We start from the raw sequence: 57,671 nt of genomic DNA, 5'->3' as shown, positions 1-57,671 counted from the left end.
AAGCCCCTTCAATTTTTTCAAAAGGATGCGAGAACATTGCTGATCCGGTGGAGCGTCAAAAGGATTGCCTTCTTGTTGAAAAGCAAAAAGAAGCGGAAGAGGCTTATAGAAATTTTCAAGAAAATACTCATAATGAGAAGGCCTTATAATGAGAGTCGGGATTTGAATTCCCATAAAAGAAGCAACAGAACAGCATGCGTAGTTTGAAGGTGGGCTACGCTAAACCCTTCGCTATAGTAAATAATTCAACAATTTTGTGATCAGCACATCATCTTGAGCGCAATGAAGTATACTTAAGATACAATCATGTCGCAGGATGTGTTCATGAAAAAAACAATGATGTTTCTATTAATAGGGATATCCCCACTGTTTCTCACCGGGTGTATTACTGGTACCGGTTATTCTTCTAATAATAATTATATCCATAACCGATATCGTGACATACATGCAGATGGTCTGAGTGATGCAAGTTATAACCTTGGCTATGGACGACTTGGTTACGTAATGAATGATTATGGATTTGGCGGTTATGATGGAGGCTATTATAGCCGCGATTGGATCACACGCTGATGGTACGATGGTGTAATAAAATAGGGTATCAAAATAACGAAATTGGCTTGTTTTCGTATCCAATATTCTATTACTTCTAATCATGAGAAAAGCTCTTTTTTTGAATGTGTTGGTGATATCATTGGCCACCTAAATTCTTTAGAGAACAAAATGCCTTTATTAAAGGATGTTATTGCTCAGTTTAAGAGTAGTTTTCAATACCTTGATGCAGAAAATCGCCGCAAAACTTTTTGGTATGAGTTTTGGCTTAATGACTTTACAAAAGAACTACTTACCAATACCAAGCTGACTACCGAGCTGGAACAGGCAGCAAAAAAATGCGTTGAACAATTAGATGAACTTTCCGGACAACATATTGAAGAGCCTTTTGCGTCACATCAAGATGCTTTTTTTAAGATTATTGTTGCCACATTACGCACAGTACAGCTCCAACGTTTTAAAAGTGGAACAGAAAAAACTGAAAATTACCAAAAAGATCAACACTATGTTATGGAACGTATTTTGTATCCTAAAAAAGAGGGGCTTTTTGAAGAACAGCTTATTAATGGTCTAAATTCAGTTAAAGAAACATTTCCTGAATTATCTTCTATTATGGAGCAGAAGATTCTACATATTGTAGAGGCCAAGCCGAAACCTTTTGTTCTTTTCCATGAGAATATGAAGTTTGGAGACAATGGAAATAAATTTTTCACAACAGATGGTAGGACAAGAACAATAGAGGACGTAACAGACGCTGTTGATGAACAATTGAAACATGTTTGAAGAAGCATAGGCCAGCCAGTAAAGTTTGAGGTATCGTCAGTTTTTTCATTATTTTTTGACTCAAAAAGTCAACGTCCCGCGACTTGTCCGCGGGATCCAGGCCTGGCACAGAGTGAGATCCCTAGAACCTGTGGACAAGCCGTGGGACTTAGGAGGGGAAACAAACTTGATTGATGCAATAAATCTGGCTGCCGAGACATCGACACTTTCAATCAATGAAGTTAACATACACTGTGAACACGTCAAGGACGTCAACGCTTACGAGTGTGTTTTAGCAATTTGATTGCTAATAAAGAATTGGTTTAAAAATAAGTAAAAAATAATGCAAGTCAAGACTGTTTTTTTATTATTTTTTTGTTAAGATAGCGCTTCTGATATCCATTTTTTCAAACCCTTCCTTGTGGATATCTTTTTGAACTATACCTCATTCATTCTTAAATATTTTTGCAATTTTCATAAAAACCCTTGTCTTGTCAGGCCTAAAGCGCTTCTTTATTTTTCATTGCTCTATTTAGTTATCCACATTTTCTGTGGATATGTCTGTGCATACTCTGTCAAAGTTCATGTATAGAACGGTGATTTTATCAATGCTTATGACTTTTACACCGTGTTAACAATAAGTGGATTGCTTTCAGTATAGTTCGAGGAACCATAAGGACCAATGTTCTTTCCTGTCCATTGATGCATGACATAATCAAATAGATGTAAAATTAAGTTGATGGGGGTGTTGGTATTGTGCTTTTCAAATTGTACCCATGTTGTGTTAGTTCCTGTTTTATTTTCAGAAACTCCAAACAATATTTCTTTAACAACCGGCCCAGAAAAAGAATATTGCTGAACACATGAAGCATGAGATGAGGATCGTTTTCGTAGATTTAAGTGAAAGATTGCAATCAGCTCATTGTAGAGTGAACCATTATCTTCAAACTTAAGATACGCACCCTGGAGCATTTCCTCTAATATTTCCGCCGTAACAATACTGTTTTTTCCAAAACCGAGTTGTAATTTGGCAATGAGTTTTAATACAAAATTGACTTCTAAATAAGAAGTTTGAGTAAGTTCCCCTTGTTCTATTAATTGCTTAACGGAAAACACTGCATTCTTATAAGTATGTTCCATTTTTTCGAAAAAAAGAGTACTGCTTTTAGTAATAGACATAAAATGTTATATCCAAATTAAATATTTGCCTCACTTCCATTCTATACAGATGAGTAATTATTAATAAACTATTAAAGGGTAAAGAATAATAAAAGAGGAAGGGCCTGCGAGATTAGGGTACTATGTTTGAGAGATATTTGAGAGTAAGGGGTTCCATTTTATGTCCATTCTTAAAAAATTTAAAAAGTTTTACAAAGCTTCTGCTGAAAATAGAATTCAGATCCATCTTTTCTTGGGATTTGTCATTATTCCAGTATTGGGAATGTCTCTTTTGTACGTATTGGTACGGATATTTTGGATGTGAGCGGTAATGAATTCAGAACCCGTTATATCCATAGCAAAATCGCATCATTAAAAAAATTAAAGATCAACAGCTCTTATTGGAAAGTGCAACAAAAATAGCACTCTGCAGAATAAGGGCCCTTGTAAATGTTTATTTATTCGTAATTAATCTGTGTAAAAAATGAAATAAAACAGGGAATTAGAATGGATTTGTTTTTCTAATTCGTTTTTTTGTTTTAACATTGATTACTCTGTTGTACTATGGAGCTTCATGGGCTAAAAATGGCCCATTTTTCATATTAACCAGAGAGATTAAAAATGAGAAAATCCTTACAAATTTATCTTAAACAAATATTTGTTGATACTGAATGGGAAGAGCGAGACGCTAGTAATATGGATGATGTTAAAGCACAATTTGTAACATCGTCATTATTAGACGAAAAGCAAGTTAACAATGCAATGGCTAGAATTGCGGCCAAAAAGGAAACGATAGGACTTAATCTTGATTTTAATGTATTTCCCTCCAGACTAAATCCAGGCAAATACCGCGTAGTATGCAATTTAAAAAAAGAATTAAACAAGCACAATTTGGAAGAAATCACTGAGTTTCTAAATACGGTATACGGTGACTCGGATAATGAATGTCCCGAAAACCCTATGCGCTGGGGCGTTGAAAAGAGTAGCGAAGGGTACTCCATAACCATGCATGGACCATCATGCTATATAATACCGGCAATATTTCAGAAGAAGAACTTGGGCCCTTCGACGCAAGAATTTATCTTTGGAACTTCTTCAATAACGACAGACACGGATCACCCTTGTAAGCAAAGAGTGATAGAGCTGGCTAAAGCTGGTGTGAAGGACGAAGTCCATAAATATCACACGATCTATTATTGGAGTAAAGAAAGTATTAATGAATTATATGCCCTGATGCTGAATCACAAAAAAACCGTCACTTATACTGGTCGTAATATCTCCAGTGAAGTTGCGGTAGCAGCCTTGAGTGATATAGATATACTGCCATCAGAGATGCGATATCAGGTAGGGTTCTTTTTAAACCTGGCTGACGCTGGTGTATTAGCGCAAGTTAAAAATGATTCTCAAAATGCGCTTAGAGAAGCAAAGGTTTACTGTGAAAAAGAAGAGCAGCAATCTGCATTAAGTATGTAAGAAAGAAGAGTTCTCGCGGTGGATTGATGAACCCAATCCGCTCGCGAGATTGTTAAGTAACTCTTCCTGTACCTCATCGGATAATTTATTCCCACTCGTTTGCATTTACGAATGAACTGGCTGAAAATTTAGTCTTAATCTATTATTATTCATTTAATTAAATGACAAGGGAATAGTACATTGAAAGCCACTAAACGGATTTGGTATCAAAGTTTCGTGGATCCAGCGGAACAAATAAATTACATAAAGCATTTGCAAAATTGTTTGGATCATTATGCGAATCCAGGGTTTCAATTTGAAGTACATGGTTTAACCCCTCCTGATAAAAATCTGCATCCTCTCACCGAGTTTCGTTGTGCAACACAAACTATCCGTAATGCAATTCAAGCCGAAAAACAGGGATATGATGCTTTTGTTGTTGGCCATTTCCAAGAACCGGGAATTAATGAAATAAAAGCAATTTTAGATATTCCAGTAATTGGTTTAGGTGAATCCAATATGCTTCACGCCTGCAATCTCGGTTATAAAATTGGTCTTGTAACCATTAATCCTTTGTTTATTCCCTGGCATGAAAATCAGATTCGTCATTATGGTCTGCAACAAAGAATTATTGCCGTACGTGCGGTGACTGCACAAGTTAAAGACTTTGAACTTGCTTTTTCTGATGCTTCGGTCTATCAAAAAATGCTTGACGATTTTACTCAACAAATAAAACCCATGATTGCGCAAGGTGTTGAAGTAGTCGTTTTAGCGGGCGGGCTTCCAATGCTCTTATTTGCTCGCCAAAAAAACTTTCTAATTGATGACGCAATCGTCGTTAACGGTATAGCCGTCTGCGTAAAAGCCACTGAGATGGCACGAAATCTCCAAGAGCTCACGGGCGATTTTATTAGTCGTCGAGGGATTTATAAAAAAGCCTCTCAGGAAATAATTAATGAATTTCTTCATTTACTAAAGGATGGGGGTTAACAAAAGAACTCATGATTCATGATAACCCATCAATACTAAAATACAGGGACCACCGGCAATGATATTAAGGCCATGGTTTTTGCCATTTTGAATTGCTGCATCGCTTTCTGCTCCTGGTTGCATCCAAATGTTTTTGATCCCTTTTTTAATTGCCTCAGTTACAATTTTTTCCGTGACTGAAGGTGGGGTAATAATGGAAATACTGGCTACATTATTTGGTAAATCACTTATGGAGTGTAGAACTGGCAATCCTTCAATGAGTTCTTCTTGAGGATTGATTGGATAAACGGTTTTACCGTGTTGGAGATAACAGCGTAACACTTTATTGCCGTATTTAGCTCTGTTAGAGGACGCCCCCACAACAGCAAAAGCTGAGGATTGCAGAAACAGCTCGATTTGATTATTGGCCATGATTTTTTCATCCTGAATGAGTAGAGTTCCTTTAAGTCGTAGCAAGAAAAATGTTACATCATGTTTCATTTTATAAATAATAAGCTATCATCGCCATTGTTTTTTATATGCTAAATAATAATACAGCTCTAAATATGAATACTAAGGAATTATAATGAGTCAAATGAATACATTTTGTTGGGTAGATATTCCTGTTATCGAACTGGATAGGGCAATTCAATTTTATACAATGGTTTTAGATGCTCCAGTACAAAAAATATCCGAACATGGCTTTGAATTTGGTCTCTTGCCTCATACCCAAGATAACGTTTCAGGTTGTCTTAGTGTCATGGAGAATAGAAAACCATCTCAAGACGGCTCTTTGGTGTATTTGAATGTGGAAGGACGATTGGACCAAGCTATTGAAGGCGCAAAGAAGCAAGGAAGTAAAATATTAAGTGCTAAAGAGCAAATGGGACCTTATGGACATAGAGCTATTATTCTTGATTCAGAAGGTAATGCTATTGCTTTATATTCAAAAGAGGCTTAAAGGGAACGTCATCCTGAACGCAGTGAAGGATCTTCTGATGTTGGTACGGTGCCAGTTCGAGGAGATCTCTCGCTACCGCTCGAGATGACGTGGTAGGTTTGAGATGACGTGGTAGGCTCGAGATGACGTGGTAGGCTCGAGATGACGTGGTAGGCTCGAGATGACGTGGTAGGCTCGAGATGACGTGGTAGGTTTGAGATGACGTGGTGGGCTCGAGATGACGTGGTGGGCTCGAGATGACGTGGTAGGCTTGAGACGGCGGGTGGCTCGAGATTAACATAGTAACACCGGGGAACGTCATCCTGAACGCAGTGAAGGATCTTCTGATGTTGGTACGGGCCAGTTCGAGGAGATCTCTCGCTACCGCTCGAGATGACGTGGTAGGCTCGAGATGACGTGGTAGGCTTGAGACGGCGGGTGGCTCGAGATTAACATAGTAACACCGGGGAACGTCATCCTGAACGCAGTGAAGGATCTTCTGATGTTGGTACGGTGCCAGTTCGAGGAGATCTCTCGCTACCGCTCGAGATGACGTGGTAGGTTTGAGATGACGTGGTGGGCTTGAGACGGCGGGTGGCTCGAGATGACGTGGTAGGCTCGAGATGACGTGGTAGGCACGAGATAACGGAATAGTGCTTGAAATCACGACTAAATGTGACTATTGGAGTTAACAAACAAATGGAAAAAATGCCTGTATTAAAATGCGGTGATACAGTTGAAATTATTGCCCCAGCTTCACGTTGTTCCGATCAACAGCTCAGTGAAATGAAGGAATTACTCGAATCATGGCAATTAAACTGTATCGTCAAACAGGATATTTTTGGTTCGGACTTATTATGTGCTAATACCGATGAGGCACGTTTTAAGCATTTGGCGCATGCATTACAAAACGCAGAATCAAAAGCAATTTTTTGTGCAAGGGGCGGCTATGGTTCCATGCGTTTGATTCCAAAATTAACGCAGATTGATAAGCCGGTTTCACCAAAAATATTGGTAGGCATGAGTGACATTACCGCCTTGCAACTTTATTTGCAGCAACAATGGGGATGGCCAATAATCCATGGGGCTGCTGCACCCGATCGATTTTCTCCAGAATCCATCGCTTCTTTAAAATCGCTCGTGTTTGGAGCGGTAAAACACATTGAATTTCCTGGATTAATGCCCCTTAACCAATATGCGCAAACAAACCGAATTATTAATTCCACTCTGACAGGAGGGAATTTATCAATAATTCAAGCAGGAATAGGTACACGCTGGTCTATTGATGCACGCGATAAAATTATTTTATTAGAAGACATAGGAGAACGGGGCTATCGTGTTGATCGCCTGTTGGAGCATTTATTTCAGGCCAATATTTTGCAACATGCTGCTGCAATTTTATTAGGAGATTTTCTTGAAGGTAAGGAACCAGACAATTCTTCATTGATTCATCCGGTGTTAAGTCGTTTTGCCGAACGCTGTACTGTTCCTGTGGTGCAAATAAAGGGAATAGGCCATGGACGTAATAATATGCCAATACCTTTTGGAACTTCTACTAAATTACAACTAGGTAATGAAATTAAATTAACCTGTTTCATTTAATAATCGGGCAAATCAATTTTAATTTTTGTTCCCCAGGCCAATCTCAACGCATTAGCAATAGCAAGAATATCAATGAATTCTTGAAGTATTGCACCTGCCACCGGGTTTATTAGCCCGACTGCGGCAAATCCCATACCGATAATACTGAGCACCATTCCTCCAATAGCACTCTGTAATGCAATCTTTCGCGTATTTAAACTCAAATGAATTAATTCATCGACTTTGTTCAAGGTGTTTTCCATGATGACTGCCCCTGCTGCCTCAGCCGTTACGGTACTGTATTGTCCAAAAGCAATGCCCACTGTTGCTGCAGTCAATGCAGGGGCATCATTGATCCCATCGCCCATGAAGACGGTTGGTGCTTTTAATCGCTCCTGACGAACAATAGCCAGTTTTTGTTCCGGACTTTGAGAAGCATGAATTTCTGTTAAATTTAATAAACTTCCCAAATAGTTAACCTCTGATTCGCGATCACCTGAGACGAGCATAATTTTTTTAAATTGATGAGATGGCCTTAAATGGCTGATAAACGATTTACTTTCTGCACGTGGTGCATCATGAAAGTGTAAGGAGGCCGCATATTCGTTATCCAATAAGACAATACATTCAAGTCCAGGGGATACGGGGGGGAGTAAACTGGCATATTGAGGGCTGGTTTCTAATAATTTTTTTCGACTGGTAATGTAAATGGAATGTTTGTTGATGATGCCATGTAATCCTTGCCCTGGTTTTTCAGATACATTGGATGATTCGAGCAAGATGATATTTTGTTTTTTTGCGGCATTTAAAACAGCACTTGAAAGGGGATGCTTTGAATATCGCTCCAGGCTGGCCACATATTGTAATATACTTTCTGTCTGATAATTTGGAGCAGTTATAATTTCTGTCAGGGCAGGTTTACCATAAGTAAGCGTACCGGTTTTATCAAAAATGGCTGTTTCACAGGTGGGTAATCGTTCAAGAACAGTTGGATCTTTGATAATAATCGCCTGCTTTGCTGCTCTTGAAATGGCACTGATTAAAGTAATCGGAATAGCTATTAATAGTGGGCAGGGCGTTGCAATAACCAGCACAGAAAGAAAGCGCAGGGCATCCCCAGTAAAATACCAGGCGGCACACGCAAAGATGAGGGCAATGGGCGCAAAAATTGCTCCAACCTGATCTCCTAAACGTCTTATTGAAGGTCGTTTTTGTTCTGCTTCTTCCAATACTTTGACAATAGCTGCATAACGCGAATCAGAGGGAAGCCTGGTTGTTTTTATAACTAATAAAGATTCTCCATTAATCGCTCCAGACAAGACGGCCGCACCCGGGGCCTTAGATATTTGATACGGTTCACCAGTCAAATAGGATTCATCCATGGAGCCGTGCCCTTCAAAAACAATGCCATCGACGGGACAGGTCTCATGAGGGTAAATGACCAGCTCATCCTCCAGATGAATGTTTTCTAGCGGGATATCTTCGATATGCGTCTCTACTTTTCGATGAACAATGGAAGGCATTCGTGCTGCCAAGGCGAGTAAAACAGACGATGCTTTACGTCGGGCGTAGTATTCTAATGTTTGGCCACTAGCTAGCATCAGGACGATTAATGTAACTGCCAGATATTGATGCAAAATAACACCGGTTAGCAATGAAAGGGCTGCTAATGTATCTGCCCCTAAATTGCCTTTAAATAATTTAAATAAAATCTGTAAGAATAACGGTATCCCACCGATGACTATGGGAATCATTAAGGGAATATCGGCTAATGGAATATTTAATAGACGCATAAAAAGATGAATGGCGATGGCAAGCAATGCCAAAAATGCCATACAGGACAGCCACTTGGAGTTAGAAGTAATAGAAGTTAAAGTCATCATATTTCATTCCGTTGACCCTCGTCTCAACATTTCTATAGTTTACACAACTACCAGCCTCCACCGCCACCACCTCCTCCGCCACCTCCGGAACCACCCCCACTGCCAAATCCAGAGCTGCTACCAGGAGCTGTAGTAGAAGAACTAATGGCATTTGACAGGGAGTTACTGATTGATGAGGTAAAATCCGTTGAATTAAAGAAGGGGACTCCTGCGCCTATGTACCATTTAGGTTGATAATTCGTTTTTGCCAGAATGGTAGAAAATTGTTCTGCCCACTTTTGTTCCACACCCAAGGCAAGAGCATAAGGCAAGTACTGTTCAAACAGTTCAGGGGTGCGGTCTGGTGGGTTGTGGAAATTTAATCGGTCTTTTTCTGTGGCATTCAAAAAAAGCTTAAATCCTTTGGTATGCTCAATGACCCTTTGTCCTATGGAGGTCGGGCGTTTCAATAAGTAGGCAAAGATAAGATTGGTAAGAATAATCATTAAAAACAGCGAGCAATAAATCCAGGTTTTTGTTCCAAACACCGGTTCGCTAATTAGCGCAGCCGCCCCAATGAATACACCAAGATAAATCAGCAATCTGAGGATAATTTTGATTCTTCTCCAAAGCGAATAACTATCCAAGGGGCCTATGAATAAGGGAATAACCAATAAGAATGGGAGCATCCAAAAACATACCCATAAGTTATGATTCAATAGGGCCATTAAAGCGAAGATCACTAAACTAATGCTCATCCCTATCACGGTATAGAGGACATTACTCACAAAATATTTATCCTCATACTTCTTTTCCAAGTCGCTGGCAAAATCATCTTGCATTTCCTCCAGCTTGGTTTGGTGTTTTAGTTCCAATGTATCCCCATCGGAAAAAAAAGCAGTTGCCAAAACTTGTTCTTCAGAAGGCAAGGTTTTATTGAAGTCGGGTTGTTTTATCAATGTATAGGTTTTAGAGAATAAGTGTTTGGTTTCATTTATTTTTAAATAACCTTTAACCGCCAGATTCAATACCGCAGAGGCCAATACTTTTTTATCATATCCCATCTTTAAAATATAACGTAATGCTGCAGGAGTATATCCTGGTGGTGGTTCATATTCGGGGATGATCACTCGAGCGAGGCCATCTTTACCATATTGATGCCATGTCCAATAATAATAAAGCAGGAGAAGGAGTAATCCCAGAAACTGGATCAATAACAGGAAATAATTCGGGTCCATAAAAACCGGACGCTCTTTTACAAATCCTTTTTTCCAACCCAGAACAAAAGTTAATCCTTGGTTGGCCGCTAAAGCACGTGTAGTAGTAAAGGTTACAGTTTGCTCTTTGGGATCTTTTGTTGCTTGATAGTCGCCTTCTCGACTTCCTGGATAACCGGTATAGGCGGTATATCCGGTAATATGTTCAAAGGCGCCATTGGGCAGTGTTACCACAGCTGTCACTTTTAGAATAGGGTAACTCCAACCATTACCAGTTACATTCCAGTACAATTCATCATGATCGTTAAAATAGCCTAATTCTCCAACAGCGGTGTAAGTTAAAGAAAAAGTATAAGTCCCTGGAGCAAGATAACGCTGCTTATCTCCGAGGTACACGCGTACACCATTGGAGAGATCTTTAACCACATAAGGAGTGGATAAACCATCTAACTCAGCACTCTTTACTTGAAACTGAATGGTCACTACACCGTTGGGCGTTTGATACCTGGTAGGGAAATCACGATAGATGCCATGCTGAATCACGTTGCCTTCTGTGGTGATATTAATTTTTTCTTCAACTACTAAAGTGCTGTCTGGCTTCACCGTAATAAAACTGTCATAGGCATTAATTACAGGTACTGCCCACAAAGAAAAAGAACAGAAAAAACTGGTCCAAAAACCTGCAATTAAAAGGGACTTAAGCATAGTCATAGTCTCTAAAAAGCGACCTTGGGTACTTGTTTTTCCACATCTGATTCCAGGGCGAAAAAATCTCTTTTAGTAAAATGTAATAGATTAGCAAAAATATTATCGGGAACTGACTGGATTCTAATATTGTATTCACGCGTTGTGCCATTGTAATAACGGCGCGCTTTTTCGATCTGATTTTCGGTATCGGTCAGATTTTTTTGTAAATCTAAGAAGCTATTATTTGCTTTTAGTTCGGGATAATTTTCTGCAACGGCAAATAATTTACTTAACCCCAAAGTCAGAGCTGTTTCTGCCTTGCCTTTATCTTCTATCGATTGGGCTGTCATAGCCTGTTGACGTAATTGAGTGATCTTTTGGAAGGTCTCGCTCTCATATTCTTTATACCCTTTAACAGTTTCCAGTAAATTAGGTATCAAGTCATAGCGACGTTTTAACTGTACGTTGATGTCGCTCCATGCTTCATCAACCTGATTTTTTAACCGGATTAAGCCATTATAAATAAAAATGGACCAGATGATTAACGCTACTATTACTAGAGATAAAACGATAAACATATTTAGCTCCATGTCTCTTGTTTATTATAAGGTTATGCATAGAAATGTATTATTGCAATTTTCTCCACTGCAGACTGATGAAAATGCTAAAATAAAAGTAGTGTCTTTTTATTAATGCTCTAGCATTTAATTTTTACTGTTCTGAAGTGAGTATTCAACGCAACAAGGTTCAAGGAAAAGAGAGACAGTGAATAGGCAACCTATTATTTTTATGTATTCTGGCCAGGGTTCTCATTACTATCATATGGGTAAGGAGCTGTTTGAAAAAAATCGCCTGTTTAGAGAAGGAATGTTATCTGCCGATCGCGTTTACCAAAGACTTGCTAAGGAGTCTTTGCTTGATTACCTATACTCCGATAAGACGTCCAAGGGGATGCCCTTTACCCAGACAACCTACAGCCATCCAGCAATTTTCTTACTGGAGTGTGGGCTTACCCATTTGTTACGTGAGTTAGATATTGTACCGGATATGGTTCTTGGTACCAGTTTAGGAGAGTTCGCTGCCGCGGTTACAGCGGGCTGCCTTGACTTTGAAACCGCTTTAAATATGGTGCTCAATCAGGCAAGTGTCTTGGAGCATTGTGATAGTGGTAACATGATTGCGATTTTGGCTGACCACAGCCTCTACCATACTCAGCCCTATCTTTATAATCAGAGCGAGCTGGCCTCCGTTAATTTTTCTTCTCATTTTGTTATTTCCTGTTCGAGTCAAAACTTGTCTTCGATTGAAGCGGAGTTAAAATCCAGGCAACTTATTTATCAGGTCCTGCCAATAGCCCAAGCTTTTCATTCATCTTATATTGATAAAGCCGAGATTCAATTTAAAGAGCGAATCCAACACATACATCTAGCCCAACCGAAAATCCCTCTTCTTTCTTGTGTGTACGGGAAAGAAGTAGCTACTTTGCAACCGGAGCATTTTTGGCTTGCTGCCCGTGAAATGATTCGTTTTCAGGAGACGATTAACTATCTGGAAAATAAATTAACCGCTCCCGTGTATGTTGATGTAGGACCGTCTGGAACGTTGGCAACTTTTGTTAAATATAATCGTTCCCCGCTGTCTAAATCCAAATCTGTGGAATTGTTGACCCCTTACGGGCGTGATTGTGAAACCTTAGGGAAAGCATTAAAGGAATTAAAAGTTTAACTTTTTGCTAACCAATATTGGGCTATTTCTATTCGTTTGGCTATCCAAATATCCTGGAATTGTAAAATATAATCCAAAAATAGCTTTACCGCGCTGCACAGTCCTGGTTTTCCACTTAAGCGCGGGTGTAAGCCTACCGTCATTATGGCGGGTCTGTTTTCTTGATAAAGATAGTCAAAAGTATTTTTTAATTGATCATAAAAATTATTGGCAATTGAAAAGCCAGGCGAAGTCGTGAATCGAAAATCATTAGTATCCAATGAATAGGGAATAATTAAGTGATTATTTATTTTATAAGGTAGATCATCAGCATAACTGTCAGAATCATAAATAAAACCACCGATTTCCATCAACAAATCACGCGTGTGTTCACTGCGTCTGCCCGTATACCAGCCGAGGGGTCTTTGACCTGTTAATTGTTCCAGGGTTTCTATGCAGCGATAAATATGCTTTTTTTCTGTAGCCCTGGACTCTTTAGAGTAATCGATCCAGCGCCAACCGTGCCCCGCTACTTCATGATTACTGCTTGCCAAATAACTGGAGAATAAGGGATTAAGAATTAAGGCATAGCCAGTAATGAAAAAAGTAAGAGAGATATTTTTCTGGTCAAAAAGCCTTAACAGACGCCATATCCCAACGCGACTTCCATACTCATAGAACGATTCAATACTGTAATTGCGTATACCTGGGGGTTTGGCACTAAAGGGAAAACTACTGCCATAGACTTCTGCCTGTGGATCTCCGTTTATCGGGCTTAATTCGCCACCTTCTTCGTAATTGATAACGAAATTAATGGCGATTTTAGCTTTGTTTGGCCATTCATTAATGATTGAATCAGGTCCATATCCTATTAGATCACGAGTCATCAGCTATCCTAGCTCAAAAGTTATATTGCCAAAAATTTGAAAACGAGCTCAGCACTACTAATTGATATTAGTTATTATAGTCATACTCCAACCAGGATTAGCAAATAATGTTTTGTGGAACGATGAAGCAGTAACGTCATAAAAATTAATTATTCTAATTTAATACGCTTAGTGGTCTCCTGGCTTAAACTTGGGCACCTCTTATGATCTATATCTGTTTCATCGTTTTCATTTTTTGGATAAGTATCAAGAGAGGTACCAGTAACAAAATCATATAGTTTATCAAAATGACCCTTTGGGGCTTGAAAGGCAAAAGGTCCAGTAACCTTTTCAGCATCTTCATTTAATGATACGCCATAAATATTAAGTATTTTGCTTAATAATTCATCATAAGATATTTTATATATTGGCCTGGGGCCTGTTAATGGATCAGGAAGATTAGGATCTATGAGATAAACGAAACTGCCTTTATCGGACATTTCAGCACCAATAATAAGCAGGGAATGACACCCATTTGTTGCTTCTTCTGAATCGTCTTCTTTTTTTGAGTAAATTTGATAAGCTTCAGTAGCTGTTTCTATTTGACAACTCGTTTTATTGAATAACACGCAGGGTTCGGTGTAAATAATCTGAGGGCCACATTGTCTAAGTGTTTCCATAAGTGCTTCTAGCGGCATAGTAGGCTCCCAATTTGATCCTTCTAATTCATAACAGGAGGCGGCGAGGTTCACTATGGCTTGATGATAAATTGGTGCCATAAATTGAGGGTTATCCCTAGTTAAATTTAATAGTTCACTATAGCCATCTTTTGAATTAACTACTGATTTTAGGGTGGTATTTATGTGATTTTCCAGAACTTCATCGGCTTGAAGGTGCGTAAAAGGACTTAAACGCTTCATGGTTTTTTGGGCAAGGTTTATCCAATTGACGTATTCTTGTTGAAGAATGAATTCATCAAAGTCCCCATATTCTTCTTTGTGACTTAGAAAGTCATTACATAGTTGTTGGTATTTTACAATTTGACTTTCTAGTTCTGAGGTATTTGTAGAGAGTCTTTTAATTGTTTTTAAATTGTTTTCTAACTCTACCAAATATTTTTTTATACCTTCTGCTGTTATTGGTTCTTGCAAAAACTCGGATATTTCTTCTGAAATGAGTTTGTAAATGCCAGTTACGTTAGCATCAATTTCATTGATCCCTCGACGATAGTCGGAAAAAATCAGTTCAATATATCGTTCTTTGCTGTTTGCTTGATATTTCTTACCGAAACGAAAACGTAATGGATTAAAGGCGTATAATGCACATGAATTTCCTTTTTGCGCTGCTTGAGGAAGACGAACCAGGGGATCACCCACATATCTTTTGCCGCGTTGGACATCGAGTAATACAAAATTTGGATTATTTTTAAGGAAATGAGGCATGAAGTATTAATTCATTTATTAATGGGTAATAATTATACAAATAATTTATTAACGAAATATTAAATTAAGCCTTTGGGAAGAGGTACCATCACAGTAGATAAACCATTGTGACGAATAATTCATTAATTTGCGTTTTTTTATTTCTACAGCAAGCCTCCTTAACAAAAATTTTATACGTGTTTAAACTGGAAGAATTTTTATTGAATAAGTATATTATTTGATTTGGTGTAAATTTTATCAATGAGGTATTTTGATGAGCAACTATAAAGAGGGCAAACGTAAAATTAGTAAGGTAAAGTTAGAATTGGTCAGGCGTTTTAGCCATTTGCAAACCACAATTCATCAGGTTGAAGAAAGAACGTTTGATAAATCGCAGCTGGAGGATTTATTGAATAAACTAAAAAGGCCCATTGCCTTGGAAGACTCTTTTTTTACCATTAAAAATTGGGATCCTTTGGGTAGTTATTCAACTCTTCTTCCTCCTGGATATAGGGAAGCCATTGTTAGGGTTGAAAAAGCAATCAGACGTAGTAAATCATTCGAGCCTCAGCTTGATGCGGTCAATAAGATTTTAGGAGAATTTAGAGTAAAGATTGACTCGGTTGATGAAACTCGCCACCCTGAGGCAAAACAAACCGCAACAGAGTTATTAGGGGGGTTGGAAGATTATAGAAATCAAATTTTCCATTGCTCTTATAAAGACGCCATGAAAGAATTTGTTCATGTTGCTAAGAAAGAAATAAATAAAGCAATGCCAGGTCTGGAAAAAAATTTGGGTTGGGGCGAGTATGGGTATAAGAAAGCCACTATTAAGTTTGAAAAAGCAATTAATGAACTCAATGAAGAAGCATTTCAGGAATTGCTTGATCGGGTTAATAAGATTCTGGACGAGTTTCAGCAAGATATTGAATCGATTGCAACTCACCACCCTAAAGCAAAACAAACAGCAGAAGAGTTATTAGATATATTGCAAGATTACAGAGATCACGTGTTTTATTTATCTCTGCCAAATATTCTAGGAGCTTTTTTCTTAATTGCTAAGGATGCTATAGAGAAAGGTATACCAATACTCGAACAAGATTTGGGTTGGGGCAATGAGCTGAGCACTATGATCGGAGAACTGGTTAATATTCTTTTGAGCCATAATTCTTCTAATCAGTATCCACGCTTTTTTTCTGAAAAAACAGTCGATGCAACTGAAACGGAAGAGATTGAATGTTTCTCTGATCAGGTTAAGTTTCCAGGGGTTAATTGAACGTCATCCCGAACAAAGTGACGAATTTCCTGCGGTTTAGTGAGTTGGTTATTTAATGGTATCGAGGAGTAAAATACGTATGTTATGGAGGAATGATGTCTCATCATGCTGAACAATATGGGTTTTTATTGATTGCTGATCCTGAAGTGTTGGCTGTTCCTACTATTGATAATAAAGAAATTATGGTTGATTTAATAAATCAGCAAGAGATTCTTTTTGGACCTTCCCCGGAAATCCCCAATAATTCAGATTACACTAAACTGCGCGCCACAGTTTATGAAAAATTAAAGCGCGCTCAATCTTTATTACCAGAGGGATTACGCTTTTGTCTCTATGAAGGCTTTAGAAGTTTGGAATTGCAAAGAACATTATTTGATACGCGATTTGCTAAGGTTAAATATCAACACCCTGGCTGGTCGCCAGAGCAACTGTTTACTGAAACAATTAAGCTTGTTTCACCATTAATTAATCTGGATGGTTCGCATAATATTCCTCCTCATTCCACTGGTGGGGCCATTGATGTGTATTTAATCGATGATCAAGGAGACGCTATCAACATGGGAATTCATCCAAAAGACTGGATGGAGGATATGGACGGTTCTGTTTCGTTGACTGCTGCTAAAATTATTTCTGAAGAAGCGAAGCAAAATAGAAAAATAATGAGTACGGTTTTAGACGCAGTGGGTTTTGTTAATTATCCCACGGAATATTGGCATTGGTCCTATGGTGATCGCTATTGGGCTTATCATAAACAGAAACCACATGCCATCTACGGTATTTATCAATGAACTGATTATAAACAAGGGATTGTTGTGTTATATACCATGTTTTTAGTTTATATGAGTCTCAATGTCTTTTTTATATTCGTCAAACAAGGTGATCAAATTATTTAAGCGCCCCTCCAGCGTGGCTGCCCATTCAACAAGACTTAAATGAGTAGAAATGCCTCTTTCTCGTTGTTGTAATTTTAGGGCAGCACCGGATTTTGTCGCAGGAGAGAACCACAAAAGCGGGTTTTTCGCTGCCTTGCTATTACATAGGACCGTGTACCGCTCAAGACAGAAATAATGCAATGCAGAAACCAATCTTTTCTGAATCAATGGTGATATATCGGTGAATTGCTGAATCACTTTTTCGGCAAATGATAAGGATGCTGGGTAAGATTGATCTTTTTGTTGAACAAAATCCTCTCCAAGTATTTTAATCAAGGGATCCACTAAATGAGACTGTTCTTCAGTACGAATGGCGTGAGTAATTAAGTAATACCACTGCTTGTCATTAATCTCTTCAAGCAGTTTTTTTTTGGAGTTAGGAATTAAATTGGGTAGACTCTTCAGACTCGGATTGGTAAAAAATTCCTTACCCTCGATATAGATGGCCATTTGTTTGAAGAAAATAAGGGCTTTTTGAGGCGCATGTCCTAACGCGGTAACTACGGCTGTTTCGGAGCGTCTTTCTTCATCTGTTGTATTGATACGGTATTTTATTAAATGCGGTAAAATTGCCAATTGGGCAGGAGAACAATGGTGATAATGCAGATAGAAAAGTACCGCAAGGGAAGTCACTATGGATTTAACCCCATCAATTAAAAAGGATTTTTTTAAGTTTTCAACTAGATCTATCTTTGACGTTAAACGAGAAAAGGGGTAGTTCTCTTCTTGTTTTTCAGCGTAGCCAAGCATACGGCAACATCTTATGAGCACAGGCATTAATTGATTGGCCGCGAGTACGCCATCACCATTTTGGTCATACTGCCATTCCAAACAATGATAAAAATAACCATGATGGGCTGTCTGGATTTCCCACTTGGTTTCCCGCAAATCATCTTGAAGTTTAAGCCAGGCGGAAACTGGGGCATTGGTAGCCCAATCCTCAGTTATCGGCCACTGGCTTGCTTGTTCCCAGAACAGCATAATAATACGTTTAACTTGATTACCAAGGAGGGCGTCAATCAGATCGTTATCATTCAAATCATCAAATAAATCATCTAATTGTTGACTTAATTTTCGTGATTCTTTATTTGCAGTTTTCTCAATCTCTACCTTAAATGCTTCTACAATTTTCCTTACTGCTCCAACATTCATTGTTGTCTCCTTGAGGATTGATTTAGCTATTCTATATTTGCACACATAGAAATGCGTTTCCACAGTTGCCTCAAGATTTAATCTTTTTTACTTAAATGCCTCCATGTGGTTCATAATTATTAAATTAGCGGGATTAATTAAAGAAGTCGCGGATGGATAAAATACTTAATTATGCAGTGATTTTACTGTTTTCAGTCATTCATCCAACTCATGCTGTCGCAGAGGATTTTTGTCGTATGGCAATGGAAAAAATCTATGAGAAGGACAGTGATCTTATTGCGGTAATAAAAATTAATACCCAAAAAAGTGCCCTTTATTCATCTGAAGTTAAAATCAGTCATGACTGTCGGATTTTTTCTTCCTTTCTTTCGGTTAAAGATCCTGATGCAATTAAGGGCAGACAAAAGCGCGCCAATCCATTGGAAACATTTAAAATACGACCGTAATCTTATAATCCGACTGCTTATGGCATACTGTAACATGCTATCATTCTGTAGCCAGGATGTATAAACGGGCAGGGATGAGAGTTATCACGATCTCCCTTTGTCGTTTCGACCTTCCTTTGTCATCTTGACCTTCCTTCGTCATCTCGAGCGTTAGCGAGAGATCTCCAGAACGTAATACAGTTCTAAAATAGTTATGGAATTTTTTTCATGACCTTAATAAATAGTTCTGAGTTTAAAAAAGAGGACAACCAGGTTTGAAGGTATTTATATTCACTCTGCTCGAACCATTGCGTGTCAACCATATAAAATTGTCTGATGAACGGAAATATTGCGACGTCTGCAAAACTAATGTGGTCAGTTAACAGGTAACGGTTACTCTTTAACAATGAATTTAACTGATTGAGATAAATTCTGGCTTTATCCCGGTAATAGGCTGGATCATTCTTCTCAGAATTTTTGGGGTATTTGTAATTATCTAAAAGGGGTTTAAATTTAATGTCATTATAATAAATTAAATCATCGCCCTGCTCTTTCAGTTCCGTACTTAACCAGCCATCAGGATCCGATTGGGTTAATGCCCAGATGATAATATCCATGCTCTGCTCAAGGACACGACCATCTTCTAACAGTAACACTGGCACAGTACCTTTAGCAGATGCTTTGAGTAATTCCGGAGGCTTATTTTTAAGATCAACCTCGTGTTGATGCACATCAATCTTGGAATAGGCCAGTGCCATTCTTGCTCTGATAGCATAAGGACAGCGCCTGAACGTATAGAGTATTCGATAATCCATTGAATTTAGACCATTTATTCGTGGCAATTCGTCATTAACCGTCTGAAGTGCGGTCTGCTCCGGGAGCTTCCCCGTCATCTCGAGCCTTAGCGAGAGATCATCTGGAAACAGCACGGTATCTGTCAGGATGAATAGAACACTGCGCCTCAAGGCCCATCATTTTAGTATTGATGAACTGATAATAAACAAAAGACTAATAAATAACAACTGAGGAGAAAAGGTTTTATACGTTATACCAGTCAGTTTTGAAGACAGGAACTAAACTCATAGCCTTAGAAAAATCCGGACTTGTTCTGATGACGTGGGAACATTATTTTTTCTACCTCATGGTCATTTTTTAACCTGGAAAATGGTCAAAAATAGAACTAATATTAAAAGGAGAAGTGGAAGCATCCCAAGTATCCTTCACTCTAAGTTGATCCGCATGAGGTGAGCCATTTTCTTCCTCATCAGCGAATTATTTAAATGAAAAAACAAGGCTTTAAATGATTTCCATAGCAGGATACATCTTACAAGAAAAAATGCGGCAAAATCATAATATTGATACTTATTATGCCATCAGACTCAAAGATAAGTGTAAAGTCTTATTAAAAACTCCTAATACTGATTGTTCATCTTCCGAACATTTCGCAATATTGCAACATGAATTCCAGTTATTGAAGATGATTGAAGCGCCTACTGTTATAAAGGCTCATGATTTTCTTCAAAATACTCCGGTTCCTGTATTAATCCTTGAGGGTGTAGAGGGGCAGCTATTAACTTCTTATTGTGTGATGAACCAATTAGAATTAAGTGATTTTTTTAATCTGGCCATACAACTGGTTGATATCATAGGAGAACTGCATCAACGAAAGATTATTCACAAACAAATTAAGCCTTCTAATCTGGTTATAGATCCTGAAAAATTAAATCTTAAACTGATTGATTTAAGTGCTTCTATTAAACTATCTGAAGAAACTTTTGATTATCTAAGTTTAGATGAGCTTCAAGATGGGTTGGCTTATATTTCTCCTGAACAAACAGGGCGCATCAACCGTCCTGTGGATTACCGTACCGATTTTTATTCACTGGGCGTAACACTTTATGAAATGTTGACTAATCAATTACCATTTCAAACTACTGACGCGCTTGAGTTAGTTCATTGCCACATCGCAAAAAAACCGCCTAATGTATCAGATATTCGATCTGATACACCTAAAATGATCGCAGCAATAATCGATAAATTATTAGAAAAAATGCCTGAAAAACGTTATTCCAGTATTACTGGACTAAAAGCAGATATTCTTGAATGTCTTAAACAATGGCAACAATCAGGGATTAACAGTAAATTCACCTTAGGATTAAATGATATAAGAGATCACTTAAGCATTTCCCGAAATTTGTATGGTCGAGAATCACAGGTACATCATTTACTTGAGGCATTTAATCGGATAAGTCAAGGCGCCAAGGAAATTGTATTCATTGGCGGTTATTCTGGAATTGGTAAATCATCCCTCGTTAAAGAAGTGCATAAGCCTATAGTACAACATAAAGGTTATTATATTCAGGGTAAATTTGATCAATTACGGCGAAGTATCCCTTATAGCGCCATTGTTACCGCCTTTAAAAATCTGGTGAAACAAGTACTTTCTGAAAGTGAATATCGATTGAAAAAACTTAAAGAACAGCTGGTTTTTGCTCTTGGTCATATTGGACAAGTGGTGATTGATGTGATTCCAGAAGTAGAGTTAATTATAGGTGAGCAACCGCCTGTACCCTTACTCAATCCAGCCGATGCGCAAATTCGGTTCAATCTGGTGTTCCAAAATTTTGTGCGGGTTTTTGCTCAGAGTGAGCATCCATTAGTGATGTTCCTTGATGATTTGCAATGGGCAGATAACTCCTCTCTTAATTTTATTGAAAATTTATTACAAGATCATGAAACGAACTATTTATTGATTATTGGGGCTTATCGCGATAATGAAATTAATGAGAAACATTCGTTACAGTTAACCATTAATAATTTAAAAAAGAATAACATTGAATTTACTACATTAATTTTACAACCATTACAATTGAACAATATTCAACAACTTTTGCAAGATACTTTATCTGGAACCTCGGAAAAAATGCAAAGTCTTGTTAAAAGCATTTTCGATAAAACCCAAGGCAATCCATTTTTTATTAATGAATTTCTTAAAATCATTCATCAGGAAAAAATATTGTTTTTCTCTTATGAACGGGGTTCCTGGGAATGGGACTTAACCAGGATTCAACAACAAAGCGCTACTGATAACGTGGTTAATCTACTTACCGCTAAAATTAATTTACTTCCCCTTGCCACCCAAGAAACTTTAAAACTATGTTCCTGTTTAGGGCACCAATTTGATTTTAAAACTTTGTCTATTATTAACAATCAAACTACCAGCCAAACAGCAGAGCAATTAGGGCAAGCGATTGAAACCAATTTAATTTATCCTCTTGATGAAACTTATAAAACACTGGGGTTGGTGGGAATAAACGACAAGGTTACGTCTCTCACCAATACATTACATTATCAATTTGCTCATGACAGGATTCAGCAAGCAACCTACGAACTCATTGAACAAAAAGATAGACCCAGAATTCACCTTAGGATAGGCAGACTGTTATTAAAAGAAAAATCACTTGAAGAAGATGATGAACGCTTATTTGATGTGATGAAGCACTTTAATCAAAGTATCTTTTTAATTGATAATATGGATGAAAGGCTGTTGTTAGCAAAATATAATTTTTGGGCCGGTCAAAGAGCAAAATCAGCAACAGCTTATGATGTCGCCAATGAATACTTATCAGCCGGAGTTGAATTACTAGGAATAGAAAATTGGAATAATAACTATGATCTGGCATTTCAGCTTTATAAGGAATCAGCCGTTTGCAAATATTTGATTGGAGACTTTAGCGCCGCAGATCAGTATTTTTCCGAACTGCTAAACCATGCAAAAAATGCACTCGATAGCCTTGAAATCTATAAACTTAAAATAGAGATGTTTTCTACTTTGGGCAAACATACTGAAGCATTGCAAATGGGAATAGATGCTTTACGACGCTTTGGGGTAAAAATACCTGAAAAACCTCATTTAATTCATATTTTAATTGCAATTTATAAAATTAAATTTCAATTAAGAAAGACCAAAATTGAAAATGTTAATTTACCTCCCATGAAAAGTTTAAAACAAAGAGCAATCGTTGATTTAATAACTCAATTATTTAATAGCGCCTTTATCATCAATCAACCGCTATTTGTTTTACTCACGTGCAAAAACATCAGTTTGAGTTTAAAGTACGGATATACGGACAGCACCTCCCTGTCTCTGCCTGGCTACGCCTTTATTATCATGCATTCTCTGGATTTTTATGATGACGCCATTTCATTTGTATCACTCTACAACCGTCTGAAAAAGGAATATGGGGCATCAAATTTTGAAGGCAAAAATCAATTGGTATTAGCAACCTTTATTGAGCCGTATCAAAAATCAATTAAAATGTGTAATAACACCATTCTTAAAGCATTTAGCCTGTGTTGTGAAGCAGGAGATTTAGTATACAGTAACTACAGTAATTTATTATTAGTGATTCATTCGCTTACCCGAGGAAAAAACCTGAATGAAGTAAAAAAGAATATTCATTCTGCTTTGTCATTTATGTCGCGTGTGACTATTTCTGATTTTATTAATGTGGCGAAATTTTGGGACTATCTTACCCAATGTTTAGAAAACAATGAATTGTCCAAGGTTGAAGAAGCAGGTGTTTTTGAAGGGCAGATTTTGCAAGGAAAAAATAAAACAGAATTAAGTTTCTTTTACAGTTCCTTAACCCGATTATATTTTTTATTGGGAAATTTTGAAGAAGCGATTAAAGCAGGTAAAAATCATGAGCTTTACTCAGATTATGATAAAGGATTGCTTAGTCATTTAGAGGGGAAATTTTTCTTTGCACAGGCTTTATTTTATCACTTACCTGCCTTGGCTAAAAAAGAACGTCGCTCCACTTTGAAAAGATTAAAGCAATTAAATTTTTTTATAGCCAAATATGCGGCTTGGTGTCCTGAAAATTATAAAGTTTATGCGTTATTAATGGAAAGCGAATTTGCCTGTCTGGAGCATAATCAAGAGCATGTTCTTGCATTGTACGAGCAGGCAATAGAAATGGCTCTTACAAATGGCCTGGGACTCATTGCTGCTATTGCGTGTGAAAGGGCCGGTCATTATTGTATGACGTTCCAGATTGACAGAATTGCGAATTTATATTTACACAGTGCCCATCGATATTTCAATGAGTGGGGAGCTTTAACCAAGGTTCAATTATTAGAACAAAAATACCCAACATTAACATTTAAGTACAATACCTCAAATTATAATGTGGCATTATCCAATCTTCCTCAATCCAAAACGAATACGAAAAGCCTGGATATGTTGGCTCTCTTTAAATTTACCCAACTTATATCAAGTGAAATTCGTCTGGATAAATTACTGCAAAAATTTCTGATGATTGTTTTGGAGAATGCAGGGGCACAACGCAGTATCATTTTGGCGAAGGTTAATGAGCAGTGGGTAATGGAAGCAGAAGGAAATCTGGAACAACAAGTCATTTATCTTAATAAGCCAATAAGCGAATCAGACGCTTCGCCTACCTATCCGATTTCTCTTTTGAATTATGTTCAGCACACTCAAAAGCCGATTATCTTAAATGATGCAATTCAATCGGAGCTGACTTTTCAGGATGCTTATGTACAACAGGAAAATCCTCGCTCACTTTTGATGATGCCTTTATTTTATAATGGTCAGTTACGTCGAATATTATATTTAGAAAATAATAGTAATAGTTATACCTTTACGTCTAATCATCTGGATAGTTTACAGCTGTTGGCTTCTCAAGCAATGACATCTCTGGAAAATGCTAATCTTTATTATCAGGCTACTCATGATCCTTTAACGGGGTTGGCAAATCGAAGTTTATTATATGAGTTATTCCAACAAGCCACCCGACAGATAGGGCGCACTCAAGAAAAATTGGCTTTATTATTTTTAGATATTGATTATTTTAAAGTGATTAATGATACTTTGGGACATGATAATGGAGATAAATTACTGGTTCATGTTGCAAATATATTAAGCTCAATTTTGCGTGAGGGTGATGTCGCCGCTCGAATAGGAGGGGATGAGTTTACAGTAATACTGACTAATATTCTTTCTAACGATCAAGTCACCATAATAGTGGAGCGATTACTTAATGAACTGTCCAAACCAGTCCCGATTGACGGTCATTTGATTCAAATTACTTCGAGTATGGGAATTAGTCTTTTTCCAACAGATGGGCATGATATCCAAACCCTGTTGAAATTAGCAGATACCGCACTTTATCAAGCAAAAGAAAAGGGCAGAAATCAATTTCATTACTATTCAACAGAACTCTATGAAGAATATCAACACACTCACGGTTTAGATAAAGAGTTACAACGAGCTTATGATCAGCAAGAGTTTTTTTTAATGTATCAACCAGTTCATCATGCTATGACTGGAGAGATAATTGGACTGGAAGCTTTATTACGTTGGAATCATCCAGAAAAAGGGATATTAGCCGCCGGGGATTTTATTCATACTCTGGAACAATCCCAATTGATTATTCCGGTAAGTGAATGGGGTATCAAAACGGTTTGCCAACAAGCAAAAATATGGCACGATAAAAAAATATTAACCGGCTCTGTGGCTATAAACGTCTCAACAATACAGTTTATCCGACATTCACTAAGCAGAGTCGTTGCAGAAGTTCTGACTGATACTCAATTAAGTCCATCGTGTATTGAATTAGAAATTACAGAAACAAGCTTCATTGAATATAATGAACGGTTCTATAAAGAAATGGACTCTCTAAAAGAAATGGGCATTAAATTAGTGATTGATGATTTTGGTACAGGATACTCCAGCTTATCTTATTTAAAGCATTTACCAGTATATAAAATAAAAATAGATAAAGCGTTCATTAATAATTGCCACAATGATTACTTGGATCAAACAATTATCAATGCCATTACAACCATTGCTCATAAGTTAAATATTAAAGTCATTGCCGAAGGTGTTGAAAACTCAGCGCAGCTTAAGCTATTACAAAGACAAAATATTGATGGCATCCAGGGATTTTATTTTTCTCGCCCTTTGACGGCAGAACATTGTGAAAAATACCTTAAAAAGTCGCTGCTGCAAAAAATTTTGAAAGAGTAACAACATACGTTGAAACGCCGTTTTCCGTCATCCTGAGGAGTTGCGATGAGGGCTCTCTGAAATAGGCACGATCTACATTTTGGAGATTCTTCGCTTCGCTCTGGATGACGTAGCTGCTTCATCTTCTATGGCGATTTCACTAAAGTTTAAGAAAAGTGGAGGGATTTTAAACTTGGTGAAAATCGCCCCTGATTATTTTCAATAATATGAAACTCTTAAGGAGTTCTTAAGGAACTCTTAAGAATAATGAGTTAAAATGTAGCACAATGTTTTTTATTAAGAGATTTACTATGTCTTCTCCAATTCGTAACCTCCCTGATTTCATTGAAAAAATAAAGAAGATTCGCGATTCCTTAGAGCAACTGGACCCCACTAATAATACCGACGCGCTGGTTAAATTTGAAAACCAATTGGCTTTGGATGAGTTGGAGGAGTGTCTTAGAGCGAAACCAGAAGAGTTTAATAAAAAAGCAGCTGAATTTCTTGCAACACGTTGGGAAAGGATTGGTAATTCCTCCGCTTCTTACACGCAACAACCATTAAATAAAGTAAATTTATTGTGCGTGGAATTGGCAAACATTCTTTCTCCACTGCCTGCGGATCCCCAAAAATATGATGAATTAAAAATGGGGGAAGGACCTTATTTCTTATTAATGCCCAGCTTGGTGGTACATGAGACACTTTATGGAGTGAATATCCATCAATTAAAATTACATGAATTTATCTTGTCGGACGATGGGAAATTATTCATTCCTATAATGGCTTGTTTAAAGCGCGCTTACGAATCTGAAACAGGTGAAATGAGGCACTTGATGATGAAGCCTGGGGTGCCACTATTTCCTCCTTTGTTAACAGCAAGCGAGATCGCGCGAATTGCCCAACATTCTCCTATGGTTATAGAATATTATAACTTAATCGAGGGTTATAATAAGAAGAGACTTCATGATTCTAATTTAGGCGTTGAATTAGATAAATTAGCCCGCGCCTTAAGAGCGGGCGGTATGCACCAAGGTGGTCAAGATGAAGATTCAGGTGCTGCGGCAAACGTAGGGATTTTAAAATTTACAGAGTTCTGGGAAAACTATCCCCAAGAGAAAAAAAAATGGGCTTTGGAATATTACACCAATCCATCACTGGAAGAGGCCTTAGGACGTTTAATGCGGCCTAAAGATGCAATGTATCAAGATACAAGGTTTTGTGTCGAGATAATTGAAGGAAATTTCATTAGTCCCATTGTAAGTAAAATTCAACGTGAGGAAGGGGAGCTGAGTCAACTTAAAGAACAAATCAGTGAGCAAAAAAAGGCAATTAAAGAGGCGATGAAAAGCACTGATTATACAGTAAAAGTCAATCGTAACACGGTGAAGCAACCCCAAGTTCTACCCTACATTTTTGTATTAGATGAATCGCAACAAAAAGAAATTTTTAAACATACTTTCCACGAAAGTGCGTTGTATTATGCTTTAGAATACGAACCATTAGCTCTGCCTCAATATTTTGATCTCTTGGATGATACTCGGGTGAATGAGTTAGTTACCGCACGAACCCGTGATGATGACACAGCATTGATCATTGCAGCAAAAGCCGGAGGGAAGGAGTCGGTTGAATTATTATTAGGAGCAGATGCTGAGATAGAGGCATTTGGCGAGGATAAGAAAAGGGCTTTACACTGGGCAGCAATTAATGGGCATAATGACGTTGTTGAGTTGTTATTACAACATGGAGCTGAAGTTGACGCCGAAACTGACCATGAAAAAAATACGCCTCTTCACTTAGCCATTACTAAGGGGCATGCCAACGTAGTGGCCACTTTACTTAAAAATGGCGCTGATGTGATGATTAGAAACAAAGTCGACTCTTCACTTCTTCATCTCTATTTTTGGCATAAGGATGAAATTTTTCAAAATGCGTTTGATCTGGCACTAAGGCATCATCCTGAATTAATGGAGCCATTACTTTTCAAAGGTATTACTTTAAACGCAAAGCAACAAAAAAACTGCCTATCAAGGATTGAGGGAGGTACTTATGACAATGTATTGCTGTATGCTGCTGTGTTTCATCCCCTGCTCTTGGATGATTTGGTTGAAGAACTAAAGAAGCAGTCTGAGGATACAATTCTATCCATTTTAGGTTCGAGAAATAGTGAGGGTAAAACGCTATTAATGCTGGCTGCGGGATTGGGTCGGATCAAATCAGTTCAGAATTTGCTCGAAATGGGTGCCGATATTAAAGAATATTCTACACATCTAAGTTCATCAGTATTACATGAGGCTGCTAGTAGCGCCCATAACAATGTCGTTGAGCTGGTGTTAACTAAAGCCTTAGAGGAAGAAAGAGCTGAATTACTTACCCATCCAGATGCACAAGGTAATACCGTTCTTCATGTTGCAGTTCCTAATGGCGGTCAGGTGGTCGCTACTTTGTTGGCGCACGGAGCTGATATAAATGCCAGAAACCATGCTGGTGATAATCCTCTTGATGTTGCAATACAAAAACAAGATTCCAAATTAATCGTCCCCTTACTTTTAAAAGCTAATACGCTAACATTGGAAAAGCAAAAATCATGTTTAAGCAATATTGAGAATGGTGCTTATGAGAATGTATTGTCGTATGCGATGTGTGAACAGCCTGATGCGATAAATGAATTATTGCTCGCCAATGGACAAATGGAGCAATGCCTTGCTGGGCATAAAGCAATGGAACAATTCTTTGACGTTGACGCCCATATTGCTTCGTTCCAAGAGAAACTTAAAGAAATGGAACAAAAGGCCAGAAGGAATTATCGTTATGATTCGGCAGTAAATGCGACCAAAACGTTAATCAGGGAATTAAAGCTAGCCAAAGCCGAGTTTATTTTGACTGAAGGCATGAGTATTGAAGACAAAAAAGTTATGTTCAAACAGAGATGTCTCGATGCCGCTCAGCTGGCTCGTCCTGTTTTAGAAACTCATAGAGAATTGGCAAAACGAGTGGCTTCTTTAATTCTGGTACTGCTGACTCTTCCTATTTCTATCCCTCTTCTTGTTCTGGGCGTTTTCTCTTTGAAAACTCAATCAGCACAAAAACTGAATTGGCTAAAAGAGGATCTGGAAGACAAAACTACACCAAGTAATAATCTTATAATGGGTCAAGCTTAAGGAATAATAGAAAGTAATCTATAGTTCCTGGTTAACTAGCCCAAAAAGCTCTTTTTGGGCTAGTTAAATGCAAATGAACTTATTTGCTTCTAACTGGAATATTTGGAGTGTGGCGGAAAAGCCTCTTTCCAAATTACGGCAATTATATGGTGTCTTGCCAAAACGCATCAAATAAGAATCTCCAAGGAAAAGTTGCTGATATCCTTTAAAAATCTTCTAATGACCAGACCTGATAAGAGGGTACTTCATAGGGATGGGCGAGCTTTAATGCAGCAATTACTTCACGAATACAGGTTTTGTCACATACCGTTTCGACCTTATATTCGGCAACTTTTTCTAATTGATTCACTTTTCCAATGAATGCCTCGCTTCCAGTTAATGGCATAAATTGTCCTTCGCCTAGCACTTGCCAACAACAATGACTGTATTGCTCCATTTTTCCTGCACCAGCATTAAAAATAGCATTCTTAACGATTTCAAGATGAGTTTCTGGAACATGAAAACAGAGCACGTACATCGTTAATTCCTATGAGAATTTAAATTGAGAGTTTATTAAAAAGGTAAATTTTTTATATAAATCATTAGGCCGGGGGCCCGGCCTATGGCATCTTAATGAATGTGATGAGGATAAGCAATACGTCTCGATTTGATTACACCATTGGTTGGGGGGGGCAGTGGCTTATTTCGACAGAAGAATTAAGTTTTATCAGTTCTTTTTCTAATTGTTTCACCCAGGTTCTAAATCCTTTACAGGTCTCCACAGCCTTCATTTTAAAAAAGCTTTCTGGTACACCGTTTTCTTGCAAGTCATCTTTTAGATGCTCAATACCTGCCAATAAACATCGTTTTGCACTTGAAACGCAGTTGTTGCGAACAAGAGAATAATTTCTGCCGGTTTCTTTTTGCATAGCAGCTGTAACTGCCTCTTCATTAATATAAAAATTTAAGCCGCTTTCGCTGGTAGGTAAATTAATTGAATGATCCGGATGAAGACCGATGGTCTCATAGGTTCTATTGAAAACAGTTTCTTTTCGTTTCGTCATCTCTTCTTGTTGCTGATAGTGTTCCTCTAGCAATTTCAGAGTTTGTTCATCTCTATTTTTTACTTTTTCAACACTGCCCTGAATCCATTTTTGTAAACAAGTGATCGTGTCATGAACGTGATTTAATTCTTTTTGAACGGCATTTTTCTTATCTGCATATTCTCGTTGTACTTGTACTAATTTTTTTTTCAATTCATTTAATAGTAACTTCAGTTGTTGTTGTTCCTTTTCCAGATTTAACAACTGTTCTTTTCCACTGCTGGATTCTTTAATTGTTTCACTATCAGGTGTAGAGAGACTGGTTGAATAACTTAATTTTTTGTCAAGAAAGCCTATTTTCTTTTTGTTTTCATTGAGCTTATTACTGGTTTGAGTGATTTGTTTTTTTAACTCAGCGACATCTAACGGATAAGTTTTAAATAGTTTTTCCTGTTCTGTTTTCAGTGCCGATTTCTTCACAATGACTTCTTTCAAAGTACCTTCCCATGCAAGCTTATTGTCTAGCTGGGTTCTTAAGTTACTAATTTCAAATGCCAAGGCGATATTTTCCTGCTGCTCTTTAACCAAAGCCGCCTTATCTATTGCGTACTGCGAATCTCGCCGTTCAATTTTGGAGGTTTTGGTTCCTCTATCTTCTCTTTGCATATCGAAAGCATGCGTACCCAATACTGGTGCAACTCCTTTACTACCTTTTCCCAGATGCATAAGATGCAGGATATCTTTTAATATACTGCTGTTAGGAGGCACCGAAACGGGCCAGAAGCTATGGTCTATTTGAAGACTCTTAACAGTTTTTGGAGCGTAGTATCGCCTTGTTTCCCCATCTCTAATTTCAGGAATAATTTCCAGGCTATGAGTTACCTGGAGGCCACAGGGATTGGCTGCTAATCTTTCATAGATTTTTGAACGCTCATCAACTGATAATACAAAATTAGCATGGCCAACATTTTCACCTTTTTCTTCGGAGGCGAAGAAGGGACCAAAAACTCCATGTTTAATTCTTTTACCAAAACGGTAGGGTGTGGAAAACCAAATATTAACCTCTAACATAAATCTCTCTACTACCTGTAAGACAATCTTAAAATTCTACTCGTAAATTATTAAGAGAAGCTTAAGATGGACATTAGTCAGTCATATTAATAATACTCATACCTTGGTAATAGATCTTTATTACTGCAGCTTTGAATTAGAACCAAAATATTCATTAAAAACTTTCAAATAACTGCCATCTTTTTCCATATCGAGCAGGATATTATTTATTTTATTAATTAATACAATATTACGTTTAAGAGTAATGATTCCGTATCCGCTTCCTATAGGAATTTTATCGCCAACCAGTTTTACCTTGGATTCGCTAATGTTTACCATATATTTAGCTGCATAATGATTGATCAAAATAAGATCGATGTTTTTTGCCAGGAGGGCATTTAATAATTCAGCAGGATCGGTGAACTCTACAAACTTGTTATTAGTGCTGTATTTATTCAATATCTCTGACTCAGCGAAATTGAATTTAAAAAAACCAATTTTTTTATCATGAATATCGGCCGTGCTATGGACGGGGTCAGATTCTAAGGCTAAAAATTGCCCATGGCTGGCTAAATAAGGTAAGCTAAATATATATTTATCCGATAATAATGAGGCAGTAATCGGGCTTGGTGTGAATGTAACATCCAAAACACCTTTATCTAGTGCATCAAACTCACCGCTTGCGGGGATGGGGACGAACTCGCATTTATAGTTAAGTCGCTGGCAAATAACATTCATCAGGTCGACTACAAAACCATAATAATGATTGGTAGTATCCGATTTTGATGAAAAAGGTGGGGCAAATTGTAATACTCCGACCTTAAGTGATTGGCCATAAGCAAAAATATTGCTTATAAATAAGATAATAAATACTATCAACTTCATGTTTTAAATCCTTCAAAGAGATGTTTAGACTCTAAGTGGAACAATGACACTTGTCAATTAGCGAACAATAGACCTATCCAGGGGCTTGAGATGAGAGGGAAAATATTTCGGATGATGAGAGTAAAATTGCGCCTTTGAACAAATTATTAATATAACCTATTTCATTCCAGAAAAGTTTGCTAAATTAATGAGTCATTTCGCTGTAAGGACATATTGATACTTTATGTTACAAGACAATAAAGAAGCCTTTAAAAAAATGATCATTATTTTTTGGGCATTATGGTGGCTTACTGCCTTATGGACAGATATAGTTGGGAGTCTGGCTCACTTTGGTTGGCTGATAAAAAGCTGGGCGCCGGATACCAATTATCCTTTTTTACTCAACTCATTAAAAATGTATCCTCTGCCAGAATGGGGTCCCCCGTTGCTTTTTATAGGTATATTGCTTTGGTCTTTGCTTTCTACTGTCGTTTTTTGTTGGGCCTGTGTTGGTTTGAATAAAGACTCTAAAATCTGGATGCGTCGGGCTGATATAGCTTTTATTGTTTCTCTTGGCTACTGGCTTGCTTTCTTCCTGGCTGATCAACTGGTAATGAAATTTGATTTGGAAGAAAATCATATGGTTCAGGGCGGATTCCAGTTATTGACTTATCTGACCCTTTATTTGTTGCCTTCTACACCGACAAAGAAATAATGAAAAGGTTTCTCTTTCATCATCGGTATTTTCCACGTTGCCTCGAGCCACCTCACGTTGCCTTTGAGCTACCTCATGTTGCCTTGAGCTACCTCATGTTGCCTTGAGCCACCTCATGTTGCCTCGAGCCACCTCATGTTGCCTTGAGCCACCTCATGTTGCCTCGAGCCACCTCACGTTGCCTTGAGCCACCTCACGTCATCTCGAGCTTTAGCGAGAGATCTCCTGGATATAGCACATACCGCATTCAGGAGATCTCTCGCTAAAGCTCGAGATGACGGACGCGTGGAGGAAGGCTCGCCTGCCCTGATTATAAATTAGCCACTTTTACCTTTCCCTGTAGTTTATTCTATACTTTATAGATGGATGATAAAGTTAATAATTCTTTTAAAACAGCGTATTACTTGTTTGATTGTTATTAAAAATTTTTAGGGAGCACTAATATGGATACCTCTAAATTCTTAAGCAAAGTGCTTGGACTCTATCTGCTCATTATAGGTGTTGCCATGTTTGTGGATATGCATCAGTTTACGCGTTATGTTTATAAGCTGGTTAATGATGCCCCATTAATGTTTGTTACAGGCTTTTTTACGCTGATTCTCGGGTTATTAATGGTAGTAAGTCATAATGTTTGGGAGCTGCACTGGCGATTGATTATCACGATTATTGCCTGGCTGACTTTGTTCAAAGGCGCAAGCATTATCTTTTTTCCAGAGTTCATTGATCATCTGTCTCTGAGCTTTGTGCATCATCTGAATTTTGCTTACGCAAGCGCTAGTTTTGATTTTCTTCTTGGAGCACTGCTAACTTACTTAGGATTTAAACGTTCCTAAGGTAGTTGAGCCTCTGCATTTTTAGCGCGACGTAATTTTTGTCGACCTTTTCTCTTGGATGCGAAAAATTTCTTTTCTATAACTGTATCTGTTGAATTAAAGTCTATTAAAAACTATGGATTTTAAGTTATATTCTTAGTCCCGCTCAATTTAATAGACAAGGAAATGTTATGTTAGATTCCAAGGTTAAAATAGTTCGTTTTCATGAAGTAGGCGGGCCTGAGGTATTGCAATTGGATGAAATGTCCTTGCCAGAGCCTAAGAAAGGTGAAGTAAGATTAAGAGTTAAAGCAATTGGTTTAAATCGCGCAGAAGTCATGTTTCGCCGTGGAAATTATCTGGTGCAGCCTCATTTACCCTCGAATATTGGTTATGAAGCATCGGGTATTGTCGAAGCCGTTGGTACGGATGTGGATAAAAACATAATTGGGCATAAATTCAGTACTGTTCCCTGCTTTGACGTGGGTAAATATGGTGTTTATGGTGAAGTCGCGATCGTTCCGGCTTATGCTTTGGCTGCCTATCCGGAGAAATTGTCGTTTAGCGAAGCCACGTCAATTTGGATGCAATATCTTACAGCTTACGGCGCATTAATTCATTTTGGCAAAATGACCAAAGAAGATTATGTTCTAATTACGGCAGCAAGCAGTAGTGTGGGCATCGCAGCCATTGACATTGTCCGAGATCAGGGCGCAGTCAGCATTGCAGTTACACGTCGGAGGAGCAAAAAGGAAGAATTACTGTCTTTGGGCGCCAATCATGTGATTGCAACTGATGATGAGGACTTAGTGGCTCAAGTAAATAAAATTACTGGAGGGAAGGGGGCAAGAATTATTTTTGATCCTATTGGGGGGCAAGGATTAAATAAACTTGCAGAAGCAGCTGCCCAAGAAGGGATTATTTTTGAATATGGCGCTTTGGCACCTGAGCCAACTCCATTCCCATTGTCTATTGCATTGTCTAAAGGACTTACTATTCGAGGTTATACCTTGTTTGAATTAGTCGCTAATCCACAATCACGCGCACAAGCTGAAAAATACGTTTTTGATCGTTTGCAAAAGGGGGTATTTAAACCTAAAATTGCGCGCACTTTTGAATTGGATCACATTGTAGACGCACATCGCTATATGGAGTCAAACGAACAGATTGGTAAAATCGTCGTTACCGTCTAGGCCCTAAGGGTTAATTTCATAGAGGCTGGTTTATTCGAATTATAGATAAACAGCATGGAATTAACCCAAACAATTAAATATGCTAAAATAGTGCCTGATATGCTGGGTGATCTATTTGCTTAACTGCCTGTGTCGCCCTGCCTGAAATGTATCATCCCTTTTAGAAGAAATCAGTTTATGAGTCACACTTTATCATTTAAAAAAATTACAGCGATTATTATGGGTAATGCAATTGAATGGTATGATTATTTTGTTTATTCCTTTTTAAGTGTGTACTTAGCCAAGATATTTTTTCCCAGCACAAACGATTTAAATTCCCTGTTAGCGATAACCGCGACTTTTGGAGTAGCATTTTTGATGCGTCCTTTGGGCGGTATTGTTTTAGGTGTGGTTGCGGATAAATATGGTCGGATTAGAGCAATGAATTGGTCTATTGCATTAATGATCATTGCGTTGACTTTGATTTCTTTTGCACCAACCTACAATCAAGTAGGGATTATTGCTCCATTGATTATTTTATTTGCCAGACTTATCCAGGGATTTTCTGCTGGTGGGGAGTGTGGTATTTCACCTGTTATTTTATTCGAGTCTGCACCGCCTGACAAAAGGGGCTTTTATTGCTCTATGCATACCTTTAGTCAGATGATTGCCGTACTGGCTAGCTTAATTGTGGGTATTTCATTAGCAAAAAGTTTATCAGCATCTCAAATTGAAGATTGGGGATGGCGTCTTCCATTTCTTATTGGTTTAGTAATCATTCCTATTGGCGTCTATATTCGACAATACTTAAAAGATCCCATTTTGATTGTTTCCCCAAAAGTACCCAGTTCATTGTTATATGCGGTACGACACAACATACAAAATTTATTTATAGTCATCGGGTTAGTTAGTGGTGGAAGTGTGGCGATGTATGTCCTTTTATCCTACATGCCCACCTATGTGTCTATGTATTTACATCTTAATGTTTCTGATGCTTACGCTTCTACCTTAATGGGGGTAGGCCTGATGATTGTATTGATTCCCTGCTTTGGTTGGTTATCCGACAAAATGGGAAGAAAAAATCTTTTATTACTTTCTATGGTGTGCTGTTTTATTGAAATCTATCCTTGTTTTTTATGGCTTAATGCAGCCCCTTCATTTCAACGACTTGTCATTATTCAATGTATTATTTGCTTTTCACTATCTATCTATTATGGTGCAATTCAAGCTGCAATAACCGAGTTATTTTCTTTTAATATTCGCTCAACTTGTTTATCACTCGGTGTTAACGTTTCGGTATTGTTATTTGGATCTTTTGCCCAATTTTTTGTGACCTTACTTATTAAAGTATTTGCCAATCCATTAGCTGTAACGGTCTATCCCTTAATTGGCATAGGGATTTCTTTAATAAGCGCAATGTTTTATCAGGAAAATAAGATCAGCGAGGAGACATCCTTACAAGAAAAATGGATTAATCAGCCTATTTAAATTGTTAAAATAAAATAGATTAAGTTGGTTTGAGGAATCTTCATTTTCATAGATAGCCGCACCTACAGAATTTAATGATTAAAAAAAGGACTGAGCCGTTTAGTTGAGGCCCTTTGCTCCAAACGCTCTACGGTTTCTAATGCAGGGGGAGGCGCTTGGTAGTGCGGATGAGGTTTATAGATTGAGGGCATTTGTTCCAGTACCTCTTCTATTTGTTGCAACACATGGGCCAATGAATGTTCTAAAGGAACCTCCTTATTGGTTTTTTGGTACAGCTCATGTGCCAGACCGATTCCATGCTGAATGGCCTGAAAAAACTGTGAAATAGGTCCTCTCAAGGCGGCAATATGGTCATATAAGGGGCCTATTGCCTCTACTTGAGTTATTTGCTCGAGATTTTTTCCCATCTCATCAAGTAAGGAAAGCAGTTTTTTTTGTTGCATGACCAGCTTTTGCATTCCCATTAATAATTTGGACGGTTTGCTTTCCTTATGCATATGATTGTATCTGTTTAACTGTTGCTGATTTTTTTGATAGGAATGGACGACTTTCAGCAAATAATCTACCAGTTGGCTAAGGGCATGTAAAATTTGTCTTAAATCCTCACTTCCCAAGGCATAAGTAAGCCTATCAAGATTGGTACTGGCAGCGTGTTTGGGTTCTATGCCTAATAAAGCAATTAAGTTATGGTCAAGGCTAAGTACTTTTGACAACGCATCTTGACTGCTTAGCCTGTACTCCAATAGCAACTGTATTATCTTGACATTAATATCAAATGACGCAGCATCTGACGATTCAGAATCATCCCCTAAATCAATCAATAATGCTTGTGAGTCAGCTAATAATTGATTGGCTTGAGTTATAAGTCTTTGTGATTCACTAACAATAGAAGAATTCATTAAGGTGATACTCTATATTAATTAGACAATGCGAGTTACCTTAATTATAACAGAATAGGGATTTCCCATGAAAGTTTAGGGGAAATCTTTGCATGAGCAGCCGCGTTGTAGCAACAACGCCGAATAAGCTGCGGCATGCAGGGGAGGGGATAGATTATCAACACGCTCTAAATTATTGAGCAGAAAAATTTATTTTGTTCCCGTTTAAAATGTTTTCTTTCATAAACACAGTATGAAAAACTCTATCAACTCCTATAGCTAAATAGGCATTTTTAGTTTCAAAAAATTGAGCATATAACTTTTCCTTTCTGTCCCAGTGGTCCCAGGTTATAGCAACCGTGCCGTTATTTTCCAAACTATAAATCCCTTTATCTGTTTGAGGTTCGTTATGTGGTTTAAGTGACATTTTTCCATAAATAGTCCCATTACCATCCATGTACATGGTGAAGGTATTATTAATGGTTTTTCCATTAAGATTATCGGTAGGAATAGAGATCAACGTTTTCTTAATAAAAGCCTTTCTCACTTGTTCTTTGGTCATGGATTGCAAGGCAGTAGCTGAGCTTGCTGAGTGAACAATCATTAGGATCAGGAAATAAATTAAATTGGGGGTCCGCTTCATTTTTACTCCATAAGTAATCTGGTGAACGTGTGATTTTTATTAATGCAATTTAAGCGCGGAGCGCACACGTCGCATTAAAAAATTTGCAGCCGTCATCACGCTGACTTTCCAATAGCCAATTATTTTAACTTGATGTGATTTATATAATAACAAATAAACCATTCTTGCGAAAAAACCCGTAATAAACACGCTTTTTTCATTACCTACGATAAGTGCACCGTGGGTACCGCCGTGACTTAATGAAACCAAAGAACCATAATCCACATAACGATAAGGTTTCAGCGCTTTCTTTTTTAGAATATGTTGAATGGAATGGGCTAATAAGCTGGCCTGCTGATGTGCTGCCTGGGCGCGTGCCGGAACTTGTTTTCCGTCCGGCATAAGGCAACAGGCACAATCTCCGAATGCAAAAATCGTATCATCAACTGTTGTTTGTAGCGTTGGTTTTACTTTAATTTGTCCTGCATTATTAAATTCAAAATCTGCAAGCTTCTTCGCACTTTCCTGTCCTTTGATTCCTGCTACCCAAATGATCATATCAGCGGGAATAAAGATATTTTCATGAGTGAGTATGCCATTTTTTTTAACTTCAACGATTCGAGTATTCGTTAAAATATCAATACTCATTTCGGCTAATTGTTTTTGGGTTACAACAGAAATGTTCTCCGGTAAGGGAGATAAAATACGGGAAGCTGCCTCAACAATAGTAATTATGGCAATTTCTTTAGGGGCATATTTCTGTGAGATCAAGGCGCTTAATTGCGCTAATGAGGTACGTAATTCCGCTGCCAGTTCAACACCGGTTGCCCCGCCACCAACAATAGCCACTTGAATTGGTCCTCTATTTTTTTCATAATGGTTGTAAATTAATTTTTCAAATAAAACTTGATGAATTTTTTTTGCTTGCCACTCAAAATCCAGATAATAACAAAACTCATCACTTCCCGGGGTATGGAAGTTATTGGTGACGCTGCCAATCGCCAGAATCAATAAATCGTAGTCCAAAGTTAATTCACATGGCTTATCCGTTTCGGTGGGATTATGGATTAAAATCGTTTTATTTTGCCGGTCAATTTTTTTTAATTGCCCTAATTCAAAATGGAATTCATTTTTTTTAGCAATTGCGAGGTACCCCATTTTATCATAAACATTATTGAGGCTTCCGCTTGCTACTTCGTGAAACAAGGGTTTCCACACATGGGTCAGCGATTGATCAACTAAAGTAATTTTAACATCTTGTTGACGACGATAGGCCCGCCCTAAGGAGACCACCAGTTCCAAACCTCCTGCACCGCCACCCACAACAACGATATTCAAAATGCATCTCCAAAATATTCATTTATCCTTTTTCTATATTATATGCCCTCACTAAAACCGATAAGTAGGGGCTGTTGACAATTTATCCTTTAAATGTCCTGCCTGCCACGATTCGTTACTTATAGCCATTTACGGTATTTAAAATATTTATAGGGCGCCCATGAAGAAAATAACATGAGACTTATAGCGAGAACATAACCGTATTTCCATGAAAGCTCCGGCATAAAAGAAAAATTCATGCCATAAATACTTGCAATTAAGGTAGGAGGTAAAAAGATTACAGCAGCAACGGAAAATATTTTAATAATGGCATTTTGTTCAATTTGCACCATTCCTAAAGTGGCCTCTAATAAAAAACTAATTTTGTTAGAAAGGAATGTAGCATGATCATTGAGTGAACTAATATCTTTACTTAAGGTGAGAAGTCGTATATGGTCGTCAATTTTTACAATTGCTGATTGATCAAAAAAAGGAATGAGCCTATTAAAAGATACCAGGCTTTCAACAATTTTCGCGTTGAGCTCTCCATTGGCACCAAGTTGTTGTAGAAACTCCTGATAATTGGTGTTATGAGAATTCTGAGGTTGAAAAATATCTTTTGAATAACTTTCTAACAGATGGCTAATCCGCTCTAATATGTCTGCTAATCGATCAACAGTGGTGTCTAATAATTCCGTAAGTAATGAGATGGAGTTGTCAATGCGCATTTTATTAATTCTTGATGCAAATAATTTAAAAGATTGGGGCTCAATATAGCGAATAGTAATCAATTGTTTTGGAGTAATAACAAAAGTAACTGCATCCTGTTTCGGATTGATGGAGTCTGATTGGGCAATCATTGTAGCGGTCATAAAAAGGGTATCGTTTTCTTTATAAAGCCGACTAGATAATTCAATTTCACGCATTTCCTCCCGAGTCGGAATATTTAATCTCACGTATTGCTCTACAGTGTTTTCCTCTTCCTCTGAGGGATTAATGAGATCGATCCAAAGAGATTCGTGTAACAAATTTTGATTGGTTGCATTAATTTCCGTTTGTTTTAATCCATCTTTTAAATAACTTGCAATAATCATAAAATTCATCTCACATTAAATGTAATGAAGAGTGTCGCAAAGTTGTCTGTTTTAGACAACAAGTACATCAAACTATTTCAATCGACGTCTGAATAAACCAGCACGGCAGTTCTAAGGCTTATTCCTAATATAGAGATGGTCATTTTTATTGGAAGCCTGGGTTATCGACAGCGGGATACTTTATTACCACTGATAATTCGGAGCTATTTTCTTCAGGATTGTAGGTGAATCTCATGGCATTTTTTAATGGTATTATCTACCAAACGTGTCACAATGGTGATAAAGTCTTGTAATAAAAGAGTTTTATTTACGGATAATTGATCATTTTTTGAAATAAAAAAGCAATATTCGATTATTGCTCTCCAAAGTCTTATTAATTATCTCCTAATAAACTTGGGTTCTGTTTGGTTGATCGTAAGGATTGATAAAATCTATTTAATTCCTACTGCAGGAAAAATAGTTTTAAATAGGGAATATTAGCGCATATGTTAAAGACTTTTACCCTTATAGCTTGTTTGTTCCTTACTGCTTGTATGATGGTCGGACCTAATTACAAGGACCCTAAAAAACAGGTTGCCGAGCATTGGCAAAAAAACTCAACCGTCAGAGAGTCGCCGCCTCAAGATGCGAATTGGTGGAAAGTATTTCATGACCCTATTTTAACCACGTTAATCAACGAAAGTTATCATAATAATTTATCCATCCAAAGTGCTGGTGTCCGAGTTCTCCAGGCCAGAGCACAATTAGCTCAATCTGTAGGGCAGCTGTATCCGCAACAACAAGCTTTGACTGGTAATTATACTTATAATCGGATTGGGGGTACCTCATTGCAAGGGATTTTACCTCAAAGTTTTCTGACGGCATTAATGGGTTTTTCAGCGAGCTGGGAAATTGATTTTTGGGGTAAATATCGAAGGGCGATTCAAGCAAACGATGCTGCTTTTTTTGCTTCAGTTGCCGCTTATGACAATGCACTCGTTACCCTTACTGCTGATGTTGCCAGTACTTATATCAAGATTCGCACCCTTGAAGAGCAAATTAAAGTAACCAAAGCCAATATTCAAGTGCAAGCTATGGGATTAAGAATTGCTAAGTCTCGATTTAATAATGGCCAAACCAGCCTGGTTGACGTAGAGCAAGCGCAGACTGAGCTTTCTGAAACGCAAGCAAAACTGCCTTCGTACGTTAATGAGTTGCAGCGCCAGAAAGATGCATTAGCCGTTTTAATGGGAACCATTCCCAACGGTGCCAATAAATTACTGGATAAGAATCATGGCATTCCTAAAGCACCAATAACAGTAGCTGTTGGCATTCCTAAAGAGGCATTAGCAAGAAGACCTGATATTTATCAAGCCCGTCAGGAGGCCATCGCCCAATCTGCTGCTATAGGAGCGGCTAAAGCTAATCTTTATCCGGCTTTTTCATTAGTTGGAACTTTTGTATTTACTTCGAATAATATTGGTAATAGTTCTATTAGCGACATTTTCCATTGGCAAAATCGAGCAATAACTGCTGGCCCCAATTTTACCTGGCCCATACTTAATTATGGTCAAATCACCAATGCCGTACGTGTGCAGGATGCGGTCTTTGAACAGTCTTTATTAAACTATCTGAATTTGGTATTAAAAGCGCAGCAAGAAGTTCAAGACAACATCACGGGTTATATTGAAGCCAAGAAAGCAGAGCTTTATTTAACCCAAGCGAATCAAGCGGCAACAAAAACCTTAAAATTGACCATGATTCGTTATAAAGAAGGTGAAACGGACTTTACTCCCGTGCTTAATGCAGAACAACAACAGCTGCGTATACAGACTTCTCTTGTTAATGCACAGGGGGATATCCCGCAAGCATTAGTAGCTCTTTATCGCGCGCTTGGTGGTGGTTGGCAAATTCGGAATGGGAATGATATTGTTCCAGCAGAGATAAAAGCGGAAATGGCTGCTCGTAGTAACTGGGGAACCTTGTTAAAACAAGAAAATCATATGCCACCAGTCACTAAGAAAGAGCAATTTAAACAAATTTATCTACCCAAATGGTAAACAGAATGAACTTTGATAGAAATTCAAAACAGGTCAAAATAGGGATAGCGATTGTTGTTCTATTTCTTCTTTATTGGGTCGTGCATCATTTTTCTAAAAGTAACGCGCCAGCTATTCCTCTTCCGGCGGTTATTGTGAAGAAACCGGTAGTGGCTGAAATGGCTGAATACGTCACCCAAACAGGTACTACGGTCGCTTTTAATTCAGTCAATTTAGTAGCTCGTATTGAGGGTTACCTTCAGGCAATAGAATTTACTGATGGTACTATGGTCAAAAAAGGGACTGAATTATTTGTTATCCAGCCCGAGCCATATCTGGAAAAATTAAAAGCTGCTCAAGCTACTGAGGCAGCATATAAAGCGGCTTTTGCCTACGATAAATCCGAATATGCACGCCAGAAACGCATGTATAGAGAAAATGCTACTTCTTTAAATAATGTGGAAAAATGGTTGGCCAAGAGTCAGGAGGCTGAAGCAGAAGTAAATAAAGCGGCAGCAGATGTGGCAATAGCAGCAATTAATTACAGTTATACTCATGTATCCGCTCCATTTGATGGACGTATTGGCCGTCATCTTGTTGATGTGGGTAATTTAGTGGGTAATGGCAAAGCAACTGATTTGGCAACAATCGAACAGATAGATACCCTCTATGTTTATTTTAATCTTAATGAGCTTGATTTACTGAAATTACGTAAAGCAGCACGTGCTCGCGGCTTTAAGCCTAAAGATCTTAGTAAAGTGGTTGTTGATATCAACTTGCAAAATGAAACTGGATTTAATCACAAGGCTACGCTTAACTTCATCAATACAGGGCTTAATGCAGCCACAGGAACTATGGAATTGCGTGCTCTTTTAGATAATAAAGATCATATTTTTGTTCCCGGCCTTTTCGTGCAGGTACGAGTTCCCATAACCGAACCGGAAAAGCAATTGACTGTACCAGAGACCGCGGTGCTCTATGATCAAATTGGTCCGTATTTGTTGACAGTAGATAACAACAACATTGTTGTATTAAAACGTGTGTCGCTAGGTAGTGTGCAAGAAGGTATGAGAGCAATTACTAAAGGACTTGATGCTCAGGATAGAGTCATTACTAGTGGTCTGCAAAATGCAACTCCTGGCAATAAGGTGCAAATTCAAGAGCTAAAAGAAGCAACACATTAACCAGTCGTTCCGATTGTAGAGACGTCCCTCGGCTTGTCCGCGGGATCCAGAGAGTTAGGCACCGAGCGGTATTTCTAGAGCCCGCGAACAAGCCGTGGAACGTAGGAAACATAGAAAGAAATTGATTAATGCAATAACGTCGAGCAAGTTGTGGCATGTCAGGTGGGATCTGCGATAGATAGCTTGATTGAGTTTAAACAGGAAGTGAGAAGACAGCAGAATGATTTCTAAATTTTTTATTGAAAGGCCTATTTTGGCTAACGTTATTGCATTACTCCTGGTTCTTCTTGGATTAGTGGCTATAGCTGTTTTACCTATAACGCAATATCCTTCTATCGTACCTCCCACTATTCAGGTTACCACCAGCTATCCAGGTGCCGATGCTAAAACGCTAATCAATACAGTAGCCCTCCCTATTGAACAGCAGGTCAATGGGGTGGAAAAAATGCTGTACATGCAATCTACCAGTACCAATAACGGAACTTACAATTTGGTTGTTACCTTTGCTATTGGTACTGATCTGAATTTTGCCCAGGTCCTGGTGCAAAACCGGGTACAGGCTGCTATGGCTCAATTACCTGAGTCGGTGCAAAAACAAGGGGTTGTGGTACAGCAAAAATCTACGGCTATTTTACAATTTGTCACCCTGACCTCTAAAAATAACGAATATGACGGTTTATTTCTTAATAATTATGCGGCAATTAACATGCAAGATGAGTTGTCGCGTTTACCCGGCGTAGGAAATGTGATCATTTTTGGAACAGGAACCTATGCAATGCGTGTGTGGCTTGATCCTCGGAAAATGCTTGCCTTTGGTTTGAATCCAAGCGATGTACTTTATGCTATTAGCCATCAAAATCAGGCCGTTTCTGCGGGACAAATTGCTTCTCCGCCTACTTCAGGACAACAACCTTATCAATTTACCGTTAACGTACCGGGGCAATTAGCTGATCAGGAAGAGTTTGCTAATATTATTATCAAATCTACTGCCACCCAAGCCAATCAATCGGCAAACAGCAGCACCAGCGCTCAAATAGTACGAATACGCGATGTAGGTCGCGTCGAGCTTGGTTCTTCAAGCTATAATCAGCTCGCAAAATTGAATGGCAAAGACACTGCAGCTATTGGCATTTTCCAACTTCCAGGGGCCAATGCCCTCCAGGTTGCCAATGAAGTGCGTAAGGCAGTAGAAAAAATGGCGAAAAAATTCCCACCAGGGATGCAATATTCCGTTCCTTTTGATACCACTATTTTCGTAAAAGCCTCCGTTAATGAAGTTTATAAAACTTTATTTGAAGCCGGTATTCTCGTGTTGCTGGTCATACTCGTCTTTCTACAAAACTTTCGTGCTACCTTAGTACCGACAACTACTGTGCCTGTAACAATAATTGGCGCCTTCTTTGCCATGCTTTTGTTAAGTTACTCTATCAATTTACTCACGTTGTTTGCTTTGGTTCTGGCTATAGGTATTGTGGTAGACGATGCTATTGTTATCGTTGAAGGGGTCACTCAGCACATTGAAAGAGGCACCTCTCCTAAAGAATCTGCAATTAGCGCCATGAGTGAATTATTAGGTCCGATTATTGGCATCACTCTGGTACTGATGGCTGTATTTGTACCAGCAGGGTTTATGCCAGGATTAACAGGAGCCATGTACGCCCAATTCGCATTGGTGATTGCCGCCACAGCATTTATTAGCGCAATAAATGCAATGACTTTGAAACCCACTCAGTGTGCCTTATGGCTTAAACCTGTAGATACTCACAAAACCAAAAATGCTTTTTATCGTGCATTTGATACAGTTTATTACTCTATAGAAAATAGATACCTTGGTTTTATAGATAAACTGATTCATCAAAATAAAACAGTATGCTTAGTTGGTATTTTCCTGGTTTTATTGGCTATTTTTGGTATTAGTCAAATTCCTACTGGTTTCATTCCTCTTGAGGATCAGGGATATTTCATGCTGAATGTTCAATTACCTGATGGCGCCAGTCTGGGGCGTACAGAAGCCCTTCTTGATGATCTCAGTAAACGAGTAGCCAAAGTCGGTGGGGTAGAGAATATTATAGCTATTGATGGAATTTCACTCTTGGATAACAATGCCAATCTTGCCAATGCGGGAGTTCTTTATGTAATGCTCAAGGATTGGAGTTTGCGAGGAAAAGATGAGGGTTTGCTTCCTCTTTATAATAAGTTAAATGATATTGCGACTAATACTTTGGGTGCTAAGGTCTTAGTAATGGTGCCGCCTCCCATTCAAGGCTTGGGAGCTTCTGGTGGTTTCCAGATGCAATTGGAGTTACAAGACGGTTCTTTTGATTATCAGAAATTACAAAGCGCTACGGATCAACTCATTTATTACGCAAGTCAGCAACCTGAGCTGAAGCGGTTGATGACTTCATTCAGGGGATCTGTTCCTGAGGTTTCTGCGCCAATCAACCGATACAAAGCCGAATCATTAGGGGTTTCTGTTGGAGATGCTTCCGATGCCTTACAAACTTATCTCGGCTCATCTTATGTTAATCTTTTTACCAAATTTGGCCAAGTATTCCAGGTCTATGTGCAGGCTGAAGCTAGTTCACGTATGACCATAGAGGATGTGCGCAATTATTATGTAAAAAATAAGTCTGGTGGTATGGTGCCGCTTGGAACCCTGACTGATATATATCCGGCAGTAGGTCCAGCTATTGTTTCTCTTTATAATCTGTATCCTTCAAGCAATATTTATGGCATGTCAGCGCCTGGCTATAGCTCAGGTCAAGCTATTCAAACATTAGAGAAAATAGCCCAGCAGGTTTTGCCAGCAGGTATGTCATACGAATGGACCAGTACTGCCTATCAAGAGAAGATTGCAGGAAATATGAGTTACTACATTTTTATTCTATCGCTAATTTTAGTCTATTTGATTTTAGCGGGCCAATATGAAAACTGGGTCACCCCTGGAGCGATATTATTAAGTGTGCCATTGGCTTTATTAGGAACGGTTTTAGCGCTAGCCATCCTTGGAATCGCAAATAATATGTATACCCAGATTGGTATCCTGCTTTTAATAGCCCTGGCTGCCAAAAATGCGATTTTGATCGTTGAAGTGGCGCGTGAACACCGGGAAATTCATAAGAAATCCATCATGGAGTCTGCATTATTTGGCGCTAAAACTCGTTTTCGACCTATTATTATGACGTCTTTTGCCTTTATTCTCGGGGTAATGCCTCTAGTGTTTGCTACAGGTGCAGGGGCTAATGCGCGCCGCTCTATTGGTATTGCGGTTTGCAGTGGAATGTTGGCTTCAACTTGCCTTGCGGTTGTCTTTGTTCCTGCTTTTTATGTCATGTTGCAAACTTGGCAAGAAGGGCGACAAGCGAAAAAAAGGGAAAAAATGAATCTAGCCGTTAGCGATCAGGAGGTTTAATAAACCAGACTTAGTGTGTTAATGGAATTCAAATTAAGAAGACAGGGGCTGTTGCATTCGTTTTCATTTTTTCATCAGCTGCTTTATCAGCGGCTACATCGCTACTGCTTGCATTAGTAGTACAAATCCAGCTAGTAGTCATATCCTAAAATTAACCCGCTACCTATTAAGGCTAAAAATATTTTCTTCATGATTTATCTCTATATTGATTATCGCTAAATCATAAGCGCTTTCAGCAGAGGCCTTGTCATTAAAGATTTCAGTAGTAAGGTGAGTGTTTGAGGTAGTTTTATGAGGAGGTTGATAATATTTATTAATAGTGCCTGTAAAATCAGGAGAGGCAAAATTGGGCCATTTATCTTTATCAAACCCCTGTGCATTTTTTAGAATTTCTTTACTTCCTCCCATTTACCTTCAAAAATATCTTTGTTCATGTTAACTCTCCTTTTAACGAGTAAGATGCTTTTAAACATAGTTCATTTTTGGGTTAATACTTAAAACAAATTGAAATCATTACGCATGATTTAGGGCTTTTGCATCTGTAGGAATTACATCATAAAAAATTCGAAGAATATCGAGCAAAAAAATAAAAGATATTATCCAACACTTCCATAATGACTTCGGATTAATAAATCAGTTTCTTTAAGCCTTAATTTAAATCAGCCTATTTAAAAGCCTATTGGAACTCTACCTATTAATACGAGTACCAGATATATCACCAATATAAGTCCGATAATACCACTTGGCCCATATCCCCATTCTCTGCTGTACCCCCAATGAGGTAATCCGCCAATGAGGAAAAGAATTAATAAAATTAATAAAACTGTGCCAAGCATGATGTCTTCCTTGAAGAGGTATGGTCACCTTAAATTATAGTACATAATGGGAAAAAAGGGCTTGCCTTGGTGAGGCCATCTCTAATAAAGAAAGAAGATATTATAATGACAGTAAAGAAGCTAAGCGATTTTCAACGCGAATCATTGGAACACTCAGCCAGGTATAACGAGCTATATTGTTAATTAGGTGGTGTGACGTGGAGGTAGTTTCTGTGGCCGGCAACGATAGGTCCCACGTAAAAAGACAGATTCTACTCTAGTGACTATTTTTGGCGACAGAACTCAAAAAGGGCTACCAATGTAGCCCCCTCTTTTAAGGAGTTAATGCTCGCACACAACGCACGGCATTAGGTTGATTTTTAGGATGAATAGCCTGAAGGCTTGCACCACCCATTTCAAAGCCTTGGTACCATGCTCTGTTAGACGGAAATGTCGAGTACTCAGTGGAACTCCAGTAACGACCTGCGAGGCAGGAAGAACCTAAAGGACAGGAAGTAGACGGACTTGGGCTGGCAGGGTCACCAAGTAACAGGCCAAGATTATCAACCATATTCTGTTGGAGCAAAAGACAAATGAGATTCCCTGAATCGGGTCCCATTTCACAAATTGCTGGCACATACCACCCACTATAGCAAGTTCCTGTACTGCATGGCGTATTACCATTAGAGTCTATTGTATATAAATGGCATCTTCCAGGAGCATAAAACTGCAAAGTGGTTACACCATAATGGGTAGGAGGGCCTGTAACAATATAATTATAATAAGCCATTATATTGTTTGAGTTACAATTACCATCACTCCCACCATTACATGAAGAAAATAATGACTGAGGAGGTGGGGTAAAGGAACCGTATTGTGCGCTAAAATTCGTTGCCATAACGGCATAGATTGGTGAGCTAACTAGGGTAGTAGAGAACGGGTCAATACCTGGGATAATATCATTGGATCCATTAAAGCTGCCATCACCATTAGAGGACCATACAACGCCGTTGGGATTGAGGTCTGCCTGATCAGTCAAGCTTGCTACTGTTCCCCCAACACTCCCTGTGCATGGAGTGGAGCTACACCCCTGAGTATCATCAACTGAAAAAACATATCCTTGTTGATACACACTGCCATAAGTAATTATGTTCACTGCTACAGTGGTCGAGTTGGTATTACTCCCTTGAAATGTAATCACACTTGGATTGGGATTTGCTCCTGGCGATGCGCTAGGTGTAGTGCCTGGTGTTACCGTCAATACGCACGATGCTCCCGGAGCAATAGTACCGCAATTTGCCGGTGAAATAGTCGCCCCTGCTGGCAATGCCGGAGTGATGCTATAAATCACATTAGTTGCAGCAAGTGTTCCTGTATTAGTAATAACAATACCCCGTGGGTTTCCTGTGAGTGCTGGGTGAGCTATATCATTTACTGAAAGCCCTAAGCTGGAAACATCGGCTTGGATGAATGGGGTCGGGGGCGAAGGAATCAGATGAATATTTAATTGCTCTTTAAACTCCGGTTGATAACACAAATTCGGATTGCCATTCTGGCATAAGACAGGGCCGCTAATTACATCACTTTGTAATAAGCTTCCATTAACTTGTAAAGTGAGTATACATGATTGATGATACCCAAGCGGATTAACACACCCTGATGGGGTAATACCTGTAATAACAGGGCTCATACTTAAAGTATGAGTCGTTCTTGACTGGTTAGTTACTCTATACTGAATCGTGGCGCTACCATTTACAGGTAATGAAAAAGAAGTAGTCGTCAACGCTTCATACGTCCATACGGGAGCAGATGCAATAGCTGGTCGATTTAAGGCTGAAGTGAATAAAATAATAATTAAAAATAATATTTTTTGTTTAAATATCGCCGTCATCAACAGATCCTTTTGTTTGGTTATTCATAAACTACCATTTATTTAGTTGTATTTCTATAAAAGGGTTTGCTCCGGAATGTGGCTAAAAATGGAGCACCACACCCGAAGTATTTATATTACTCAACTGAGGTTTTTTTGTAGGTCATACAAGTGTAAGATAAAAGTGAACCTGCTATTGTTTGCAAGGATAGCCATCAGGAAAGATTCCCCTAGGCTTCGGACAGACTATTTTTAGTCTCTTCAATCATCTGATTATTATCCTGAGCTATTATTCTGTAGTTTATTTGAACCTATTTTAAGTGAGAACAGATTTATGTTAACGAATCGTTCGCAAGAAAAAGAGTTAATGGATCTTGGTCCCGCGTTTTATACTAAAGAAGAATACGAACAATGCTTAAAAAAATTATTTAAAATAAATAAAATATCCGGCATTTTTAAGCATACTGTTAAGCTTCTCAAACAGTTTCCTGCCAATGTTTCTATAACCGATGTTGGATGTGGCGGCGGATTATTCCTGTTACATCTAAGTAAGTATTATCCCCATATGCACTTGCTGGGAATAGATGTTTCCGATGAAGCGATAAAATTGGCGCAACAGGAATTGCATCAATGGAAAAGCATTCATCAAAACACCAATGTTGCTTTTCAATTGCAAGATGAAATGGAACTTAAGCTATCGAAAAACAGTAGAGATGTCATTTTATTAAACCTGGTTTGCCATCATTTAGAGGATGAGGAACTAATTCTTTTTTTAAAAAAAGCAGTTGATTCAGTTCGTATTGGTTTAATTATTAATGATTTACATAGAAGTAAAATTGCTTATTGGTTTTATAAGCTACTGAGTCCTGTGCTTTTTCGAAATAGATTAATTACCCACGATGGTCTGGTTTCTATTCAAAGAAGCTTTACCCAACAAGAATTACATTATTTATTGCGACGAGCTGATATTAGTAATTATCAGCTTAAATGGTGTTTTCCTTTTCGCTGGAGCATTATAGTGTGGAAAAATAATTAAAATGGACAAGGTACTTGATGCACTCATTATTGGAGGTGGGCCTGCGGGTGCAACAACGGGTTTACTGCTCGCCCAGGCAGGCTGGTCGGTGGGCATTGCTGAGAAGAAAAATTTTCCAAGACGGAAAGTCTGTGGTGAGTTTATGTCGGCAACCAATAGCTCTCTACTACAACAGTTGGGAATTGCCGATTATTATTGTTCTGCCAGTGGTCCCGAAATACAGCGAGTTGGTTTATTTGCTGCTGAGACAATTTTGGCAACCAATATGCCGACTTTAAATGATGCATCAAAAAAATGGGGCAGAGCCTTAGGACGAGAGCATCTTGATATGGTATTGCTCAACAGGGCTGCACAACTTGGTGCTATAGTATGGCAACCAGGAACGGTTCAAAACGTGCAGCGTCATGCGGGATTATTCACATGTATTTTGAATATTGGCGATAAAGTTGAAAAAATTTCTGCTCGTCTGGTTATTATGGCTAGTGGTTCATGGGAGGGTAGCCCTATCCCATCAAAAGTGAACAGTCATAAGCCTTCAGATCTTTTAGCTTTTAAAGCTCATTTTAGAGATTGTGATTTGGCTTCTGATTTGATGCCTCTCATTGCTTTTCCTGGGGGATATGGGGGACTTGTTCATAGCGATAATGGGAGAGTCTCGCTCTCTTATTGTATTCGTCGGGATGTGTTACAAGGGATAAGACAACAGCATGCAGGAATGTCAGCAGGGGAAGCTTCATTAAACTATATTAAAACCAAGTGTCTGGGAGTACGTAAAGTGCTTACCTCCGCTCACCGGGAGGGGAGCTGGCTTGCCTGTGGTCCTATTCGCCCTGGAATTCGTCAACGTTATCATGAGGGGATATTTTTTGTCGGAAACATCGCGGGCGAAGCGCATCCTATTGTTGCTGAGGGGATCAGTATGGCGATGCAATCTGCCTGGTTGCTGTCTCAAATCTTAATAAGGCGACAAAAGGAGATAGTAACTGAAAAAGGACTTCGTGATGCGGGTAAAGAATACAGTAACCAATGGCATAAGCACTTTGCAACACGTATTCATGCTGCAGCTTTGTTTTCCCTGATTGCAATGCGCCCCTGGTCGCAAGCCATCATGCTGTTTTTAATTAAACGTTTTCCTGGCCTATTAACTTTTGGGGCAAAGTTAAGTGGTAAAATACAGCAAGTAGTAGTCTTGGAAACGACGAACTCTTTTAATAAGGATAATTAATGCAATCAAATATTACGGCAATAGGAGTCGCGAATCCTCTCTATAGACGAGCCCAACATGAAATTGCTGAACTCATTGCTGCAGGCTGTTACTTAAAGCCCTCCCAGAAAAAAGTATTAAAAGCAATTTATAAAGCTTCAGGAATTGAATACAGACACAGCGTCATAGCAGATTATTGTCGCTCCCCCAGTGAATTCGAGTTTTTTCCTAATAACTCGGTGGACGATTTTCCCACCACTTTAGAACGCATGAAATTATACCAAGCGAGTGCGCTTCCTTTGGCCATTGCCGCAATCGATAATTGCTTAAAAAGCTTAGATCATTTTGATAAAAAAGAAATTACTCATTTAATTACCATCAGTTGTACAGGGATGTATGCACCGGGAATTGATATTGAAATCATCCAACAATTGCAGCTCAACCCCTCTACGAAACGTACCGCGATTAATTTTATGGGGTGTTACGGGGCTTTTAACGGCTTGAAGGTTGCTGACGCTTTTTGTAAAGCAGATCCCAACTCAAAGGTATTAATGGTTTGCATTGAATTATGTACTTTACATTTTCAAAATGACTTTTCTTTAGAAAATGTTATTTCAAATGCTATTTTTGCTGATGGGGCTGCCGCTGTGTTGGTTGAAGGCGCCACGAAACGGAAAAAACGGTTTAAAATTGAGTCATTTCATTCTGACCTGGTGCCTCAAACCGAACAAGAAATGGCCTGGAGCATCGGTGATTATGGTTTTGATATTATCCTTAGTTCCTATGTGCCCCAAGTTATAAAATTTGGTATTGCGGTTTTTACAGAAAAACTTCTTCAACAATCAAACTGGTCATTAAGCGATATAGATTATTATGCGATTCATCCCGGCGGTCTTAAAATCTTGCAAGCATGCGAAGAATCATTAAATATTTCCCCAGAGGATAACCAATACTCTTATCAAGTGTTACGTGATTTTGGCAACATGTCTTCAGCAACCGTTTTATTTGTCCTAAAGAACATTTGGGATAATTTAGAGCAAAATACCCATGAGAAGAATATATTTAGTTGTGCTTTCGGACCTGGATTGACATTAGAAGCGATGTTGCTCAAGGCCGAAGTTAATCAGATTCACGCTCAGGAACAAGCATATTCAGAGAACATGACTATAATATAGGATAGGAACGTATTGGGGATTATCATGGACAAAAAAGAAAGTAAAAAGCAAAGAGATACTAAAAATGAATACATCGGTATTATTTCCATTATTGTTATCGTCATTATCGCTGTGGGCGCTATTTACTTATTTACCAAGAAGCCGCAAGTGGAGTCGAAGGACGTTAATGATGTGACTATATCTTTAGAAAGTTCTTCTTCACCTAAGGGACAATTTAGCTAAGATTAGGCAAAATATACGGCTTTAAATGGTACACTTTTATGGGTGATGACCATCTGAACTAAGGTTATCAAGGGAGGGGGCCTTATCTTCTACAGAGCTTTGACTTTGTTTTTGTAGGCTTTGTGCCAGTTTGTTCTCCTCTTTCAGATGGCTCATAGTATCTCTGAACGATACCGCAGCATTTTTACATTCGGTATGATGTTCTTCTGAAGGTTTCTCTTCCACTTTTACCCCTTTGTCCTTGAGTGATTCACTGAAAGAAGATGCCAAATTTTTAAAAAATCCAGATATGGCTCCTGTGACTCCCCCTTGGAGCACACTACTTACTGTTTCTAATCCTTCTCCTTTTTCATATCCTTCTTTCAAGCCATTTAATAATCCTTTAATTGCCCCAATAGCCGCTTGAGTGAAGGCTTTCAGCGTTATCCATACTTTGCTGCCTAAAGAAACTTCTTCAGCATCAAGTAACGAATTAAAATCTTTTGCGGTATTAAGTACATCGTTACCCATTTGTTTTAATAAATCAGTATCTGCTCGTTGGATTCCCGTGATAAATTCCGCTGTATTATCCATTAGTTTCAACCCCCAGTTTAGTAAGGCAAAACCACTGGAGGTAAGACTTAAAAGAGTAACGGATCGGGAAATATTATCAATTGCTTGTTGATCAGTGTCAGGAGTAGCACGTAATTTATCCTCTAATTCTTGCAAATAGGTTGCCATTGCCGTCTTAACGTGATTATGAGCATCATCTAATATATGGCCTTCATGATAAGGAACGTGTTGGAATTTATCGTTCCTTAATTCTTTTATCGCCTGTAAAACATCCTCTTTATTTTTAGCCATGAAAACTCCAAAAAGAGTGCACTAAAACAGTTTATACAATAACTGTATGTTATTTGTACATTATAGTGTAAATTAGATAAACATTCTTGCTATAGTTCCCTGACTTTTAGTCATTATCTCCTTGGATAAATTGATTTGCAGCAGCAATTTATATTGATTAGACTATGTTGGATTTTCATCATTTCCCAGAAATGATAGTTCCTATTCAGGTAATGGTGTCGAAGGGACAAATTGTCGCCTGGATGGCGCAAAGCGTAATCCGGGATCAAGGTTTGAATCAGGTTTCGATCCCGGGTTACGGCTGCGCCTTCACCCAGGCTACATCCTAAATCTCTTAAGTTGACGTCACTATCTGCTCAGGTAATGGAAATAGAGAAAAGTTAATAAAAAATTAGCGAAAGGGATGCACATGCCAAAAAATAAAAGGACGGATTACGTTGTTTCAATTACTGTTTTTATTACCTACGCACTTATTAGTCCTGAGGTTGGGGCAACCTCTATCACCTTACCTGACTCTTCAAATCCTATTCAGCAGAGCGCGCAACCTCAAAATAAGTGGGAGTGGTTCCGTCCCGTTTTAACTGTTTCAAGTGGACTGGCAGCATCCAGGATAGGGCAATCACAGACACTTTCCATGGTCAATGATTTCACAACATATCAGTATGCAGCAAATAATGAGTACTACAATAAAATGCTCTGGGGCGGTTTTTTAGGAACAGAAATTCCTGTATGCCCACAATGGATATTGCAGTTAGGACTCGGAGTTTACTTGCCTAATGCTTTTTCTGCGGAAGGAATCCTAATTCAAGGAGTAGATGAACAATCATCTGATCTGTTTCCTTATAGTTACAAGGTGAAGAACCATCAGTTTTTAGGCGAGGGAAAATTGTTGGGCAGCATTAAGGATAATTACCATCCCTACGTGTCCGCAGGTCTGGGGGTTGCCGTTAATAAAGCTTATACCTATTCAGCTTATGTACCACCTTTTCTCACCTTTACCCCTCAATTCACTAATTATTCCACTACCTCTTTTGCTTACAGTATTGGCGCAGGCATGGATATAGATATTAAAAAAAATTGGCGGCTGGGGGCAGGATATCGGTTTACAGGAGTAGGTGATGCAAATTTGGGATACGGATTTCTTGACGTAATACCATTTCCCGGCACCTTGACCCAATCAAATCTCTATATTCAAGAGGTTTTGGTCCAATTAACTTATTTAATGTATTAGGGAATTAAGAATGATGAAGAATAATTGGACGTGGTCTTTGTTGTTATTTATTGTTGCATTTTTGATTAGCAGTACTAATTATGCTCTGCCTTATACTATCATACCCAAAGCAGGTACCGTTTTACCCACTCAAATTATTATAGGTAATACAGCGACTACTTTTTATACGGTTACCAATAATACAAAGCGTTCTCTTCCTAATGGCTACGTGAAGTATTTTCCCCCTCATGTGACTCAAGTCACAGCGAGTACTGCTTATCCTGATATCTGTGGGCAAACGTTTACCCTCGCACCAGGCGCAAGTTGTACTCTGCAACTGACCGTAGCTGGAGGGGTTAATTCTTCGGATCCTAACCCTCATAATCATCTCTTTGTTTGTAGTCCCAATGTTCCGGCTTGTGCTGGAACGAGCTATCCATTAAATGTTCAAGGATTAATACCTACTATCAGTGGAAGGGTGCAATCCGGTGGGAATGTGTCGACAACGCCTATTGTAAATGCTTTAGTGACCATTTATGGAGTAACCCAAAACTCTGCTGTTCCTCTAGGAACTGCTACGACCAATAGTACGGGTAATTTTTATATCTACATCCCTCAACTGGGTTTAGCGGAGAGTCCCTATATTATTTATTACGCAATTGCCCAAAAAGATAATAACCTGGAATTAGCCACCATTATTGGTGAAACTATTTCACCTGCCATTATCATCAACGAGATGACTACCGTAGGTGCAGCTTATTCCATGGCTCAATTTTTTCATAATGACCAGATTTATGGAAAACCATTAGGATTAAAAATTGCTGCATCCATGAATGCGAATTTAATTTCCCCGGTTTTGGGTAATTTATCCACCGTTATTAGCTCTTCACCCAATGCTGATGAAACAAATACCATGCGCTCACTGGGTAGCTTATCTAATCTAATTGCCCCTTGTGTGCAAAACGGTAACTGTGCTGCGCTTTTTGCGGCAACGACAGTTAATGGTGATGTTCCGACCAATACCTTGCAATCTTTGCTTAGCATTGCCCATAATCCAGTCAATAATGTGGCTTTGATTTATGCCTTAACGAATCCGCTAAAGATATATCAACCCTATTTATCTGCGCTTCAGGTTCCAGATGCCTGGACGTTGGCAGTCAAATTTAATAATACCGGTAGCGACAGCTGTCCTTTTGGCGGTCCGGCAAAAACGGCATTTGATTCACAAGGTAATGCCTGGATAACGAATAATGTGATTCAGGGTACGCCTAATTCAACGAACTGTATTATTGCCCTTAAACCAAATGGCCAACCTGCTGATGGAGTGAATAACACACCTATCTCTCCGGTATTTGGCGGTGGATTGTTAGGGACTGCCTTTGGAATTACTGTGGATACCAGAGGCTCCGTCTGGACAGGAAACTTTGGCTGGGGTAGTTGCTCAGAATGTTTGCCGGCAATAGGAAGTGTCTCTCAATTTTCTCCATTTGGAATTCCGATATCGGGCTCTAGTGGCTATACCTCCTTTATATACAGAGCGCAGGGGGTTATTTCAGATCAAAGCAATAATATTTGGATTGCCAGCTACGGCAATAATAATATTGTGGTATTTCCTAATGGCGATCCTAACGCGGCATTTTTCTATTCACAGCCAGCTAACAGTGGACCTTTTGATATTGCCATTGCCCAAGACGGCTCTGCTTGGGTTAGTAATACTTTATCCTCTCATGTGACTAAATACGCTATATCAAATGGTCAATTGATACAACAATTTGACCTTTCAATCGGCGCATCACCCAAGGGAATTGGTATTGACTCACAAGGAAATGCGTGGGTCGCCTCAACAAATAATTCAACTGTCTATGAAATCAGTCCTGATGGAAACACCATCAATTCCTATACCGGGGGTGGTGTCTCAGGTCCTTGGGGGATTACCGTAGATGGAAACGATAATATATGGGTAGCTAATTTTGAACCAGGTGGAGCTCCTGCCAAATTTTCAGTAACGGAGCTTTGTGGTAGCAATACGGCTAATTGTCCTGCCGGTTTGTCTACTGGAGATCCTATTTCACCAGCGATAGGTTTTACTTTACCTACAGGGGGCAGTCAAGTATTGCTCCATGATGGAACTCCTTTATACGGTCCTAATGGTCCGCCAAGCTTTAATCCTCTCATGCGCCTAACTCATGCCATTTCTGATCAAGCAGGTAATGTTTGGGCTGCTAATAATTGGAAACCTAATCCCTTAACCGACTTTGTTTTCAATCCGGGGGGAGATGGCATGGTGGTATTTATTGGTCTGGCCAAACCACCGCAATAGGTATACTTCAACCACGTCGTTTCGTTACTTCGAGCATCTTGCGACTCGATCGCTTTACGTCATCTCGAGCATAGCGAGAGATCTCACCGAAGTTGCACTGTGCTTGGTTCGGAGATCTCTCGCTATGCTCGAGATGACGTAGAGTACTCGAGATGACGTAGAGTACTCGAGATGACGTAGAGTA

The 57,671-nt window shown here is 38.6% G+C and carries 46 protein-coding genes (1 of these 46 running past the window's edge); 26 read left to right on the top strand and 20 right to left on the bottom strand.

The window, feature by feature from the left end:
- From LOX96_RS12240 to LOX96_RS12230, 3 genes are all read left to right on the top strand, one after another.
- Positions 1 to 149: the 3' portion of a hypothetical protein gene (locus tag LOX96_RS12240; protein ID WP_250424412.1), read on the top strand. Its footprint begins 70 nt before the window's first position; the window shows 149 of its 219 coding nt (coding positions 71-219); its start codon lies beyond the left edge, outside the window; the stop codon is at positions 147 to 149.
- 157 nt (positions 150 to 306) lie between these two features.
- Positions 307 to 570 carry a hypothetical protein gene (locus LOX96_RS12235; protein ID WP_250424411.1) on the top strand — a complete coding sequence of 88 codons (264 nt, stop codon included), beginning with the start codon at positions 307 to 309 and terminating at the stop codon, positions 568 to 570.
- Between the two features lie 150 nt (positions 571 to 720).
- A complete protein-coding gene (locus tag LOX96_RS12230; RefSeq protein ID WP_250424410.1) occupies positions 721 to 1,332 on the top strand; it encodes a hypothetical protein in 612 nt (203 codons plus the stop codon).
- Between the two features lie 600 nt (positions 1,333 to 1,932).
- Here the strand turns inward: LOX96_RS12230 and LOX96_RS12225 are convergent.
- Positions 1,933 to 2,490: a hypothetical protein gene (locus LOX96_RS12225; RefSeq protein WP_250424409.1), complete on the bottom strand. Its 558-nt coding sequence runs from the start codon at positions 2,488 to 2,490 to the stop codon at positions 1,933 to 1,935.
- Positions 2,491 to 3,090: 600 nt separating this feature from the next.
- Between LOX96_RS12225 and LOX96_RS12220 the strand changes: the two genes are divergently transcribed.
- Both LOX96_RS12220 and LOX96_RS12215 read left to right on the top strand, forming a co-directional pair.
- Entirely contained in the window at positions 3,091 to 3,942 is an 852-nt protein-coding gene (locus LOX96_RS12220; RefSeq protein ID WP_250424408.1) for a hypothetical protein, read from the top strand.
- Positions 3,943 to 4,122: 180 nt separating this feature from the next.
- A complete protein-coding gene (locus LOX96_RS12215) occupies positions 4,123 to 4,911 on the top strand; it encodes an aspartate/glutamate racemase family protein (RefSeq protein ID WP_250424407.1) in 789 nt (262 codons plus the stop codon).
- A gap of 9 nt (positions 4,912 to 4,920) precedes the next feature.
- Here the strand turns inward: LOX96_RS12215 and LOX96_RS12210 are convergent, their stop codons facing one another.
- Complete coding sequence (locus LOX96_RS12210) at positions 4,921 to 5,322, bottom strand: CoA-binding protein (RefSeq protein WP_250424406.1); 402 nt, start codon at positions 5,320 to 5,322, stop codon at positions 4,921 to 4,923.
- Positions 5,323 to 5,476: 154 nt separating this feature from the next.
- On the opposite strand from LOX96_RS12210, the gene LOX96_RS12205 reads away from it, so the two are divergent.
- Both LOX96_RS12205 and LOX96_RS12200 read left to right on the top strand, forming a co-directional pair.
- A complete protein-coding gene (locus tag LOX96_RS12205) occupies positions 5,477 to 5,851 on the top strand; it encodes a VOC family protein (protein WP_250424405.1) in 375 nt (124 codons plus the stop codon).
- A gap of 636 nt (positions 5,852 to 6,487) precedes the next feature.
- A complete protein-coding gene (locus tag LOX96_RS12200) occupies positions 6,488 to 7,432 on the top strand; it encodes a S66 peptidase family protein (protein ID WP_250423372.1) in 945 nt (314 codons plus the stop codon).
- Here LOX96_RS12200 and LOX96_RS12195 read toward each other — a convergent pair.
- The 3 genes from LOX96_RS12195 to LOX96_RS12185 are packed head-to-tail and all read right to left on the bottom strand — an operon-like array spanning position 7,429 to position 11,755.
- On the bottom strand, positions 7,429 to 9,291 hold the full coding sequence (locus LOX96_RS12195) for a heavy metal translocating P-type ATPase (protein ID WP_250423374.1): 1,863 nt from the start codon (positions 9,289 to 9,291) through the stop codon (positions 7,429 to 7,431). The genes LOX96_RS12200 and LOX96_RS12195 overlap by 4 nt on opposite strands.
- A gap of 50 nt (positions 9,292 to 9,341) precedes the next feature.
- Entirely contained in the window at positions 9,342 to 11,201 is a 1,860-nt protein-coding gene (locus tag LOX96_RS12190) for a DUF2207 domain-containing protein (RefSeq protein ID WP_250423364.1), read from the bottom strand.
- A gap of 5 nt (positions 11,202 to 11,206) precedes the next feature.
- The gene (locus LOX96_RS12185) at positions 11,207 to 11,755 is read right to left on the bottom strand and encodes a LemA family protein (RefSeq protein WP_250423360.1); all 549 of its coding nucleotides are present in this window, start codon (positions 11,753 to 11,755) and stop codon (positions 11,207 to 11,209) included.
- 187 nt (positions 11,756 to 11,942) lie between these two features.
- Here LOX96_RS12185 and LOX96_RS12180 point away from each other — a divergent pair, with 187 nt between their 5' ends.
- Positions 11,943 to 12,902, top strand: coding sequence for an acyltransferase domain-containing protein (locus tag LOX96_RS12180; RefSeq protein WP_250423348.1), 960 nt, complete (start codon positions 11,943 to 11,945; stop codon positions 12,900 to 12,902).
- Here LOX96_RS12180 and LOX96_RS12175 read toward each other — a convergent pair.
- Together LOX96_RS12175 and LOX96_RS12170 are read right to left on the bottom strand one after the other, a co-directional pair.
- A complete protein-coding gene (locus LOX96_RS12175; RefSeq protein WP_250423346.1) occupies positions 12,899 to 13,768 on the bottom strand; it encodes a polysaccharide deacetylase family protein in 870 nt (289 codons plus the stop codon). The genes LOX96_RS12180 and LOX96_RS12175 overlap by 4 nt on opposite strands.
- Before the next feature lie 149 nt (positions 13,769 to 13,917).
- Positions 13,918 to 15,189, bottom strand: a complete 1,272-nt coding sequence (locus LOX96_RS12170; RefSeq protein WP_250423344.1) for a hypothetical protein — start codon at positions 15,187 to 15,189, stop codon at positions 13,918 to 13,920.
- A gap of 253 nt (positions 15,190 to 15,442) precedes the next feature.
- Here LOX96_RS12170 and LOX96_RS12165 point away from each other — a divergent pair, with 253 nt between their 5' ends.
- The gene (locus LOX96_RS12165) at positions 15,443 to 16,444 is read left to right on the top strand and encodes a hypothetical protein (RefSeq protein WP_250423343.1); all 1,002 of its coding nucleotides are present in this window, start codon (positions 15,443 to 15,445) and stop codon (positions 16,442 to 16,444) included.
- 95 nt (positions 16,445 to 16,539) lie between these two features.
- Positions 16,540 to 17,232: a M15 family metallopeptidase gene (locus tag LOX96_RS12160; protein ID WP_250423341.1), complete on the top strand. Its 693-nt coding sequence runs from the start codon at positions 16,540 to 16,542 to the stop codon at positions 17,230 to 17,232.
- 42 nt (positions 17,233 to 17,274) lie between these two features.
- Here the strand turns inward: LOX96_RS12160 and LOX96_RS12155 are convergent, their stop codons facing one another.
- Positions 17,275 to 18,528 carry a hypothetical protein gene (locus LOX96_RS12155; RefSeq protein WP_250423340.1) on the bottom strand — a complete coding sequence of 418 codons (1,254 nt, stop codon included), beginning with the start codon at positions 18,526 to 18,528 and terminating at the stop codon, positions 17,275 to 17,277.
- A 152-nt stretch (positions 18,529 to 18,680) separates the two neighbouring features.
- Between LOX96_RS12155 and LOX96_RS12150 the strand changes: the two genes are divergently transcribed.
- Positions 18,681 to 18,974 carry a hypothetical protein gene (locus LOX96_RS12150; protein WP_250423337.1) on the top strand — a complete coding sequence of 98 codons (294 nt, stop codon included), beginning with the start codon at positions 18,681 to 18,683 and terminating at the stop codon, positions 18,972 to 18,974.
- A gap of 191 nt (positions 18,975 to 19,165) precedes the next feature.
- On the opposite strand, the gene LOX96_RS12145 is transcribed toward LOX96_RS12150, so the two are convergent.
- Positions 19,166 to 19,846 carry a glutathione S-transferase gene (locus tag LOX96_RS12145; protein WP_250423335.1) on the bottom strand — a complete coding sequence of 227 codons (681 nt, stop codon included), beginning with the start codon at positions 19,844 to 19,846 and terminating at the stop codon, positions 19,166 to 19,168.
- Positions 19,847 to 20,253: 407 nt separating this feature from the next.
- Here LOX96_RS12145 and LOX96_RS12140 point away from each other — a divergent pair, with 407 nt between their 5' ends.
- The gene (locus tag LOX96_RS12140) at positions 20,254 to 26,007 is read left to right on the top strand and encodes an EAL domain-containing protein (RefSeq protein ID WP_250423332.1); all 5,754 of its coding nucleotides are present in this window, start codon (positions 20,254 to 20,256) and stop codon (positions 26,005 to 26,007) included.
- A 290-nt stretch (positions 26,008 to 26,297) separates the two neighbouring features.
- Complete coding sequence (locus LOX96_RS12135; RefSeq protein WP_250423329.1) at positions 26,298 to 29,144, top strand: ankyrin repeat domain-containing protein; 2,847 nt, start codon at positions 26,298 to 26,300, stop codon at positions 29,142 to 29,144.
- Positions 29,145 to 29,349: 205 nt separating this feature from the next.
- Here the strand turns inward: LOX96_RS12135 and LOX96_RS12130 are convergent, their stop codons facing one another.
- The 3 genes from LOX96_RS12130 to LOX96_RS12120 form a co-directional block, all read right to left on the bottom strand.
- Positions 29,350 to 29,661, bottom strand: a complete 312-nt coding sequence (locus LOX96_RS12130; RefSeq protein ID WP_250423327.1) for a YqfO family protein — start codon at positions 29,659 to 29,661, stop codon at positions 29,350 to 29,352.
- Positions 29,662 to 29,794: 133 nt separating this feature from the next.
- Positions 29,795 to 31,237 carry a hypothetical protein gene (locus LOX96_RS12125; protein WP_250423325.1) on the bottom strand — a complete coding sequence of 481 codons (1,443 nt, stop codon included), beginning with the start codon at positions 31,235 to 31,237 and terminating at the stop codon, positions 29,795 to 29,797.
- A gap of 120 nt (positions 31,238 to 31,357) precedes the next feature.
- On the bottom strand, positions 31,358 to 32,101 hold the full coding sequence (locus tag LOX96_RS12120; RefSeq protein ID WP_250423324.1) for a transporter substrate-binding domain-containing protein: 744 nt from the start codon (positions 32,099 to 32,101) through the stop codon (positions 31,358 to 31,360).
- 223 nt (positions 32,102 to 32,324) lie between these two features.
- Here LOX96_RS12120 and LOX96_RS12115 point away from each other — a divergent pair, with 223 nt between their 5' ends.
- From LOX96_RS12115 to LOX96_RS12100, 4 genes are all read left to right on the top strand, one after another.
- Positions 32,325 to 32,795 (top strand): hypothetical protein, encoded by a 471-nt coding sequence (locus LOX96_RS12115; protein WP_250423322.1) that lies wholly within the window; start codon positions 32,325 to 32,327, stop codon positions 32,793 to 32,795.
- Between the two features lie 443 nt (positions 32,796 to 33,238).
- A complete protein-coding gene (locus LOX96_RS12110; RefSeq protein ID WP_250423320.1) occupies positions 33,239 to 33,628 on the top strand; it encodes a hypothetical protein in 390 nt (129 codons plus the stop codon).
- Positions 33,629 to 33,798: 170 nt separating this feature from the next.
- The gene (locus tag LOX96_RS12105) at positions 33,799 to 34,800 is read left to right on the top strand and encodes a zinc-dependent alcohol dehydrogenase family protein (RefSeq protein ID WP_250423319.1); all 1,002 of its coding nucleotides are present in this window, start codon (positions 33,799 to 33,801) and stop codon (positions 34,798 to 34,800) included.
- Between the two features lie 177 nt (positions 34,801 to 34,977).
- Positions 34,978 to 36,267: an MFS transporter gene (locus LOX96_RS12100; protein WP_250423317.1), complete on the top strand. Its 1,290-nt coding sequence runs from the start codon at positions 34,978 to 34,980 to the stop codon at positions 36,265 to 36,267.
- A gap of 71 nt (positions 36,268 to 36,338) precedes the next feature.
- On the opposite strand, the gene LOX96_RS12095 is transcribed toward LOX96_RS12100, so the two are convergent.
- The 4 genes from LOX96_RS12095 to LOX96_RS12080 all read right to left on the bottom strand — a co-directional run bounded on the left by LOX96_RS12095 (position 36,339) and on the right by LOX96_RS12080 (position 40,178).
- Positions 36,339 to 37,166, bottom strand: coding sequence for a hypothetical protein (locus tag LOX96_RS12095; RefSeq protein WP_250423315.1), 828 nt, complete (start codon positions 37,164 to 37,166; stop codon positions 36,339 to 36,341).
- Positions 37,167 to 37,338: 172 nt separating this feature from the next.
- The gene (locus LOX96_RS12090; protein ID WP_250423314.1) at positions 37,339 to 37,788 is read right to left on the bottom strand and encodes a hypothetical protein; all 450 of its coding nucleotides are present in this window, start codon (positions 37,786 to 37,788) and stop codon (positions 37,339 to 37,341) included.
- A gap of 39 nt (positions 37,789 to 37,827) precedes the next feature.
- Complete coding sequence (locus LOX96_RS12085) at positions 37,828 to 39,105, bottom strand: NAD(P)/FAD-dependent oxidoreductase (RefSeq protein WP_250423312.1); 1,278 nt, start codon at positions 39,103 to 39,105, stop codon at positions 37,828 to 37,830.
- Between the two features lie 119 nt (positions 39,106 to 39,224).
- Positions 39,225 to 40,178, bottom strand: a complete 954-nt coding sequence (locus LOX96_RS12080; protein WP_250423309.1) for a magnesium transporter CorA family protein — start codon at positions 40,176 to 40,178, stop codon at positions 39,225 to 39,227.
- A 485-nt stretch (positions 40,179 to 40,663) separates the two neighbouring features.
- Here LOX96_RS12080 and LOX96_RS12075 point away from each other — a divergent pair, with 485 nt between their 5' ends.
- From LOX96_RS12075 to LOX96_RS12065, 3 genes are all read left to right on the top strand, one after another.
- Positions 40,664 to 42,217 (top strand): efflux transporter outer membrane subunit, encoded by a 1,554-nt coding sequence (locus LOX96_RS12075; RefSeq protein ID WP_250423307.1) that lies wholly within the window; start codon positions 40,664 to 40,666, stop codon positions 42,215 to 42,217.
- Between the two features lie 5 nt (positions 42,218 to 42,222).
- Positions 42,223 to 43,380: an efflux RND transporter periplasmic adaptor subunit gene (locus LOX96_RS12070; RefSeq protein WP_250423305.1), complete on the top strand. Its 1,158-nt coding sequence runs from the start codon at positions 42,223 to 42,225 to the stop codon at positions 43,378 to 43,380.
- Positions 43,381 to 43,600: 220 nt separating this feature from the next.
- Positions 43,601 to 46,792: an efflux RND transporter permease subunit gene (locus LOX96_RS12065; RefSeq protein ID WP_250423304.1), complete on the top strand. Its 3,192-nt coding sequence runs from the start codon at positions 43,601 to 43,603 to the stop codon at positions 46,790 to 46,792.
- A 159-nt stretch (positions 46,793 to 46,951) separates the two neighbouring features.
- Here LOX96_RS12065 and LOX96_RS12060 read toward each other — a convergent pair whose 3' ends face one another.
- From LOX96_RS12060 to LOX96_RS12050, 3 genes are all read right to left on the bottom strand, one after another.
- A complete protein-coding gene (locus LOX96_RS12060) occupies positions 46,952 to 47,200 on the bottom strand; it encodes a hypothetical protein (RefSeq protein ID WP_250423302.1) in 249 nt (82 codons plus the stop codon).
- A 260-nt stretch (positions 47,201 to 47,460) separates the two neighbouring features.
- Positions 47,461 to 47,628, bottom strand: coding sequence for a DUF3309 family protein (locus LOX96_RS12055; RefSeq protein WP_250423300.1), 168 nt, complete (start codon positions 47,626 to 47,628; stop codon positions 47,461 to 47,463).
- Between the two features lie 313 nt (positions 47,629 to 47,941).
- Positions 47,942 to 49,498, bottom strand: coding sequence for a hypothetical protein (locus tag LOX96_RS12050; RefSeq protein WP_250423298.1), 1,557 nt, complete (start codon positions 49,496 to 49,498; stop codon positions 47,942 to 47,944).
- 313 nt (positions 49,499 to 49,811) lie between these two features.
- Between LOX96_RS12050 and LOX96_RS12045 the strand changes: the two genes are divergently transcribed.
- The 4 genes from LOX96_RS12045 to LOX96_RS12030 are packed head-to-tail and all read left to right on the top strand — an operon-like array spanning position 49,812 to position 53,114.
- On the top strand, positions 49,812 to 50,513 hold the full coding sequence (locus tag LOX96_RS12045) for a methyltransferase domain-containing protein (protein WP_250423296.1): 702 nt from the start codon (positions 49,812 to 49,814) through the stop codon (positions 50,511 to 50,513).
- A 1-nt stretch (position 50,514) separates the two neighbouring features.
- The gene (locus LOX96_RS12040; RefSeq protein ID WP_250423294.1) at positions 50,515 to 51,738 is read left to right on the top strand and encodes an NAD(P)/FAD-dependent oxidoreductase; all 1,224 of its coding nucleotides are present in this window, start codon (positions 50,515 to 50,517) and stop codon (positions 51,736 to 51,738) included.
- A complete protein-coding gene (locus LOX96_RS12035; protein WP_250423291.1) occupies positions 51,738 to 52,892 on the top strand; it encodes a type III polyketide synthase in 1,155 nt (384 codons plus the stop codon). The genes LOX96_RS12040 and LOX96_RS12035 overlap by 1 nt, the downstream gene beginning before the upstream one ends.
- A 24-nt stretch (positions 52,893 to 52,916) precedes the next feature.
- Complete coding sequence (locus LOX96_RS12030) at positions 52,917 to 53,114, top strand: hypothetical protein (protein WP_250423288.1); 198 nt, start codon at positions 52,917 to 52,919, stop codon at positions 53,112 to 53,114.
- A 36-nt stretch (positions 53,115 to 53,150) separates the two neighbouring features.
- On the opposite strand, the gene LOX96_RS12025 is transcribed toward LOX96_RS12030, so the two are convergent.
- Positions 53,151 to 53,957, bottom strand: a complete 807-nt coding sequence (locus tag LOX96_RS12025; protein WP_250423286.1) for a hypothetical protein — start codon at positions 53,955 to 53,957, stop codon at positions 53,151 to 53,153.
- A 409-nt stretch (positions 53,958 to 54,366) separates the two neighbouring features.
- Here LOX96_RS12025 and LOX96_RS12020 point away from each other — a divergent pair, with 409 nt between their 5' ends.
- Both LOX96_RS12020 and LOX96_RS12015 read left to right on the top strand, forming a co-directional pair.
- Complete coding sequence (locus tag LOX96_RS12020) at positions 54,367 to 55,188, top strand: outer membrane protein (RefSeq protein WP_250423284.1); 822 nt, start codon at positions 54,367 to 54,369, stop codon at positions 55,186 to 55,188.
- Between the two features lie 10 nt (positions 55,189 to 55,198).
- The gene (locus tag LOX96_RS12015; protein WP_250423282.1) at positions 55,199 to 57,487 is read left to right on the top strand and encodes an NHL repeat-containing protein; all 2,289 of its coding nucleotides are present in this window, start codon (positions 55,199 to 55,201) and stop codon (positions 57,485 to 57,487) included.
- Positions 57,488 to 57,671 lie beyond the last annotated feature (184 nt).

The sequence above is a fragment of the Legionella maioricensis genome, from assembly GCF_023618015.1.
GTDB classification, from domain to species: Bacteria; Pseudomonadota; Gammaproteobacteria; order Legionellales; family Legionellaceae; genus Legionella; species Legionella maioricensis.
Note: the sequence above shows the minus strand (reverse complement) of the source record. Positions and strands in the feature narration are given on the sequence as shown.

Excerpts from the sequence above, each read along its gene's own strand:
- LOX96_RS12225 (WP_250424409.1), bottom strand. The coding sequence starts at position 2,490 with ATGTCTATTACTAAAAGCAGTACTCTTTTTTTCGAAAAAATGGAACAT.
- LOX96_RS12050 (WP_250423298.1), bottom strand. The coding sequence starts at position 49,498 with ATGACGGCGATATTTAAACAAAAAATATTATTTTTAATTATTATTTTA.
- LOX96_RS12120 (WP_250423324.1), bottom strand. The coding sequence starts at position 32,101 with ATGAAGTTGATAGTATTTATTATCTTATTTATAAGCAATATTTTTGCT.
- LOX96_RS12190 (WP_250423364.1), bottom strand. The coding sequence starts at position 11,201 with ATGACTATGCTTAAGTCCCTTTTAATTGCAGGTTTTTGGACCAGTTTT.
- LOX96_RS12220 (WP_250424408.1), top strand. The coding sequence starts at position 3,091 with ATGAGAAAATCCTTACAAATTTATCTTAAACAAATATTTGTTGATACT.
- LOX96_RS12045 (WP_250423296.1), top strand. The coding sequence starts at position 49,812 with ATGTTAACGAATCGTTCGCAAGAAAAAGAGTTAATGGATCTTGGTCCC.
- LOX96_RS12075 (WP_250423307.1), top strand. The coding sequence starts at position 40,664 with ATGTTAAAGACTTTTACCCTTATAGCTTGTTTGTTCCTTACTGCTTGT.
- LOX96_RS12150 (WP_250423337.1), top strand. The coding sequence starts at position 18,681 with ATGGATAAAATACTTAATTATGCAGTGATTTTACTGTTTTCAGTCATT.
- LOX96_RS12195 (WP_250423374.1), bottom strand. The coding sequence starts at position 9,291 with ATGACTTTAACTTCTATTACTTCTAACTCCAAGTGGCTGTCCTGTATG.
- LOX96_RS12100 (WP_250423317.1), top strand. The coding sequence starts at position 34,978 with ATGAGTCACACTTTATCATTTAAAAAAATTACAGCGATTATTATGGGT.
- LOX96_RS12210 (WP_250424406.1), bottom strand. The coding sequence starts at position 5,322 with ATGGCCAATAATCAAATCGAGCTGTTTCTGCAATCCTCAGCTTTTGCT.
- LOX96_RS12145 (WP_250423335.1), bottom strand. The coding sequence starts at position 19,846 with ATGACGGGGAAGCTCCCGGAGCAGACCGCACTTCAGACGGTTAATGAC.
- LOX96_RS12175 (WP_250423346.1), bottom strand. The coding sequence starts at position 13,768 with ATGACTCGTGATCTAATAGGATATGGACCTGATTCAATCATTAATGAA.
- LOX96_RS12170 (WP_250423344.1), bottom strand. The coding sequence starts at position 15,189 with ATGCCTCATTTCCTTAAAAATAATCCAAATTTTGTATTACTCGATGTC.
- LOX96_RS12230 (WP_250424410.1), top strand. The coding sequence starts at position 721 with ATGCCTTTATTAAAGGATGTTATTGCTCAGTTTAAGAGTAGTTTTCAA.
- LOX96_RS12070 (WP_250423305.1), top strand. The coding sequence starts at position 42,223 with ATGAACTTTGATAGAAATTCAAAACAGGTCAAAATAGGGATAGCGATT.
- LOX96_RS12065 (WP_250423304.1), top strand. The coding sequence starts at position 43,601 with ATGATTTCTAAATTTTTTATTGAAAGGCCTATTTTGGCTAACGTTATT.
- LOX96_RS12165 (WP_250423343.1), top strand. The coding sequence starts at position 15,443 with ATGAGCAACTATAAAGAGGGCAAACGTAAAATTAGTAAGGTAAAGTTA.
- LOX96_RS12090 (WP_250423314.1), bottom strand. The coding sequence starts at position 37,788 with ATGAAGCGGACCCCCAATTTAATTTATTTCCTGATCCTAATGATTGTT.
- LOX96_RS12025 (WP_250423286.1), bottom strand. The coding sequence starts at position 53,957 with ATGGCTAAAAATAAAGAGGATGTTTTACAGGCGATAAAAGAATTAAGG.
- LOX96_RS12030 (WP_250423288.1), top strand. The coding sequence starts at position 52,917 with ATGGACAAAAAAGAAAGTAAAAAGCAAAGAGATACTAAAAATGAATAC.
- LOX96_RS12040 (WP_250423294.1), top strand. The coding sequence starts at position 50,515 with ATGGACAAGGTACTTGATGCACTCATTATTGGAGGTGGGCCTGCGGGT.
- LOX96_RS12205 (WP_250424405.1), top strand. The coding sequence starts at position 5,477 with ATGAGTCAAATGAATACATTTTGTTGGGTAGATATTCCTGTTATCGAA.
- LOX96_RS12235 (WP_250424411.1), top strand. The coding sequence starts at position 307 with ATGTCGCAGGATGTGTTCATGAAAAAAACAATGATGTTTCTATTAATA.
- LOX96_RS12015 (WP_250423282.1), top strand. The coding sequence starts at position 55,199 with ATGATGAAGAATAATTGGACGTGGTCTTTGTTGTTATTTATTGTTGCA.
- LOX96_RS12080 (WP_250423309.1), bottom strand. The coding sequence starts at position 40,178 with ATGATTATTGCAAGTTATTTAAAAGATGGATTAAAACAAACGGAAATT.
- LOX96_RS12140 (WP_250423332.1), top strand. The coding sequence starts at position 20,254 with ATGATTTCCATAGCAGGATACATCTTACAAGAAAAAATGCGGCAAAAT.
- LOX96_RS12060 (WP_250423302.1), bottom strand. The coding sequence starts at position 47,200 with ATGGGAGGAAGTAAAGAAATTCTAAAAAATGCACAGGGGTTTGATAAA.
- LOX96_RS12055 (WP_250423300.1), bottom strand. The coding sequence starts at position 47,628 with ATGCTTGGCACAGTTTTATTAATTTTATTAATTCTTTTCCTCATTGGC.
- LOX96_RS12130 (WP_250423327.1), bottom strand. The coding sequence starts at position 29,661 with ATGTACGTGCTCTGTTTTCATGTTCCAGAAACTCATCTTGAAATCGTT.
- LOX96_RS12020 (WP_250423284.1), top strand. The coding sequence starts at position 54,367 with ATGCCAAAAAATAAAAGGACGGATTACGTTGTTTCAATTACTGTTTTT.
- LOX96_RS12135 (WP_250423329.1), top strand. The coding sequence starts at position 26,298 with ATGTCTTCTCCAATTCGTAACCTCCCTGATTTCATTGAAAAAATAAAG.
- LOX96_RS12115 (WP_250423322.1), top strand. The coding sequence starts at position 32,325 with ATGTTACAAGACAATAAAGAAGCCTTTAAAAAAATGATCATTATTTTT.
- LOX96_RS12035 (WP_250423291.1), top strand. The coding sequence starts at position 51,738 with ATGCAATCAAATATTACGGCAATAGGAGTCGCGAATCCTCTCTATAGA.
- LOX96_RS12155 (WP_250423340.1), bottom strand. The coding sequence starts at position 18,528 with ATGAATGTTGGAGCAGTAAGGAAAATTGTAGAAGCATTTAAGGTAGAG.
- LOX96_RS12125 (WP_250423325.1), bottom strand. The coding sequence starts at position 31,237 with ATGTTAGAGGTTAATATTTGGTTTTCCACACCCTACCGTTTTGGTAAA.
- LOX96_RS12095 (WP_250423315.1), bottom strand. The coding sequence starts at position 37,166 with ATGAATTCTTCTATTGTTAGTGAATCACAAAGACTTATAACTCAAGCC.
- LOX96_RS12110 (WP_250423320.1), top strand. The coding sequence starts at position 33,239 with ATGGATACCTCTAAATTCTTAAGCAAAGTGCTTGGACTCTATCTGCTC.
- LOX96_RS12160 (WP_250423341.1), top strand. The coding sequence starts at position 16,540 with ATGTCTCATCATGCTGAACAATATGGGTTTTTATTGATTGCTGATCCT.
- LOX96_RS12185 (WP_250423360.1), bottom strand. The coding sequence starts at position 11,755 with ATGTTTATCGTTTTATCTCTAGTAATAGTAGCGTTAATCATCTGGTCC.
- LOX96_RS12105 (WP_250423319.1), top strand. The coding sequence starts at position 33,799 with ATGTTAGATTCCAAGGTTAAAATAGTTCGTTTTCATGAAGTAGGCGGG.